Source organism: Bacillus sp. AFS055030 (assembly GCF_002574545.1).
Classification (GTDB): domain Bacteria; phylum Bacillota; class Bacilli; order Bacillales; family Bacillaceae_G; genus Gottfriedia.
The window spans coordinates 115,344-173,014 of the sequence record NZ_NUGT01000079.1 but is presented as its reverse complement, the minus strand read 5'-3'; the positions used below and the strand labels follow the sequence as shown (position 1 = coordinate 173,014).

The following is a 57,671-nucleotide window of genomic DNA, read 5'->3' as shown; positions in this document are numbered from 1 at the left end:
AGACATCCTTTAAGAACTCTTATTACTGAGAATTTTATTTCAATCACTACCATTTAAGCCTTTAACAATTTCATCAAAAAATCAGAAGAAGGTAAACCAAATTTATTATCAACAAGATCTTGAATGGTTAAACTATTTATCACATTGAAATACCATACTAATATTTTGCGTGGATCTTCATTTATTAATTCACCATTTTCTTGTCCTTTTATAAAAATTGGTATTAGTAAATCAATTAAATAATCAGGTGAATATTTTGATAATAATTCAGTCACTTTTTCTGGTACTTCAGTATTTTTCCTCGCTTGTTCGATAATCATAAATGCATATTTATGATCTTCGTCTAACATTTTTTCAGTTAATAATTTTAATAGTTGGTAAGGTGTTCCTTGGAAAAACTGCAATGAACTTAGCTCACTTTGAGACTCAATCATTAGGCTTTCAATAATTTGAAAAAACAATTCTGCCTTTGATTGAAAATGGCGAAAAATTAACCCTTCACTAACATTTGCTTCATTTGCAATTACACTTGTTTTCGTATTTTTATAACCATTCAATGCAAAAATTTTCAATGCAGATTGTTTTATTAGCACCTTTCGATCAGTTTGTTGATTATCATCTTTTGGTAACAACTTACTCACTCCAATTTATAAATTCCTACTTAATTATTAATTGCTAAAGGTCTTACTCTATTTACCAATTCTTCTAAAAACTGCTCAGGTCTAGCAAAGCAAGCTAAATGTCCAGCGTTATTTATATAAATAAACTCTTTTAAAGGTGCTTCGATTTCTTGCAAAAATCGTTCTGCATTTTTAGTAGGGGTAATAATATCATTGTCTCCTTGAAAAATAAAGAAAGGAATTGAAAATGCTGTTCCTAACCGCCCATAATCAAAATTCATTAGTTCATTAAACAATTGTTCCCCTGAAAATTTCATCCCTTTAAAAATATCGAATAAATCGTTCATATTATGTTGTGGTGATGAAAGCATTGCAGGTAAAATAAGGTCCATTACCATATTAGGAACATTTTTTATAGATTTTACTAATAGCTGATTTCTTTTGTCATAATCTTTTTGTGTCCATTTTGTTTGATCTGGCCCTATTTCTTTAAATTTCTTTAGTCCCCTCTTATCTCTTGCATCAGACAAAGCATCAATGCCCAATTGATATGCAATATTTTCATAATCCAAACAATTTTGATCGGTCCCTACATACGCAAAATAGAGATTTGGTCTTTCCTTAATCATTAATGTAGCGATAAGACTACCGACAGAACTTCCAACCAAAATAATTTTTTCTTTCTCAAGTTCATTCGAAATAAGATGACTTAATTCAATTCCATCTTCTGCCAACTGTTGTAATGTAATTTTACCACAGCCTTCTTTACCATTTCTTTTAAAAGTTTTTCCTGCACCTCGCTGATCCCATTGAACAATAGTAAAATGCCTTTCCCAAGGACGTATTATAGAACTAAAAATCGAATAAGTTGAGGCAGGACCACCATGAATCAATAAAAGAACAGGGTTTCTTCTATCTTCCCCACGAATCGTTATCCATTGATCAATTCCCCCAATCGATACATACTTTTCTTCATTTATCATATATTCAGTATTAATTTCTAACCTTTTTTCATTTTTCCTTTGAATAAATTTACGAAAAAGGAAATCGGATAAAATATTAGATTTTGTCATTTTGAGTTTTTTCCTTTCTGCTATCTCTTACTAAGTGAGTTACTCACTTATGATAAGTTATGCATCTTAGTCTGTCAATTCTACTTGGAGAACATCAATTTTACATTTAATCCATGCCTACCTTAACATATTTATTTGTTAGCTCAATTATGTTTGATAATTCGCCTTAACTGATATTTTATTCTAAAAAGAACTATAAAGTTGATCAAGTTTTACAGGAAGCATTCGGTTAGTTCAAAAAGAAATTATTTATTAAGAAGTATCTAGTGAAGTATGAGTAAAACCTTTAAAAAAACGAAAACATTTATATTTCCAAATTTTTATTAGCTATTTTTTCTAAAAAATTACACAAAATAGATGTTATTAATTACTAAACATCGGAGTTGATTTTTAGCTGTGAAAAAATTATTTTTTATAGTCAGCCTGTCCCTATCATTTATTTGCTTTGCAGATTTTACTTACGCTTCGTCAAACGAGCCAGTACTAACCCCGATTAGCTTTCAAATAGAAATTCAAGATTGGGAAGCTGTTAACAAAATAATCCCAAAATACTCGTTGTTCACTGTAATCGATGTGGAAACTGGTAAGAGCTTTAATGTACAAAGAAGAGCTGGGAGTAGGCATGCAGATGTTCAGCCACTAACAAGAGAAGATACAAGAATCATGAAGGAGATATACGATGGGAACTGGAGTTGGAGAAGAAGGGCTGTATTAATTTTAGCTGATGAAAACCTAATCCCTGCTTCCATGCACGGAATGCCACATGGAGCTGGTTCACTTCCAAATGGTTTTTGTGGACATTTTTGCATTCATTTTATGGGAAGTACAACACATCGGACAGGTAAAGCAGACTTATCACATCATGTGATGATCCTTAAAGCTGCTGGTAAGCTTGATGAATATATGAATAACTTACCACCTTCCCAACTGTTGAATGTATTTTTCGTTACGATTAAAAACCAAGATAAAGGCTTGGTTAAAAAAATTGCCATAAGTAATCATAAAAATATGAAAAAAAATCTTAAGAAAATAAAAAATATAGAAGCGATTCAGTGGACTTTGCCCAAAACAATGGATTCAGACCCATCTGTTTTAGAAACTAAAATCCCAGTAGAGGTTAATCTTTTTATAAAAAATAGAGGGCGGTTAAGGTCCACACTTTCTTTTACTATGGTTAGAACTTCACCTATCTCTCCTTGGAAAGTGAATATCGACCCTTTGTTTTCAAGCATTAACTAAATTAAGACAATTAAAAGGGCTACAAAAGTAGCCCTTTTATGCATTTGTATACCTATTTGTGCTTTTATCAATTACTAAAATCTGTAGATCTACTTATTTAATTGTTTGTTCAGTATATTTTTTAAAATTGTCTAGAATTGCTTGCCATCCTTGTTGTTGAAGCTCAACAGGATTAGTTGTTTCAGGGTCAAATGTTTCAATTACTTCTGTTTCGTTTTCATTTCCACTAAATGTTATCTTAACCTTTCTACCATCACCTAGTGTATATGCTATAACTTCATATTTTTTTACTTCATCATAAATCCCGCCAAAGTCGAAACCAAAACTACCATCTTTTGCTTCCATTCTTGAACGGAATTCCCCACCTACACGTAAGTCATTTTCTGCAATTGGTGTGTGCCAATCATCTGAAGCAAAGTTCCATTTTTTAATATGTTCAGATTCTGTCCAAAATTCCCATACTTTTTCAATTGGTGCGTTAATCGTCGCTTTTACAGTTACCTTATTCGTTGTTTCCATTTTAATACCGCCTCTCTTGAACCCAAAATATATTAAAAGTACATTATACTGTATTGCCAAAATAGATTTAATTTATTTAATAAAATCGATCATTTAATGGGTAAAATATAAAAGATTTATTAGAGAAATGAAAAGAAAGGATGAATTGAAGATGGAGAATTTAAAAAATAAATCCTCAAAAAATAGCAATAATTGTCCAAATTGTAATTCAGACGTTTCCATTAATGACGAGAATTCAAATATTAGTAACGAAATTCAAGAACATTATTTATATGAGTGCCCAAATTGTGGAAAACCTGACCTTTTTTATAATAAAAAGTAAGGATAAAAGATTCTTATGAGTCGTTTTTCTATCATAACTTCATAAAATCGCATTGATTTAATTAAGTAGTTTATTCTAAAAAGCAGGAGAATAAGTTACGCTCCTCCTGCCTTTCATCTACCTTTTATTTTGGTTGCATACGAATTGCACCGTCTAAACGGATGACCTCACCATTTAACATTGGATTTTCAACAATGCTTTTCGCTAAGTGTGCGTATTCAGATGGTTTACCAAGACGTGATGGGAATGGTACCATATTACCTAATGATTCTCTAGCTTTTTCTGGTAATACATCAAACATTGGCGTTTCAAATATTCCAGGAGCAATACTCATGACTCTGATGCCGTATCTTGATAAATCCCTAGCAATTGGTAATGTCATTCCTGCTACTGCACTTTTGGATGCACCGTAAGCTGCTTGCCCCATTTGGCCATCAAACGCTGCTACAGAAGCGGTGTTAATAATAACGCCTCTTTCACCAAATTCATTTGGTTCATTGTTAATCATTTGTTCGGCTGCTAAACGAATAACGTTAAACGTACCAACTAAGTTTACATTAATGATTTTTTGGAAAGATTCTAATGAATGAATTCCATCTCTTTTAATTACTTTTTCAGCTAAAACGATCCCCGCACAGTTTACCACTGTATTGAATGAACCGAATTTCGTTAAAACATTACGAATTGAATTTTTTACGCTCTCCTCTGAAGATACATCTGTTTTTTCAAAACAAACATTTTCTTCACCTAATTCAGAAATCAAGCTTGCAGCTCTTTCTTCATTTAGATCGAAAATAGCAGCTTTCCCACCATTTTCTACAATCATTCTAACTGTACCTGCACCTAAACCTGATGCTCCACCTGTAACGATTGCTATACTATCACGAATATTCATTTTTTTAAATCCCCCAGTTTGTTGTTGGTTATTAATTTAATCTCTCAATAATTGTCGCATTTGCCATACCATGGCCTTCGCAGATCGCTTGTAATCCAAAACGTCCGCCTGTTTTCTCTAAAGCATTGCATAAAGTGACCATAACTCTTGCACCACTAGCACCAAGTGGGTGACCTAATGCGATCGCTCCACCGAATATATTTAACTTTTCAAATGGTACATTTAATTCTTTTTGCCATGCTAAAGGAACAGTAGCAAATGCTTCATTTATTTCAAACAAATCGATTTGATCGATTGTTAAACCACATTTATGTAGAACTTTTTGAGTTGCTTGAATTGGACCTGTTAACATTAATTGAGGGTCAGATCCTACTACTGTTCTCCCAATAATTCGAAACTTTGGTTTAAAACCTAATTGATGTGCTTTTTCTTTACTCATTAAAAGTAATCCTGCAGCACCATCACTAATTTGACTGGCATTTCCAGCAGTAACTGAACCAGTTTCAGTAAATGCTGGTTTTAAAGTGGATAATTTCTCAATCGAAGAGTTTTCTCTCGGTCCTTCATCTTTCGAAACTTGAACATGTTCACCGTCTTGATTCGTAACAGAAACTGCAACAATTTCGTCTTCAAAATAACCTTGTTTCATTGCTTTTAATGCTTTTTGATGGCTATTATAAGCAAATTCATCTTGTTGGCTTCGACTGATATTCCACTTTTCATTTATGCGTTCTGCTGAAATTCCTTGGTTAAAATCACCATACATATTCGTTAGTTTTTCATTCCATTTTGATCCTTTTAAATTCGAGAACATTGGTACACGTGTCATACTTTCAACACCAGCAGCAATGACAATGTCCATATCCCCACTTAAAATGGCTTGTGATGCAAAATGGACAGATTGTTGACTTGATCCGCATTGTCGGTCAATTGTAACACCAGGCACTTCTATTGGTAGACCTGCTAATAAAGCGGCAACTCTACCAATATCACCAGCCTGTTCACCAATTTGAGTAACACAGCCCATAATCACATCATCTATTTCTTTTGGATCAAATTCATTTCGACTTACTAATTCCTTTAGTACAATTGCAGCTAAGTCATCAGGTCTTGTTTCGCTAAAGCTGCCGCCTCTTTTACCGATAGGTGTTCTTAAAGCATCAACAATAACTACTTCTCTCATAAACTTGATCCTCCAATTTTAAAATCTTAGATTAATTTAATCCCATTTGTTTTGCAATAATTGTCTTCATGATTTCATTTGTACCTGCGTAAATTGACATGATTTGAATATCTCTGAAACGTCTAGCAATCTCGTATTCTTCCATATATCCATATCCACCATGCAATTGAAGACACTCTGAGGCTACTTTTTTACCTAAATCTGTAATCCACCATTTTGCCATCGATACTTGCTTAACAACATTTTCGCCTTCCATATGCTTATAAATTAAATCCTCAATGAAAGTACGGCCAATTTCGATTTCAGTAGCTAATTCTACAAGTTTAAATTGAGTGTTTTGGAAGCCTGCTATTGATTTTCCGAATGCTTTTCTATTTTTCACATACTCAGTAGTCACTTTCAGCATTTCTTCAGCTGAAACTAATGCTTCTAGGGCAACTACTAATCTTTCTTGCTGTAATTTTTCCATTAAGTAATAGAAGCCTTTTCCTTCTTCACCTAATAAATTCTTTACAGGTACTTTAGCATCTTGGAAAATTAATTCAGCCGTATCTTGGCTATGAAGTCCTACTTTATTCAATTTCTTTCCTCTAGAAAACCCAACTGTATCTTTTTCGACAACAAGTAGGCTTATTCCTTTATGAGCAGGTCGAATTGTTGTATCAGTTTTAACTGCAATGATGATTAAGTCTGAATGAATACCATTCGTAATAAACGTTTTCTCACCATTAACGATGTAGTAATCTCCATCTTTAACCGCAGTTGTTTTAATATTTGCTAAATCTGATCCAGCACCTGGTTCAGTCATAGCAACTGCACTAATATATTCACCTGAAATACATTTAGGCAACCATTCCATTTTCTGCTCTTCATTTGCATAAGCAGTCAAATAAGGAACTACAATATCATTGTGTAATGCTACGCCAACTAAACTTGAACCAACTTTCTCAAGCTCCTCTATAATAATGACCGAATAGCCAAAATCTACACCTAATCCACCATATTTTTCGTCAACATAAGGACACAAAAATCCTTCATTACCTAATTTATCCCAGAATTCCCTAGGGATCATTTTATTTTGTTCCCACTCTTCATAAAATGGTACAGCTTCTTTTTGTAAAAACTTTCTAAGAGCCGTGCGGAAGATTTCATGTTCTCTAGTTAAGTATGAATGTTTCATAATAAGCCCCCCAAAATAATTAATCACTTCGATAAAACGCTTACAATACTCAAAATACTAAATTTTTTAAATATTACATTTGTAATAATCATATGATGTTAATTGTAATTTATCAAGGTGTAAAAAAAAAAGAACTGAGCTATTCAGTTCTTTTGAATGAAGCCAAACTTCAAAAAACAAGACAAATTAACCTATTTTGATTGTAATTTTGCCAAAATTAGTTCCTTCACCCATATGTTGTAATGCGCTAATGACATCCAAGAATTCATATGATTGATCTAGTATTGGTTTAATTTTATGTTCTTCAAAAAATGCTAACATTTGTTCAAACTCTCTTGGACTTCCCATCGTTGTCCCTCTAATGTCCATATTTTTAAAGAATACTTTTGGCAAAACAGTTTGAGGAACTGGTCCATTTGTCGCACCAAATGATACGATTCTTCCACCTTGAGCTGTCAAATCAATTAATCGATTAAATGATTCACCACCAACTCCATCAATTGTAAGATTTACAAATCCAAATTCTTTACGAAGTTTTTTATACCAATCTTTTTCTCGGTAATTAAAACCAGCAGTCGCTCCCATTTCAATTGCTTTTTCAATTTTTTCATTGCTACTAGACGTAACTAGTACTTTTGACCCGAACGCTACAGCAATTTGCAATGCATATAATGCTACCCCACTACCGATACCTGGAATTAATACTGTATCATTCTTTTGTAATTGACCACGTGTCATTAACGCTCTATATGCAGTAAGTGCAGCTAATGGAATTGCTGCAGCCTCTTCCCATGACAAATACTCAGGCTTTTTATAAACATTTTCAACTGGTATTTTAATAAATTCAGCAAATGTACCATTAGATGGCATTCCTAGTACAGTGAATTCATCAGAATTGATATCGTCACGGTCGCCCCAGTTTAAACTTGGATTCATGATTACTTCATCACCTACAGAAAAACTTTGTACCTCTTCTCCAATAGCCTCAACCACTCCAGCACCGTCTGATCCCAAAATTGCATCTAATTTCATCCCTGGATACATACCATGAGTTATAAAAAAATCACGTCGGTTTAAGGAAGCTGCTTTTAACTTAATGACTACTTCATTCGGTAAAACAGCACCAATCTCAACATTTTCCAATTTTAATGACTCTGGCCCTTTTGTGTCCCTTAAAATATAAGCTTTCAACACCACCACTCCTATTCATTATTTCTATTTAATATGTAAGTAATTGATCTTTGCTCAAATTTATTTTACCAAAAAAAGTTAATTGGTGTTTACTAAAATGTTTAATTGTATTTTTTGTTTTAGTATGAAGTTGGTTTTGATTTTTATGATAGATAGATTAGAAGCATAAGAAAGTAGGATAGAAAAATAGATTTTGGTATTAGGTTTCGAACTAAACTCTATCAAAATTCCTTAATGAGAGTCGCTTTTCAACCCGCCTCTTACTTATTGAAATAACGGTAACTTAGACTTCTATCTTACTAAAATTAATTTCCACAGGAATAATCTATCTGATTATAAATAGCTAGAATTTAATAGTTAATTAAGACAAATTCCTTACTATTTTTACACTTATTTTTGTCAAAAACTGTTTTACCATCCATAATCACGTCTACTTTTAGTCAACAACAATGTGTTCTCATTTCCTATTAAACTACCATTTTATTATATTTATATATTTTTTATTTAAAAGTTTTACGGAACAAAAAAACTCTCACCACTATGAGAGTCGAAATGAACTTTCTTATTTAGCTAGAAAAAAGATTCCTATTGCACTAGGGCCTGTGTGGACGCCGACTGCTGAACCAACTGAGTTTTCTATTATCTGATCATTACCAATTAGATCCTTTAATTGTTCAATAAATTGTTCTGTATTTTCATCTTTTACTCCATATACAACTCCAACATTTCTACTAAGTTCATCTTTTCGACTCTTTATTAGTTCTAACATTCGATTCAATGCTTTTTTTCGACCTCGTACTTTTTCAAGTGGTTTAAATTTCCCTTCGTTTACTTCCATTATCGGATTTATATTTAGCATACCACCTAAAAATCCAGCAAACTTACCGACACGACCGCCTCGTATTAAATATTGAAGATCTTCTAACGTAAAAATATGTTGGATTTTATTAATATTTTGATTTAATCGTATCATTAAATTTTCAAATGGTTCATTATTATTTACACCTTCTATTAGCTCCATAACTAATACACCAATTCCAAGTGATACTGATCTAGTATCAATGATATGAATAGAGGCATTTGGATTGTTTTCTAAAATATCTAGTTTTACTAATTGTGCAAAATTATACGTACCAGATAAGTCACCAGAACAAGTAAGATAGACACAATTTTGTTCTGCACTACACGAGACTAAAGTTTGATAAATTGCATCGTAAGAAGGTAAAGAAGAAGTAAAGTTTTCTCCATTTTTCATTCTTTGCATTAACTCATTTGATTGTAAGTTAACCCCATCTAGATACTCTTTTTCTAATTGGTCATAGACTCTTAATGGAATGACAGAAATATCGTTTTTTTTCAATAGTTCTAACGGAAGATCAGAAGAGCTATCTACAATTATTTTTAGGTTCAATTTTATCACCTCTCTCTAGTTTAACAATGTATTTTTAATCTTATTAAATAATAATCAAAATATTCAAATATTTTATTCATTTAAGTTAATTTAATCGACAAATATAAAATGGAGCACCTATAACTATTTATGCTAATCGTCATGCTTGCAACAAAAAAGAAGTATCTCATAAGTAAAGCTCACTTATAAGATACTTCTTTTTTTTAGTTATGCGTGTAATTTTTCATATTTTTCAATTTCATTTTCATATTTCATCGTAATCGCAATATCATCTAAACCATTCATTAGTTTTTCTTTCCAAACAGGATCGATTGAGAATTCAAAGTCCCCAAATATGGTTTTTACGACTTGTTTTTCCAAATCTACTTCAATTTCTTGATTCCCACTTAATGTAGATAATTTTGTGCGAATCTCATCATTTAATACAATTGGAAGCATGCCATTTTTTATACAGTTATTATAGAAAATATCTGCGAAGCTGCCAGCAATTATAATTGTAAATCCATAATCATTTAACGCCCAAGGTGCGTGTTCTCTAGATGAACCACAACCAAAATTATTTCCACTTACTAGGATTGAAGCATTTTTTCGATCTTCATTATTTAATGAAAAAGATTGATTAGGTGAGCGATCATCATGATATCGCCATTCATCGAATAAAAATTCTCCAAAGCCAGTTCGTTCGATTCGTTTTAAATATTGTTTTGGAATAATTTGGTCTGTGTCGATATTATCTAACATAATTGATACGGTTGTGCCTTTATGCGTACGTAACGGTTTCATTTGCTTGCTCCTTTCGAATATCAATAAAATGACCATGTACTGCAGCAGCCGCTGCCATTACTGGACTTACTAAATGTGTTCTTGCTCCTTTTCCTTGTCTTCCTTCAAAGTTTCGGTTTGAAGTAGATGCACAATGTTCTCCAGCTGGTACTTGGTCTGGATTCATTGCCAGACACATCGAACAACCAGCTTCCCTCCATTCAAATCCTGCTTCGATAAAGACTTTATGTAGTCCTTTTGCCATCGCTGCATTTCGAACCTTTTTTGACCCAGGAACAACTAATGCACGTACATCCGATTTAACTTTCTTTCCTTTAAGATAATTTGCCGCTTCCTCTAAATCTGACAATCTAGAATTAGTACAAGAACCGATGAAAACATGCTGAACTGGAATCTCTTTAGGTGTGATTTCCGGCTTTAGTCCCATATATTCATAAGCTCGTTCGTAGTTCTCATCCTTGGCTTTTGGAAGGGCTTCATCAATTCTTACGCCCATTCCAGGATTTGTTCCCCAAGTTACATAAGGTGCAAGGGTTGCTACATCCACTTCGATTGTTTTATCAAATGTCGCTCCCTCTTCTGTATATAATTTCTTCCATTCTACTAATTTTTCATCATATGAGTTAACTGTATATTTCCGACCTTTTAAATACTCGAACGTTTTTTGATCAGGAGCAACTAATCCAGCTTTTGCTCCTCCCTCAATTGCCATATTACATAAAGTCATACGCTCTTCCATTGACATATTTGTAATTGCTTCACCATAAAACTCAATGACATATCCAGTTCCCATTGAAACACCATAAGTTGCTAGTAAATGAAGAATGATATCTTTAGCATATACACCTTTTGGAAGTTTACCATCAAGTTTCACACCCATTGATTTCGGCTTAACTTGCCATAAAGTTTGAGTTGCTAAAACATGTTCAACTTCACTTGTTCCAATTCCAAATGCTAAAGCACCAAATGCACCGTGAGTAGATGTATGACTATCTCCACAAACAATTGTTTTTCCCGGCTGAGTTAACCCTAGTTCTGGTCCAATTACGTGGACAATGCCTTGGTCCTCATCTGTAATATCTGCTAAAGGAATATTGAACTCCTGACAATTATTTCTTAACGTATCCATTTGTTGTTTAGCAATTAAATCCGTAATCACTAATTGATTTTTTGTTGGTACATTATGATCCATTGTCGCAAAAGTTAATTCTGGTCTTCTTACTTTACGATTAGATAATCTCAATCCTTCGAAAGCTTGCGGAGAAGTTACCTCATGGACTAAGTGTAGATCGATATACAAAAGTTGTGGTTTACCTTCTTCACCAGTTACAACATGATTTTGCCAAAGTTTATCAAACAATGTTTGCTTCATCGAACCGTACCTCCTACTGTTTGAAATTGTAATTCTTTTACAACTTGTTCTGTAAATTCACTCGTTGAATTTTTTCCACCTAGGTCACCAGTTAAATAGCCATTATTTATTGCATTTACAATCGCGTTTTCAATCGAGTTTGCTTCATCAACTAAGTTAAAATCTCGAAGCATCATCGCCACTGATCTTAATATTGCAATTGGATTTGCCTTATTTTGTCCAGCGATATCTGGTGCTGAACCGTGAATTGGTTCATATAATGATGGGCCTTTGCCAGATCTACTTGCAGAAGGGAGCATTCCTAAAGAACCAGTAATCATCGAAGCTTCATCGCTTAAAATATCCCCAAATAAATTTTCAGTAACGATTACATCAAATCTTCTAGGGTTTCGAATTAACTCCATCGCAGCTGCATCAACAAGAATATGTTCAACTTCTACTTCTGGATAATTTGAACTTAATTCATTTACTATTTTTCGCCAAAGTTTACTAGATTCTAATACATTTGCTTTATCAACTGATGTAAGTTTACCTTTTCTAGTTTTTGCTAACTCAAATCCATACTTTACAATGCGTTCTATTTCTTCTCTAGTATAGGAAAGAGTATCCGTTGCTTCATTTTCATTATGGAAACGAGGTTCGGAAAAATAGATTCCTCCTGTTAATTCTCGAACGACGACAAAGCTTACATTTCTTACTTGCTCAGATTTTAAAGGTGAATGATTGACAAGTTCATCGTAAACATCGACTGGTCGGATATTTGCGTATAAATTAAGTGATTTTCTTAATCTTAATAAGCCACTTTCTGGTCGTTCAACACCTTGATCCCATTTTGGTCCACCTACTGCTGCCAATAATACGGCATCTGAATTTAAACAATTATCTAATGTTTCTTTCGGTAATGAAGTGCCTGTTTCATCGATCGCGTGACCTCCGAATAAATTTGTTGAAAAAGTAAAATCATGTTGATAAGATTGTGCAATCTGTTCTAAAACCTGTACAGCTGAACTCATAATTTCTGGTCCGATTCCGTCTCCTGGAAGACATGCGATCTTTAATTTCATTTTAGAACCTCCTTTTTGCTCCATTTACTAATAATGTTTAATAAATCTGCATCTGTAATTTCTTTCTTAGAATCAGTCAAAGTTTTAAATTGAATAAACGCTTCGTTAATAATTTCAGTTGAAAAGTTGAATCCAAGTTCTTTTAATTTGTCAGTAAAAGCATGTCGCCCTGAATGTTTCCCTAATACTAATGAATTTGTAGAAAGCCCAATTAATGATGGGGGTATAATTTCATATGTTGTTGGCTCTTTTAGTACACCATCTTGATGAATACCTGATTCATGAGCAAATGCATTTGTACCAACAATTGCTTTATTCTTCTGGACAACCATACCTGTAAGACGACTAACAAGTTCACTTGTCTTAGTAATTTCTTGTAATCGTAAATTAGTATTTTTCCGGTAAACATCTTCCCTAATATGTAGTGCAACAGCTATTTCTTCTAGGGCTGCATTTCCTGCTCTTTCCCCAATTCCATTTACAGTACATTCAACTTGAGTTGCTCCAGCCTGTATAGCAGCTAAAGAATTCGCTACTGCCATCCCTAGGTCATCATGACAGTGACAAGAAAAAATGGCTTTATGATAAGACGGTACATTTTCTTGTAAATATTTAAATAGATCGAAATATTCTGAAGGACTTGTGTAACCAACAGTATCTGGAATATTAATCACATCCGCACCAGCTTTAATGGCGGTCTCTGCGAATTCGGCAAGGAATGCTCGATCCGTACGACATGCATCCTCAGCTGATATTTGGACTTTTGGAAAAAAGGATTTTGCAAGCTGGACACAATGTTTAGCAGTTTCTAAAACTTCTAATCTAGTCATGTTTAATTTATATTTCATATGAATGTCACTTGTAGCTAGAAATATATGAAGTCTCGGTTCAGCAGCATTTTTTAATGCATCCCATGCTGTTTTAATATCTGAATCTTTTGCTCTAGAAAGGCTAGAGACGGAGACAGAACGAATCTGTCTCGCAATCTCTTGAACTCCTAAAAAGTCACCTTCTGAGGAAGCAGCAAAACCAGCCTCAATGATATCAACACCTAAAGCTTCTAGTTGTTTTGCAATTTCGAGCTTTTCTAATCGATTTAAATTAACCCCAGGAGATTGTTCGCCATCACGTAATGTTGTATCAAGAAACTGAATTTTACTCATTTTTTACTTCACCTCGACCTTTTCTTTTCTTTGGATAAATGGCATCATTGCACGTAGTTTTTCTCCTACCTCTTCTAGCTGATGTTGTTTTTCACTTTCATTAATTTCATTAAATACTGGACGACCATTTTTATTTTCGTTGATCCAGCCTTTAGCAAACGTTCCATCTTGAATTTCTGCTAAAATATCTTTCATCGCTAATTTTGATTCATTTGCAACTACTCTAGGACCGGATACGAAATCACCCCATTGAGCTGTATCAGAAATTGAGTATCTCATATAGCTCATACCGCCTTCGTACATTAAATCAACAATTAGCTTCAACTCATGTAAACACTCAAAGTATGCTACTTCTGGCTGATAACCTGCTTCTACTAATGTTTCAAATCCTGATTTTACTAAAGAAGTTACACCACCACATAATACCGCTTGTTCTCCGAATAGATCTGTTTCAGTTTCCTCTTTAAATGATGTTTCAAGAACACCCGCTCTAGTAGCACCAATTCCATCAGCGTAAGAAAGTGCTACATTTTTTGCTTCACCTGTTACATCTTGATAAACAGCAAATAATGCTGGAACCGCTGCACCATCGACAAAAGTACGTCGAACAAGATGTCCTGGACCTTTTGGAGCTACTAAAAATACATCAACATTAGCAGGAGGAACAATTTGGTTAAAATGAACATTAAATCCGTGTGCAAACGCAAGCGCATTACCACTTTCTAGATACGGTTCAATTTCATTTTTATATACAGTTGGTTGATGCTCATCTGGTAATAAAATCATTACGACATCTGCTGCTTTAGAAGCCTCTGCAACCGTCGTTACTTGTAGTCCGTCTTTTGCTGCAGCATCCCATGATTTACCAGGACGACAACCAACAACTACTTTATGACCATTATCATGTAAATTTAATGCATGTGCGTGACCTTGTGATCCATAACCAATTACTGCAATCGTTTTCCCTACTAATACATTTTCCTTCACATCTGTACCATAATATACTTTAGCCATTTTTAAATTCCTCCAATTTTTTTAGTTTTATATTTTTATTTAATAAGAGAGTAGCTTTTGAGCATGCTCCTTATGTTTAGTGGATCTAGTAAATGCGGTTACACCTGTTCGAGCTATTTCTTTTAGTTCGAAAGGTCTTAATAATTCAATCAAAGCCTCTACCTTATCAGAAGTACCAGTTACTTGAACGACAATCTGATCACGGCTTACATCAATAACCGAGGCTCTAAATGGTTCAATTAGACTATAAATTTCATTTCTTGTCGTTGCATTTGTACTTACCTTTATTAAGGCTAGTTCTCTAGCAATAACTGACTCTTCTGTTATATCTGCTACTTTTATCACATCAATTTGCTTATGAAGTTGTTTAATTAATTGTTCAACCTGTTGTAAATCCTCTACATGTACGACAAACGTAATTCTTGAAATATGATTTTGTTCAGTATGTCCTACAGAAATACTTTCGATATTAAAACGTCTTCTTGAAATCACTCCTGTAATTCGGTTAAGTACGCCACTGTTATTTAGTACAGTTGATGTAATGACTCGCTTCATTATTTCACCCCTTCCATTTGATGTATTCCTTTACCAGGAGGAACCATTGGCGTAACGATTTCAGCTTGATGAACTCGACAATCAATTAAAACTGGTCCGTCAAATTCAATTGCTTCTCTTAATTGACTTTCAACTAAATTTGGATCGGATATTGTAATCCCTTTAATACCGTAAGCTTCAGCAAGTTTCGTGAAACTAGGCTGGCAGTCTAATAGAGAACTAGAGAAGCGGTCATTATAAAATGCGGATTGCCACTGTCTTACCATTCCTAATGCTGCGTTATTTAAAATTAAAATTTTAACTTGTAAATTATGTTCTTTGATCATGCTCAATTCCTGCAATGTCATTTGGAATCCGGCATCACCTACGATGGCGACAACTAATTCATCAGGCTTTGCAAATTGTGCACCAATAGCAGCAGGTAATCCAAATCCCATCGTTCCAAGTCCACCTGATGTAATCCATTTATGTGGCTCGTCAAAAGGATAATACTGTGCCGCCCACATTTGATGTTGACCTACATCTGTGGAAATCGTCGCTTTCCCTTTTGTAATCGAATGGAGTATAGTTAAGACAGTTTGTGGTTTAATGACTTCTCTACTCGGTTCATACTGCAGTGGAAACGACTCTTTACGACTTTTAAGTAGTTCTAACCATTCACTATGATTTTGTTTATCTACTTTTTGTTTTAATAGAACTTTTAGAACTTCTTTAGCACATCCAACGATTGGAATATTTGTCGGAATAACTTTGTTAATTTCGGCAGGATCTATATCGATATGTGCTACAATCGCATTTTTAGCAAAGTGTGCTAAATTACCCGTCAGCCTATCATCAAATCTTGCTCCAATGTTAATTAGTAAATCACTTTCATACATTGCCATATTTGCTGTATAAGTTCCGTGCATACCACCCATTCCAAGGAATAATTCCTCATTTGCTGGAAAACCACCTAGTCCTAATAGCGTATTGACAACTGGGATATTGTACTTTTTGATAAATTCGGTAAACTCATCAGCTGCTTTTGCATGTAATATACCTGCGCCAGCTAGAACGACTGGTTTTTTAGCTTTTTCAATCGCTTCTATTAATTTTGTTATTTGAATATAATTTGGTTCATAAGTCGGTTGATAACCTGGTAATTGAACTTCTACTTCGTCTTTTTTCACTCCTTTTTCAACCATCATATTTTTTGGTAGATCAATAACGACTGGACCTGGGCGGCCTGTTGAAGCAATATGGAATGCTTCTTTTACGATTTGTGGGACATCTTCAACATTACGCACTTGGTAGTTATGTTTTGTTACTGGCATTGTAATTCCAATCACATCTGCTTCTTGAAAGGCATCCGTTCCGATTACATTTGTAGCAACCTGACCAGTGAAAACAACTAGTGGTAATGAATCCATCATTGCATCTGCTAAACCAGTGACTACATTTGTTGCACCTGGTCCACTTGTTGCAATGACAACTCCTGGACGACCAGTCACTCGTGCATATCCTTCTGCAGCGTGGATCGCCCCTTGTTCATGTCTTGCAAGTATGTGAGGGATATCAGCATCATAAAGTGCATCATATAATGGTAATACTGCCCCTCCAGGGTAACCAAAAATCATTTCAACATTTTCATTTTTCAAAGCATCAATTAGTAAATTTGCACCTGACAATTCTTTTGACAGAGTTCTCATCGAATGATGACTCATTTCTACTTTTCCCTCCATTTTCGGATAAGATTTACCCATTTATTCGCAATAAAAAAAGCCATAACTCCACACTTCAGCAGATGCTGAAGGGGCGAAAGACTTTTCGCGGTACCACCCTTCTTCTTAGGTTAATAACCTAACTTTGGGATTTTGGCTAACCAAAATCTGGTTATAACGTGACCAACGTTCAAGCCTACATTACAAATTAATTCAGCTTGACACTCAAGAGTGAGTTTCATTAATCAAGGTCATCGGTTCACACCAGCCACCGACTCTCTGAAGATCCTTTTCATAACTACTTTTCTCTTTCAATGCTTTTTCATATTTTTAATATTCCGCCTGTATTAGCAGATGTTACTAACTTGGCATATCTTGCTAAATAACCCGTTTTAACTTTTGGTTCATGTAATATATTTGTATTTTTACGAGATTCTAATGTTTCGTTTGATACTGATAATGTGATACTTCTTGATAAAAGATCGATGATGATTTCATCGCCGTCTTCAATATATGCAATTGGTCCACCTTCAGCCGCTTCTGGAGAAATATGTCCGATAGCAATTCCTCTTGTAGCACCCGAAAAACGACCATCTGTAATTAACGCAACTTTTGTTCCTAAACCTCTTCCGACAATTGAAGAAGTTGGTGCTAGCATTTCAGGCATTCCAGGCCCACCTTTTGGACCCTCATATCGAATGACAACGACATGCCCTTCTTTAACGAGACCTTTGTCTATTGCTTCAACCGCTTCATCATGTGAGTCAAAACAAATTGCTTCACCAATAAATGTTTGGATTGAAGGATCAACAGCACCTACTTTAATAACTGCTCCGTCTGGGGCTAAATTCCCATGTAAGATTGATAATCCGCCTGTATGTGAATAAGGATTTTCTTTTTTACGAATCACTTCACTATTGGAGATTGTAGCTTCTTGCACATTCTCGAATAAAGTTTTTCCCGTAATTGTAATGCGGTCACTATTAATGGCTCCAGGAATAGTAGTTAGCTCTTTAATTATTGCTGGTACACCACCTGCTAAATGAACATCATGCATTGAATAGTGTGAGGCGGGACTAATTTTAGATAAATAAGGTACTCTTCTAGCTACATCATTTATATCTTTTAAGTCGTAATCAACTCCTGCTTCATTTGCGATAGCCATTAAGTGTAAAACAGTATTTGTAGATCCACCCATTGCCATATCTAGTGCAAATGCATCATCAATTGCCTCTTTTGTAATAATGTCCCTTGGCTTTATTTCATTTTCAATACAATCCATTAGATGAATTGCTGCATCACGGATTAATTGATGTCTCTCTTTACTAGTTGCAAGTATAGTCCCGTTATACGGTAGTGCTACACCAAGCATTTCCATAATACAATTCATTGAATTTGCTGTGAACATCCCAGAACATGATCCACATGTAGGACATGCTGACTTTTCAATATCGAGTAATTCTTCTACACTCATTTTTCCTGATTTAAAAGCACCTACACCTTCAAATACTGAAACAAGAGATAGAGCCTTTCCATCTTTAGATAGACCTCCTGCCATTGGCCCACCTGATACAAAAACTGCTGGTACATTTGTACGAACAGCTGCCATTAGCATTCCAGGTGTGATTTTATCGCAGTTTGGCATATAAAATACGCCATCAAACCAATGTGCATTAATAACAGTTTCGGCTGCATCGGCAATGATTTCCCTACTTGGTAAAGAGTACCTCATTCCGATATGTCCCATTGCAATTCCATCATCGACACCAATCGTATTAAACTCAAATGGAACTCCACCAGCATCTCGAATTGCTTGTTTTACAACATCAGCCATTTCCCTTAAATGAATATGACCTGGAACAATATCAATATATGAATTACAAATCGCTATAAATGGTTTATTAAAATCTTCCTCTTTAACACCTGCCGCTAATAATAAGCTCCGATGTGGCGCTCGGTCGATTCCTTTTTTGATCATGTCACTTCGCACAATTTATCACCCTTGTTTTACGTAAATTTTTTCTCCATCTTCTACTACTAATTGACGAAATGCTTTTAATAATCTTTGGGTATGTGGGCCCGGTTTCCCATCACCGATCACACGTCCATCTACCTTAGATACGCCAATTACTTCAGCTGCTGTTCCTGTTAAGAAAACTTCATCGGCAACATAAACATCATGTCTAGTGAACAATTTTTCCTCAACTTCATAACCTAAAGTTTCACCTAGTTCCATAATTGCATTACGCGTAATTCCTTCTAATGCACCTGCTGAACTTGGTGGAGTAATTAACTTATTCCCTTTTACTAAAAAGACATTATCTCCTGAACCTTCAGCTACAAAGCCTTGATCATTTAGCATTAGTGCTTCTTGAACACCAGCTAGTTTCGCTTCAATTTTTACTAATATGTTATTTAAGTAATTTAAAGACTTAATTTGTGGATTTAATACATCACTTCGATTTCTTCTTGTTGCTACTGTTACAATTTCCATACCATTTTCGTATAGTTCTTGTGGAAACAGAGCAAGTTGTTCAGCAATGACAACTACATTTGCTCTTGGACAAGAAGTTGGATCTAACCCAAGATTGCCTTCACCTCTTGAGACGACGAGTCGAATATAACCACTATGTAAACTATTTCGATTTACAGTATCAACTACAATTTGTGTTAACTCTTCTAAAGAATAAGGAATTGTTAATAAAATTGATTTTGCTGATTCATATAATCGAATAAGATGTTCTTTTAAACGAAATACATTGCCATCATAAACGCGAATCCCTTCGAATACTCCATCTCCATATAGATATCCATGATCATATACAGAAACTTTTGCATCTTGTTTTTGAACGAATTCACCATTTAAAAAAATCTGTTGCTCTGTCACGGTTAATCCTCCTCAAGAGTTAAAATATTTGTACTTACTTTATTCCAATCTACAAAATAAATCAACAAGTTTTTAGAAAATTTAAAATTCATAATTTATTCAAAAATCGTATAAATATTGGTAAATCAACAATGAAAACCTTTACATTTTTTCAAAATAATTTTTCGACAAAATTTTACTCTTGAAAAATGTTTTTAAAAGGATTATCATATGGTTAATTTATACAGAATTTTCTGTAAATTAAAATCGGAGGCGAGTAAAAAATGGCTACTTTACAAATTAATGGGACTGTTAACGAAATCAATGAAGTGTTGAAAGTAATGAGTAATCATTTTGACATTCAGATTAAAGACGACGAAAAATCCGATCAAGGGTATTCAGTAGACTTCTCTTATGAAGAATGGGAAAATGATGCGTTTGTAAGTGAGATGTTAACTGGAGCCTATAATGATTAAACACTAAAGTTCTTATCGTATGATAACAAAAAGAGGGTAGCCTTAGTTTTTAGGCAACCCTCTTTTTTTTCGCTTACTACTAAATAAAAGATCGAAACTATTTACTTTGATAGAACAGCAAGTGCCGCTTAGAGCAGTTCACCTGATCAATAAGACAGTCCATTTCGTTTATTTTAGCAAACCCTCTTCCTTCAAAAACTCTCTAGCTACACTTTCGGCAGATTTTCCACCAGCATTAACTTTGTAATTCATTTCACGCATTTCATCATTCGTTATTTTATTTTGTAATTTATTTAATATTATTTCAACTTCGGGATGTTTTTTAAGTGTTTCTTTTCGCAAAAGTGGTGCACATTGATATGGTGGGAATAAATTTTTATCATCAACTAATACTTTCATGTGATAACTTTGGAGCTCACTATCAGTTGAATAGGCATCAATAATCGAGAGATCCCCCGATTGAATTGCGTCATATCTCAATTTTGGCTCCATCGTTTTTACATGTTGAAACTTTAGTCCATATAATTTTTGCAATCCTAAATATCCGTCTTCACGATCTGTAAACTCTAAAGTGAAACCTGCTTTTAACTGATTTGCCACTCTAGTTGTGTCTGAAATTGAATCGATTCCAAATTGTTTTGAAATGTGCTCTGGAACAGCTAATGCATATGTGTCGTTAAATTTCATAGGTTTTAAATAGCTCAAATTATACTTTTTTGCTAAACCTTCTGCAGCTTGTTCATATACTGCATTTGCATCATTACTAACAGCCTTTTCTTTCAAAAATGTCGAAACGACGGTACCTGTATATTCTGGATAAATATCAATATCACCTTTTTTTAATGCATTAAACACAAATGTTGTTTTACCAAAGTTTGGCTTGACTTCAACGTTTAGATTTGTTTCATCCTCAATCATTAATTTATACATATTCATTATTATTTCTGGTTCAGCACCTAATTTCCCAGCAATTACTAAGTCCGTCTTATTCCAAGACTTAATCGTTAATGGAGAAAATAATAATGCTAATAAAATAAAACTAGCAGTAATAATTCTTAATGAAAAACTTTTAAAACTCTTCTTCTCTATTAATCTTAAAATAAAATCAAACATAATGGCTAAAAGTGCTGATGGTATTGCTCCGATGATGATTAAATTCATATCGTTACGATCAATACCTAATAATATTAAACTACCTAATCCACCAGCTCCTATTAAAGCAGCAATTGTTGCAGTTCCAACAATTATAACCATCGCAGTTCGGATTCCTGCCATTATAACTGGTAATGCTAATGGTAATTCAACCTTAAAAAGTCTTTGTCTACCGTTCATTCCTAACCCAGTTGCAGCCTCTAATAAAATTGGATCAATTTCCTTAATTCCGGTATATGTATTTCGTAAGATCGGCAATAATGCATATACACTTAACGCAATTACTGCTGGAATCTTTCCAATCCCCACTAATGGTATTAATATCCCTAACAGCGCCAATGAGGGTATCGTTTGAATAACTGCTGTAGTTCCTATCACAAATTCAGAGAGCACTTTCTTTTTCGTTAAATAAATGCCAATTGGGACGGCTAACATTATTGCAATAATTAGTGCAAACACTGAAATTTGAATATGCTCTAATAAAGCCGTTAATAACTGTTCTTTTCTATTTCCAAGCGTCGTTGTAATTGATGTGAGAAACATTTTAAACCCACTCCTTTACAACAGCTTTACCACGATAATTGTCAATAAATTGTTCAACAAAAGGATTGACTGGAGTATTTAAAATTTCATCCTTCGTACCTACTTGAACTAACTCACCATCGTGCATGATCCCTATTCTGTCTCCTAAATAAAATGCTTCGTCTAAATCATGAGTAACAAAAAGAATCGTTTTATTAATCTTTGTTTTTAATTGTTTAAGTTCCTTTTGTAATTGTAATCTAGTAATCGGATCTAATGCACTGAATGGTTCGTCCATTAATAATAGATCTGGATTCCCTGCTAAAGCCCTTGCTACACCTACCCGCTGCTGTTGACCACCAGATAACTCAAAGACCGGTCTTTTACAAAACTCTATAGGACTTAAGTTTACTAATTCTAATAATTCTCGGGTGCGCTCTTTTATTTGTGCTTTATTCCATTTTTTTAATTCTGGCACAATTGAAATATTTTCTTCAACATTCAAATGGGGAAATAGTGCAATTTGTTGAAGTACATATCCAAACTCTCTCCTCAAGCTATGTTCATCATAATCCTTAATGTTTTTATCACGATAAAAAATTTCACCGTCAGTTGGTTTAATTAATCTATTTATTAATTTAATAGTTGTTGTTTTTCCACAGCCACTAGGACCAATTAACACAAAACACTCACCTGTTTGAATTGTAAAAGATAAATCAGAAACGGCACTTTTTCCACTTGAATACCTAAAAGAGATATTTTGAAATTGGATCATTCTAGTCCTCCCTTAAAAAAGCCTATAAGTATATATAGTTAGAGGACAAGTTTTCTTATGCTTTAAGTAATAAAAATGGGAAAAAAGAAAATTTTTTTCATTATTTGTTAAAATTTTAAGAATTTTAATAGATTTTGTAGTAAATAGAGTAAATCTTTGTTAGAATGAGAAAATCATTTTTAAAAGTAACTATGGTTGAGGTGAATTATTTGAATACTTTAACAAAAAAAGAAATACTGTTTATTGGATTTATGTTGTTTTCCATGTTATTTGGTGCTGGTAATCTAATTTTCCCAGCATACATTGGACAAACAGCCGGAGAAAATGTATGGCAAGCAATTATTGGATTTATTATTTCGGATGCGGGAATTGCGATTTTAGCTTTTATTGCGATCGCGAAATCCGGTAATTTTGATACGCTTGTAAAAAGAGTACATCCTATTTTTGCACTCCTCTTCCCGATGGCCATTTACCTGTCAATTGGACCTGGCCTTGCTATTCCGCGAGCTAGTAGTCTAGCATATGAAATGGGTGTTAAACCATTTCTGTCTGAAGGTTTGGCTGTTTCGCCTTTAGGACTATTCGTTTATACGATTGTGTTTTTTAGTATCGTTTATTGGTTTGCTAAATCACCTTCAAAATTAGTTGACAGATTCGGTAAAATACTAACTCCTGCTTTACTAATCTTAATTTTAATTGTTTTTATTAAAGCAATGTTTACAGACCTAGCTAGTTTTAAGGATGCTTCCTTAACATACAAATCTAATCCTCTCTCACAAGGAATACTAGATGGCTATCAAACAATGGATGGGATTTGTGCATTAATCTACGGAATTGTTTTCATCAATATTTTTAAAAGATTAAATGTTACAAATCAAAAATTACAAATTAAGTATTTAATTATATTCGGTTTAATTTGTGCATTATTATTATCGATGACTTACTTTATAATTGGCTACTTAGGTGCATCGGCATCGATTCCAGGACAAATTGACAATGGAGCAATCGTCTTAACGATTGTCATGAAGCAATTATTTGGTAATGGTGGAACGATTGTTTTAGGACTTATTTTTACACTTGCATGTTTAAGTGTATGTATTGGTTTAATTACATCATGTTCTCAATATTTTAATAGTATTTTCCCAAAATTATCTTATAAAAAATGGGCAATCTTATTATGTTTCATTAGTGGCTTCGTAGCAAATCTAGGACTTACACAAATATTAAAAGTATCCGTTCCAATATTAGGTCTTTTATATCCAGTGGCAATTGCACTGATTGTACTAGCACTATTACACGATCAATTACCATTTAAAGGTAGACCTGTTTATTTCGTAACAATATTGTTTGTTGGAATTTATAGCTTAATCGAGATTATCAATTCATCATTACTAAATAACGGACTAAACGAATTATTATCGATTGTTCCAATGCAAAGTAAAGGATTCGGTTGGATCCTACCTGGTTTTATCGGTTTTGTAATTGGGTGTGTTACGGAGAAGTTTTTCGTTAAAGAATATACTGAAGTAAAGAACGCAGCATAAATAATAAAGAGCGATCATCAGCATAAGCACTTCCTGAGGACGCTCTTTTTTTTGTTAAAAATGCGTACTAAGTTTTTTTTTTACTAACAATGATGGATTTAATTCGCTGATACTTTTTTGTCCGGATAAAGCCATCGTTAAATCAAAATCAGCTAAAATATTTTTCATTACTTGACTTACCCCATTTTTACCCGCTAGCGCTAGGCCATACATATACGGTCGACCAATTAATACTGCATCAGCACCGATTGCTAAAGCTTTATATACATCTGATCCCCTTCTAATGCCACTATCCATTAAAATTGGTAATCTACCTTTTAATTCACTACAAATAGTCTCTAATGCATCTAAAGTACTAATTGTTCCATCAACTTGTCTTCCACCATGATTCGAAACGACAATGCCGTCCATACCATATTCAAGTGCAAGCATCGCATCGTCCTTATGTAAAATTCCTTTTAATAAAATTGGTAACTTAGTTTGACTTCGCAAAAATGCTAAATCAGTCCATGTTAACGCAGGGTTACCAAAAAGTCTTGTCCATAATAGAATGGCTGACTGCGGATCTTCTTCAGGTGATTTATTTAATCGTGAGCGAAATACAGGATCCTCTAAGTAATTACCAATACCTTGCCCTTGTAAAAATGGTAAATAGGCATTTTCAATATCTTTTTCTCTCCACCCCATAATTGAGGTATCAAGCGTAATAACAATCGCCTCGTAGCCATTTGCTTCTGCACGTTTCATCATACTTGCTGCTATTTCCATATCGCTACTACAATATAGTTGATACCATTTAGGTGAATCACCTAGAACAGTTGCAACCTTTTCTAATGAGTAAGTTGATGCAGTACTAGTAATGTATGGAATATTCAATTCTGCTGCTGCTCTAGCAGCTTCAAGTTCCCCTTCTGGATGCGCAATCGACTGGACACCGATTGGAGCAAATAAAATTGGCGAATTATATGTTTTACCAAATAAATTAATACTGATATCACGCTCAGCCACATTACGTAACATTCGCGGTACAATTTTCCACTTATCAAATGCTAATCGATTTTCATTCATCGAGCGCTCGCTACCCGCGCCCCCTGCTATATAATAAAATGGCCCTTCCTCTAACTGATCTTGTGCTAACTTTTCTAAGTCTTCAAATCTAACAGGAATCTCACTTTTTTTTCCACTACTATACACTTGCAATTGAATATTATTTCCGAAATTCTTCATTCGAAACACATCCTAAAAAAAATTAGTAACCGTTTAAATATTCTAATTTCGTTCAAATAATTCCTTTATTTTTCTTTATAAATCATTCGACATTTTGAATATTTATGAAATTCCTAATCTTATTCAATACTTATTTAAAATTTTGTTTGAATGATATGATTCTATTTTTATTTTTCTTATAAGTAATGAATTTATTTCAGATAGATCACTTAAATAAGTTCTTAAATACGCTAATAGAGTGTACAAATAAGTAAGATACCCTTTTTATATAATGGTTTATTTAAATAATCTTAATTTGATTAACGAATTTGATTAAAACTTCTTTATATTAATTTAAGAGATTAGATAGATAATAAATACTTTTCGCCCTTATTACTATAAAGGTGGTGTTATGTTTGAAGCACTCTGATTGGATTAAATTAAGTGTAAGGCTTGCTTACGAAAACTTATTAAATAAGAATGGTGGACCATTTGGAGCAGTTATTGTCCAAGGTGGAAAGGTAATTGGTGCTGGCGTAAATGGAGTCACAACTTTAAATGATCCAACCGCTCATGCAGAGGTCCAAGCGATTCGAAACGCATGTCAAAATTTAGGTACATATCTATTAAAAGATGCTGTCTTATATACGAGTTGTGAACCTTGCCCGATGTGTCTAAGTGCTGCCTATTGGTCTAGAATTTCAAAAATATATTATTTTTTCACAAAAGATGATGCTGCAAAAATTGGATTTGATGATGCACATATTTATGAGGAACTTTCACTTCCATATGAAGATCGAACGATCCCTAGTGAACAAATAATGATTAATGTCAAAGATATTGAAAACCCTTTCATCGTTTGGTCAAAAGATAAAAGTCATGTACATTACTAATCGAAATAAAAAAAGGTTGCTCATTAATAAAATAATGGGCAACCTTTTTAACATTTTCTTTTACAAATATTAATCTTTTAGCTCATGGTCTTGCTTTGACTCTTCAATTACCACTAAATTTGAAGAATCATCTTTTACGTTATTATTTTCTTTCCAAATTTTATACTTTTCAATATCTTTATTAATTTGTTTAAATGTATAAGCTAAAATCGTAGCGTCATCTAAAAAACCTAATCCGACGATAAAATCCGGTACTGCATCGATTGGACTGACAAAATAAAGTAATGCCCCAATCACTGTCAAAATTGATTTGGTGGAAATATCTCTATAACTGCCATTCATATATGATTTAAATAGATCAATAAATAAATTTACTTTTTCCCAAGCTTCACCTAGCGCACCCTTTTTATCTGGTGCCAACTTGGCTGCTTTTTTCAATAAAATTGTTGATTTTTCTTTATTTCCTAAATAGGAAGAGGCTTTCTTTAAATATTTTTTATAAAACTTATTTTCATTTGACTCAGTCATTAGTTCTCCTCCTTTTTTATAGTTTAGCAAAAATGAAAACAAGATGAAAGTACGAAAAACCACTAATCATTTGATTAGTGGTTTCGATTATTTCTCAGAGCTTCACTAAAATGTGAAAGGAGAAATTTACTTATTATATAACTCTTCTACTTGCTTTTGTAAATCCTTATTCTCTAAGAACTCATCATAAGTGCACTCTTTATCAACTAAACCGTTCGGTGTTACTTCAATGATACGGTTTGCAATTGTTTGAATGAACTGATGGTCATGAGATGTAAATAATGCTGTACCTTTGAAGGCAATTAAACCATTATTTAATGCTGTAATTGACTCTAAGTCTAAGTGGTTAGTAGGATCATCTAATACTAAAACGTTTGCTCCACTTAACATCATTTTTGAAAGCATACAACGAACTTTTTCTCCCCCAGATAAAACAGAAGCTTTTTTCATTACTTCTTCACCAGAGAATAGCATACGTCCTAAGAAACCACGTAAGAAGCTTTCAGACTCATCTTGTGGAGAAAACTGACGTAACCATTCGATTAAGTTCATATCACTATTTTCAAAGAACTCAGAGTTATCTTTAGGGAAAAATGCTTGAGAAGTTGTTACACCCCATTTAAATGAACCCGTATCTGGCTCCATCTCACCCATTAAAATTTTAAATAAAGTTGTAATTGCAACGTCATTTTTACCAACAAACGCAATTTTATCGCCTTTATTTACAGTAAAACGTACATTATCTAGTACTTTTTCACCATCGATTGTTTTTGAAATTCCTTCTACAGTTAATAAATCATTACCAACTTCCCTCTCTGGCGTAAATCCAACGAAAGGATAACGACGAGAAGATGGTCTAATATCATCAAGCGTAATTTTATCTAAAAGTTTTTTACGTGAAGTAGCTTGTTTTGCTTTTGATGCATTTGAGCTAAATCGAGCGATAAATCCTTGTAATTCTTTAATTTTCTCTTCTTTTTTCTTATTAGCGTCAGCCATTAATTTTTGAGCTAATTGACTTGACTCATACCAGAAATCATAATTACCAACATAAAGTTGAATTTTACCAAAATCTAAATCAGCCATATGTGTACATACTTGATTTAAGAAGTGACGGTCATGTGATACAACAATAACTGTGTTTTCAAAGTTAATTAAGAAGTTTTCTAACCATTGAACAGCTTTAAGATCCAAGTTATTCGTAGGCTCATCTAGTAAAAGAATATCAGGTTGACCAAATAATGCTTGAGCAAGTAAAACTTTTACTTTCTCACCAGCTTGTAATTCAGCCATTTTTTTATAATGTAAGTCTTCTGTAATACCAAGACCTTTTAATAAAATCGCAGCTTCTGATTCTGCTTCCCAACCATTTAACTCTGCAAACTCACCTTCAAGTTCTGCAGCTTTCATACCATCTTCTTCAGTGAAATCTTCCTTCATATAAATTGCATCTTTTTCTTTCATTACTTCATAAAGACGAGTATGACCCATAATAACAGTTTGAAGCACTTCAAACTCTTCATATTCAAACTGGTTTTGTTTTAATACTGCAAGGCGTTCACCTGGCGTTACAATAACATCACCAGTAGAAGGCTCGATATCACCAGATAAAATTTTAAGAAAAGTAGATTTACCCGCACCATTAGCACCAATTAAACCGTAACAGTTCCCTGGTGTAAATTTTATATTAACATCATCAAATAATTTTCTGTCCGCAAAACGCAAACTTACATTGCTTACTGTAATCATTTTAATTTTATTCCTCCAACTCTTTTGCTCTACTCTTTACAATACCATACTTTATTAGGAAATTAAATTTTTTCTAAAATAAATTCATAAACAATCACCTAATTTTGTAAATAAATAGCTTAATTTAGTTTTTCATTTCCTTTTTAAAGGCAATATATGAGTAAATAGTTGTGAATCCAACTAAAAATATAATCAATGGAATGACAATGATTCCTTTATTACTCACTGGAATAAAATATAGCAATAAAAAACATAAACCAACAATCATAAATAATCTACCACTAACGCGATGTGTTTTTTTCCAAACAGTTTCATTACTTAATGTCCATGGTGTACGGACGCCAATAAAATAATTCGAACGAACATGAGGCAGATAATTACCAAGAAACATAAACAAAAGACCAATAAAGAGAAAACTCATTGAACCGATATGAACGTTATAACCTAATCCATAAAATAAAACACTCATATTAATTAAAAAGAAAATAAATAGAATCCCTGTAGACATAAAGTATAAACTTCTTTGGAATAACTTATAATTCTCTTTTCTTGGATCGATCTTCGGAGTAACAATTGGCAATAAATAAACCAAAAGCATGATCACATGGAGCTCGATAAACGTTTGCATTTTTGAATCGTAATTATTAACATGACCTGAAAAATCCCAGTGAACTGGTAGTTGACTTGGTAAATCATGGAAGTTAATAATCCATAATACAAGCGAACAAATAAATAGTAAAATTGCAATGATATGCTTTTTCAAGTTAAATCACCTCTCAATTTTTTTCTTTAAAACTATATGCCCAACTAATAATTTCTTGGAAAACCGTCATATTTAGGGAATAAATAATAAATTGACCCTTCTTTTCATCTTGAATTAACTGAGCAGACTTTAATATTTTAAGATGCTGCGAAATACTTGGTTTTGACATATCGAATTGTTCTGAAATTTCTCCAGCAGTTAAATCCTTCTCTTTTAATAAATCTAAAATTTTCCTCCGAGTTGGATCCGATAATGCTTTAAATAATTCGTTCAAATTTTACACCTCTAAGATTTAGTATTTAGTTAATTAACTAAATACTAAAATGTATTTGTCTAATTGTCAATTATGCTAAGATTAAAATAATTTATTTTAAGTTTTTATGTCCTTTCTATATAATTTAAATAAACATCAACTAAATGAAATTAAAAGATTAGAGGTAATATCATGGCAAATAAACTATATTTTGAACACCCCTCTTTAAAAAAATGGTTTACTAAAATTACAGACATTAAAGAAGTTGATTCTTTGTTTCATATCAAACTTGAAGATTCTGCATTTTATCCTGAAGGTGGTGGGCAGCCATCTGATTTCGGTACGATTAATGGAATTGAAATTATTGATTTAATAGAAGAGGATGAAGAAGTAATCCATGTCTTAAATAAAAGACCGGAGACACTTGATGCAACATGTGAAATTAATTGGGATCGAAGAATTGATCATATGCAGCATCATAGTGGCCAGCATTTACTTTCGGCAACAATTATTGAACTATATGATATTCCTACAGTAAGTTTTCATCTAGGAAAAGAGACAGTTACGATTGACTTAGATACACCTTCTCTTTCAGCTGAACAATTAAATCAAATTGAGCGAGCAGTATATGAGAAGATTCTCGCTAATATTGAAATTAAAACATACTTCGTAGACAAAGAAGAATTAAATGTGCTTCAACTACGCAAATTACCAAAAGTTGAAGACAACATACGAATTGTTGAGATTTTACATACAGATTTATCTGCTTGTTGTGGTACGCATGTAAAACAAACGGGTGAAATAGGATTCATAAAATTAATAAAAACTGAAAAAGTAAGACAAACTACTCGACTTCATTTTAAATGTGGCTATAGAGCACTAGAAGAAATTCAAAAGACTAGTAAAACATTATCAAATATTAATCAATTATTTAATACACATACTGATCAGGTTAAAGATAAAGTCGAAACGACGATGTATGAATTAAAAGAAGCGCAAAAAGAGATCGAGAAAATGAAAGAAACGATCTTTAACTCAATTTCTAACGAATTACTATTAAATGCAACGAATGATATCATTTTTAAAACTTTTGAAGAAGAATCGGTTAAAGACTTACAGTTACTGGCGAAAGCTATTCAAGCAAAAAAACCTTCATTACTAGTTTTTTCAAGTGTAAAAGAGCAAAAATTATTGCTTATTAATCAGCTAAAAAATGATCTGCATTGCGGAGAACTAATTAAAAATTTACTAAAACAAGTTGAAGGAAAAGGAGGCGGCGGTGCAGGGCAAGCACAAGCTACTTTTGAAACTTCAATCCAATTAAACAAAGCTGAAAATACTTTAAAACATATTCTTCTTAGTCAGTTAAATGCGTAAATCTACAAAATTAAAAGAACAACACACGGACTGCTTGGGGTCCAGTTGTTCTTTTCTTATTTTTGTATTCATTTATTTTTATACAATCGAATACTTATAAAATTTTTTATCGACCTTCATCACTGGAAAATTTTCAGGTAAATCGTTCACTTCTACACTTGTAAATCCATTTTTTTCATAAAATCGATGAGCTGCTAGAAATTGAGGAGTGGTTCCAAGATAAATTGCCTTTATTGATTTTTCTTTCGCCCAATTAATAGCATGATTTAATAAAAGACTTGCAGTTTTATATTTTTCACCTCTGAATTCTTTGTCTACAAACATCTTTCTCAACGCAACTTGTTGATTCCCTATGTCTAAAAGACTGATCGTACCAACTACCTTTTCGCCATAAAGAGCCACCCAAAAGTTCCCTTTTCCATTCTGATAAAATTCTTCTATCGTAAACAAATCAGGCTGGTCATCCTTGGTGATCTTAATATTGTATTCCCGCTGCTGTATATCAAGAATCAAATCTACTACTTGAGCTTGAAAAACATTAGAGTATTCTTTCACTATAGGACTACTGTTCATAAATTTACACCGCCTATAAAATTTTTAGATATGACTGTTTTCAATTTAACCATTTCTTTATAAATCACTGTTATCTTCTCTGATATGAAACTCCTCTCTTTTATCCTTTTCATATTAGTTTTACTTTCAGGCTAAATCTAAAAGTATATTTATTTAATTCTATTCTTAGATTATGAATCCTTTTTGTTCGTCTTCCATGCTATTTAGCAAAACAAGCACTTAATATCCTCAATTAATCAAAGCCTTTACTCTACTTTTTCTACTTTTATTTCGATTTTACATAGTCTTTTCTTTCTATTGATGAGATAATAGATTTTGTCGAATTATATTATGGGTAAATGGGGAGAAATTTTTATGTGGAAAAACCGAAACGTTTGGATCGTGTTGTTCGGTGAATTTGGAGCCGGTATAGGTCTATGGTTCGGAATTATCGGAAACTTGGAATTTATGCAAAAACATGTACCTTCTGATTTCTTTAAATCGTTAATTCTTTTTTTCGGTTTATTAGCAGGAGTTTTTGTTGGTCCTTTGGCAGGAAGGTTAATTGATCAATATTCAAAGAAAAAGATTTTATTAATTAGTGGTTTAGGCCGAACTTTAAGTGTAATTCTAATGTTTTTTGCAATACAATACGAAAGTATAATTTTTATGGTCTTATTTTTAGTAATGTTGCAAATTTCTGCTGCATTTTACTTTCCAGCACTTCAAGCTGTTATTCCAATGATTGTAAAAAACGATCAGTTATTAACGTTAAATGGGATTCATATGAATATTTCAACAATATCAAGAATTGCTGGAACTTCAATAGGCGGTATTTTAGTTGTATCTACAAGTCTAACGAATGTATATGGAATGAGTATGTTGGCATATGCATTTTTATTTTTAATGACGTTCTTTTTACGAATTGAAGAACCAACCATTAAATCAATGAATGTAGAAAAAACTAAAAAATCGAAAGCTGATAAAGGATTTACTGAAATATTCGCACTGATAAGAAATAACCCGACAATCTTAAATTTATTTATCTTAAACTTGGTGCCAGTACTTTTTTTAGGTGGATTTAATTTAATGGTAATCGAAATAAGTGATATTCAGCATGATCCTGCAGTAAAAGGTCTTATTTATACAAGTGAAGGTATCTCGTTCATGATAGGAGCATTTGTCATTAAACACTTAACAAAAAAGTATACGAATAAGCAATTATTATACTTTTCAACTTTTTTAGTGGCTCTTGCTCAGCTGTCACTTTTCTTTGCAGACCATCATTGGATGACGCTAATCTCATTTGCAATTTTCGGATTTTCAGTTGGTTGCTTCTTTCCTGTTTGTTCTACTGTTTTCCAAACTTCAATCGACAAATCATACCATGGTCGACTTTTCTCATTTAGAAGTATGTATGACAGAGTAACATTTCAAGTTGTCCTTTTAAGTACAGGACTATTTTTAGATACAATTGGGTTACAATATATGGTGTTAATTTTTGGAACGGTTTCTCTATTAATTATTGCTAGATTATTGTATAAAGACAAAAAATCGAATGAAATAGTTAAAAAACCTGAAAATTTATCAATGTAATGAAAAGAGGCTGTCTCAAAAGAGGAGCCTCTTTTTCATTACTATTTACTTAACTACCAACAAAAAAGAGATCCCATATAATAATGGAACACCCTTGTTAATCAATATCCATATGCAGCTAAAAATTCATTCAAACTTGAATACAGTGTAACGACTTCCCATTTTCGTTCAAATTCATAGGCTGTACATACTTCCCCTGTTTCCTCATTGATAAAGATCACATCATCCGTTTCGTCATCAAAACCAATTATTAACCAATTTTCTGGCCATTGTATTTTTTTACTTAAGTCCTTTTTAGCTTCATTTAATTCGTCTTCTTTAATAAAATAGATTGTCATATTTTCATTTGAGACTTCATCGATGCCTATTCCTTTTATTCTTGAAAACCATTCGTTTTGCATTTTATATTCCCCATTTCCAATAAGAAAGCCTGTATCAACCAAATGATCACAGGCTAACTTTTTTACTTTTGTGCTTTTTTTGATTCAGATAAATTTGATTTATCTTCGTAGTTTGGTTGTCTTTGACCGGCGTTATTTTTTCTTCCACCATTTCCACGTCCCATTTCTTTCGCCTCCTTAATTTGTCATAAAAATATTTTATACAATTAAGGAAAGTCTATCCTATAAAATTATAAGAAGAAAAAATAGATAACAAATTGGATAAATAGGATGATCCAATAACCAAAAACAAATTTTGGATGCTTTGTTTTATGTTTAAAATAATACATTCCTAAAATAGAACCAATCGTTCCACCGATAATTGCGAATAGAAATAATATACGTTCAGGAATTCTCCAAGCTTTTCTTTTTGCACGTGACTTATCGATTCCCATAATTGCGAATGAAACAATGTTAACGATTACTAAATAAAATAGAAAATACCCTACCATTTGGATCCCTCATAACACTCGTTTATTTTGAAATTTTTGCTATTTTACTACGAGTTGTTTGTATTAAATCTTTTGCATTCAATTGAAGTTGTATACCTATTTTTCCACCGCTAACAATAATCTCTTCTAAATTATTTACAGATTCTTCGATAAAAGTAGGGTATTGTTTTTTCATTCCGATTGGTGAACAACCACCTCTTACATATCCTGTACTTGCTAAAAGGTCTTTTACTGGTAATAATTCAACTTTCTTCTCTCCAGCAGCTTTTGCGGCTAATTTCAAATCTAATTCTTTTTCAACTGGTATGACAAATACATAAATCGCCTTGGATTGACTGATTGATACTAGTGTTTTATAGACTAATTCAGGATCTTTATTTATTTTATTTGCTACGGAAACACCATCAATCTTTCCATCATTTGATTCATAATTTAAAGTTGTATAGTTAATTTTTTTTGAATCTAACATTCTCATTGCATTTGTTTTACTTACAGCCATTTTTACTCCTTTCAAAGCTACAAAATTAAGATTATTTTAAGCAGATATTGATTGCTTCTTATTTCGATTTTTAAGTTTTTGTTCAATGGATTTCATAAACGGTGTAGTTGAAACAGCAAACACGACACAAGCTAACCATATAAATGAAAATGAAATAAAATCTTTCTTTGAGAAACTTTCATCGTATAATAAAACCCCTATTAATAAACTAATTGTTGGTGATATAAATTGCAAAAATCCAACATATGTATACGGAATTAATTGTGCTGCTTTACCGAAAAATAATAAAGGTATAATTGTTACTAACCCTGCACCTACTATTAATAATTGCTCAATTGGTGCACTTTGTACAAGACCTGCTTGGCCTTTATAAGCTAGAAAAGCAAAATATAGTAAGGCGACTGGAAAAATTAATAACGTCTCTATTGTAAGACTTAAAAAAGAATCAATCTTTAAAATCTTTTTTAATAATCCATAAAAGGCAAATGTTAAAGATAATAGGATTGCTACGATTGGTAATGTACCTGACATGATTGTTAAATAGCCTACACCTATTGTTGCTAAACAAACTGAAACGATTTGCCAAATTGACAATGACTCTTTCAATACAATTACACCAAGTATAATACTAACTAATGGATTAATATAATAGCCTAAACTTGCATCAAGAATATGATTTGAATTGACCGCCCAAATATAAATTAGCCAATTAGAACTAATTAATAGTGAAATAGCAATCATTGAAACGAATACTTTTTTATTACCTACAACTTGCTTCCAAGTAATATTAAATTGCTTTAATTTTTTTGAAAGAAGAATGAAAAGTATTAACGTAACAAAAGACCAGATAATACGATGTGTTAATATTTCAAAAGGAGAAATATCTTGAATTAGTTTCCAATATATCGGTAAGACACCCCATACTACATATGCAAGAACACCGTATAAAATCCCTTTAAGTGTGTTATTCATTCTCTCCCAGCTTTCTTTTTCTATATTAGTGTGCTATATCAACCTTTTTTTCTTCAGATTGTTCAGAAGGTAAAAATAAGACGAAAATAAACGTAATTATACTAAATACTGCCATAAATAAAGTGATGATTTCAAAACCGGTAGTAACAGCTTTTACCGTTGAAAGATGATTGACTTGATTATGAGCACTTAGAACTAATTTTTGACCATTCAATACTTCAGATACCTTAATTGTAAAAATGGTTCCTAACACAGCAACTGTAATTGTTTGCGAAAAAGTATTTAAAAAGGAATTTGCAGCAATTGCAATACCCCGTTGGTTCATCTTTACAGCTGATGAAATTAGGATCATATAAATTGGAAAAGATAATCCGAAGCCAAGACCTAAAAATGCATTAAATGGATAAATTAGTAATGTTGAATCATGGAAAAAATTCATCCCAAATGCACCGATAATACATAAGAATGCGCCTAATAGAATCATATTTTTTGCTTTCATTTTCTTAATGAGACGACCAGATAAAAAAGAGCCTAATGTCCAAGCGAATGATAAAGGAATTAACATTAAACCTGATTGAGTCGCACTTAATCCAAACACACTTTGATTATAAACTGGTAAATACACCTCAATCGATATTAGAAGTGCATGTGCAATAAACATTGCTGCATATGTAACAACTAAATGACGGATTTTGAATAATGAAAGTGGTAATAATGGTTCCTTTGCTCTTGTTTCAACAAAAAGAAATAACCCAAACAAAATGATTGCAAATGCAAAAAGAAATAATAAATTTGGAGAAGTCCAATTATGTTGCTCTCCACCTACTACTAAAGCATATAATGCAGATAAAGTACTTAATATAAATAGAATGGATCCTAAATAATCAATTGAAATTGTATTTTTGCGGTCAATTTTTTGATGATAATATTTCCAAAATAGAATAACAGAGAGAATTCCGAATGGAAAATTAATAAAAAAGATAAAACGCCAAGAAATGAAGTCTACAAAAAAACCTCCAACTAAAGGACCAATTACGCTTGAAACTGCCCATACGGCACTTATATAGCCTTGCACTTTAGCCCTTTCTTGGTATGGATATAGATCACTTATTACCGTCATCGTTAAAGGTAATGCAGCTCCAGCTCCTAGCCCTTGAATGGTACGAAATAAAATTAATTGACCCATATTTTGTGAAAAACCACATAAAACTGAACCTAAAATAAATAAAATAATGCCAAACATTAATAAGTTTTTGCGACCATATAAATCCGATAGCTTCCCATAAATTGGTGTCGTTACAGTCATTGCCAACATATAAGCTGCAAAAATCCAACTCATCAACTTAACACCAGATAATTCTGTAGTAATGGTAGGTGTGGCAGTTGTAATAATCGTCCCTTCAATCGCAGACAATGTAACAGCTACCAACAACCCGATTGTCACTAGTCTTCGATTTGTTTCCACAGTTTACCTCCATTCGAGAGCAGATCTACGTATTGACTTTTTTAGAATAGATAACTATTCTTATCCTCCATTAAAAATAATAGAAGCTCTAATGGAGCTTCTATTGCTTTTCTTGCCTACTTCTTCCAATTTAGTTCAATAAATTCGTCTCTCCCAGACATCGCTCGGTCTTCTTTATAATGTTTTGGATTTTTTTTATGATAGTCTTGGTGATATTCTTCAGCCTCATAAAAAGTAGTTGCTTCTAATATTTCGGTTACAATCGGTTTCTTAAAAATATTACTTTCAATTAATTTTTCTTTTGATTCCATTGCTTCCTTCAGTTGTGAATCATTATGAACAAAGATTGCAGCTCGATATTGTGAACCTCTATCTTGGAATTGACCGTCTGGATCTGTTGGATCAATTTGCGGCCAAAATAATTCTAATAGTTTTTTGTATGAAAATAATTCATCATCAAACGTAATTTGAACTACTTCATAATGTCCAGTAGTCCCCTTTTTTACTTGTTCATACGTAGGATTTTCTAAATCTCCACCCATATAACCTGAAACAATACCATGTATACCAGGTAAATCTTCAAACGGTGTTACCATACACCAAAAACAACCACCTGCAAATGTAGCTTTTTGTATCAATTTAAATCCTCCTTACATTACCTAGTTTACATAATATTTTTATGTTAAACCCATATATTTCTATAATCTTATCTTATCTCTTTTAAACGGATTTTTAAATATTTTAGCTCATAATTTACCAATTTTTAATAAAATGGATTCCTGCTCCCGGATTAGACTTTTACTAAGCGAAAAGACGATAAAAAACAGACAGTAATTGTCTTATTGAACGACAATTATGTCTGTTTTCCTAAACTGTTTTTAAGCAGCAATTGATTTATTATTGTTTTTAATCCTAGTACCAACAAACAACCAAATGACAAATAATACTAAAATTAGTTGTGGGATGATACTTTCTAGGGAAGGATAAATCCCTAATTTAGGTATAGTTGGAAAAATAGTACTCATATGATCAGGCAAATAGCCAATTCCTTGTAATGCATGTATGCTTTGACCGATGAATTTAAACGTCAAGTAATAAATACATAAACTTGCAATTGTAAAAAACGGCTTTAACGGAATAAATTTACTTCCTTTTAAGATAAAAATTCCAATTATAACAAGTAAAATGATTCCACCTGCAAAACCAGTAAGCAATTCTTTTGTTGTAATTGAAGTACTCATACCAATATAAAATACGACCGTTTCGGCACCTTCTCTAAATACTGCAAAAAATGAAAGTAAGCTTAATGAAAGGATTCCTCCGCCCGCAATTGCAGCTTTTGCTTTTTCCTTCATCTTACTACCATATTCTTGTTGACGAGATTGTTTATGTAGCCATAACCCAACTGTTAACATGAAAACAACCGCAATCAGACCAGAAATTCCTTCAATTAATTGATTACTAATTCCAGCTGAGATACTTGATAATAAAAACTTGAATAATAAACCAGCTACTAAACTAGCTAAAATACCAAAAGCACCACCAACAAAAATCCACTTACGTGCTGACTCTTGTTTACCTTTTGACACTAATGCTAGTAAAGCTGAAATAATAATTAAAGCTTCTAAACCTTCACGGAATACAATAGTCCCGGCATCAAACATCGTATAAGATGTTTTCTTCGTAGCTAAATTTAAATTCTGTTGAATCTGTTTTAATGTTTTCAACGTTGAAGCAGATTTAGGCTTTTCTGTTAACCTAGTTAATGCAATGGAAGTATCATTTTCAATCTTTTTATATAATTCCATTGAATTTGATTGAACGATTACTTCAACATAAGGCCAATCTTGTATAAAATCATTAAATGTAGCCTGTGCCTTTTCTATATCATTTGATTCGACAGAATTGATTGTTTGATTGAGTAGTTTTATAGCTTTCTCTATACTCACTTCTTTCGTTGAGTCACTACTTGGATTATTCATTACATCAATTAATTTAGTAAAAGAATCATTTACTTTAGTAGTTGAAGGATTATCAGTAAACAATGTTGACCTCGAAGTAATCATATTTGCTTCAATTGAACCATAAAAACCACTGTTAGCTCTTCTTATATCATTTTCAACTTTAGACCATTCGATTTCAAAAAGCTTATATTCTGATTGCGCTTTTGCCCAATTCGATTCATTTGATAAAGTTTTAATATTATTTAAATGAGATACTAGTTTAGTAAGATTAATTTGAGATAGATCTTTATTATCATTCGTCTTTTCAATCCACTTTTCAGTTTCAAAAGCTACTGCTCGAATATCATCTTTTACTGCAGCAAGATCATTTTGATCAATATCTTTAATCGCTTGGTCAACTAGTTTATTTAATTTTGAAGTTTTTTTCTCATTTTTAATTAAATCTTTAATCGCTACTAAATCTGTTTTAACTTTCTCTTTTTCACCATTTTTAACTTCTGTTAATGAGTTACCAATATGCGAAAGTACTTGTTCTTGAAGATCAGTTTCAGCAAATGTTTTATGAAACGGACTAATTATTAAACTTAAAAATAGTAAACTAGCTATTAAAAATATATTTTTATTCATACAATTCACCTAAAGTAATCCTTCACCAATATAGCTTCCGTTCTTAACCCCTGGGAAGCATGCAAAAACTGCACTACCATTATGTTCGATGTATTCGTTTAATAAATCCATTTTCGCTAATTTATCTTGCATGGGAATAAATTGTTTTTCTAGGTCTCTTTGGAAACTAACAAATAGTAACCCTGCATCTAATTTTCCTGTTTGAATATCAAGTCCGTCTGTGTATGAATAAGATCTTCTTAAAATTTTAATTTTTCCTTTACCTCTTGCTAAGGCAACATGTGAATCTGCAGGAATCAGTAATTTCCCATTATCATCTGTTTTCTTTAAATCTAGTTTAGCAAATTCATCTTTTTCGCCAATTGGTGCACCAGTTGCTCTATGACGTCCAAATGTTTGTTCCTGATCTTGTAATGAACTTCGATCCCATTCCTCAACACGGATACGAATACGTCTTGCAACTAGATATGAACCACCAGTTAGCCAAGCTGGACCATCGCCATTTTGTACCCAAACATGTGTATTCATTTCTTTTTCATCTTTTGTATCTGGATTTGCAGTACCGTCCTTAAAGCCCATGAGGTTTCTTGGCGTGCTACCAGATGGATCCGCTCCAGATGAGCGTTGGAAGCCATGCTGCATCCATTTTATACTAACCGTTCCACGGCCAAGACGAATCAAGTTTCTTACACCATGAAAGGCAACTTGTTGATCGTTTGCACAAACCTGAACTACGATGTCTCCACCGTTCCATTCCTCTCTTAAATCATCACCAGGGAAATGAGGTAAATCTTTTAACCCAGGTGGTCTACTTGATTGAATGGATAATCGGTCAAAAAATGAAGGGCCAACACCAAATGTAAACGTAAGCTTCATTGGTTGTAAACCAGTTGCTTCACCCGTATCAATTGGTGGTGAAGAAGGATATTCAGAATCACCTAGTTCCTTTCCTTCACTCATTAAAGCCGCCGCTTCAGTCCATTTTTTAAACATTGTTTTGACATCTGCTTTTGAAGTAGTTTCTAGTTTAAAAGACGCCAAATATATAAAATCTTGAGCAGGAGTCGTAATTCCTTGCTGGTTCTTACCATAAAACGGAAGAATCTCTCTTTCATCCGCTTTAGCTGGTGAAAAGAAATTAGTTACTTTTTCAGTAGCTGCTTCAATTCCAGTAGCACCAATAAGGATACCAGCACCACCAACTCCAATAAGTTTTAATGCATCTCTTCTAGAAACTTTATTTGTTTCTAATTTTTTCATATTATTTAACCCCTAAAGTTGACCCAACTTGTGAAATCGGTTCTGCTAATGCATCTACTTGTTGAGCTAATTTTTTTACTTCATCTTCTTTTAACTGTTTGTAATCAACATACTGATCACCTTTTTTATAAGTATTTAAAGTTGTAATTAATTCATTAAATCTAGTTTCAATTGTAGAAGCTAATTCAGCATCTTTTGCTTTTAATTTATCAGATAATAATTGAACGATTTTTTCTGAACCTTCCACGTTTGCTGCAAAATCAGCCAAATCAGTATGAGAATATCGCTCTTCTTCACCTGTTACTTTTGAAGATGAAACTTCATTTAATAATTCCACAGGACCAGTTACAAATAATACAGGATCAATTTCAGCTGTTTCTACTTTTGCTCTTAAGTAGTTAGCATCCTTCATAAGTTGTTCTGTATATTTTTCTAAACCTTTTGTTGTATTTTGAGTCCAAAGAACTTGCTCAATTTTATGGAAACCAGTCCATTCATTTGCAGGTACATCACCTTCACGTGCATCAATCTTTGGATCTAAATCACCGAATGATTCTGCTACTGGTTCAATTCTCTCGAAATAAGAACGACTAATTGGATATAGACGTTTTGCTTCTGCCATGTTTCCTGCATTGATTGCATCAACAAACTTCTGAGTATTTGCTACGAACTCTTCCGTTTGAGAAACAACGAAATCTCTATAATTATTAATCTCTGAATCTAAATTTATTTTTGCTTCTACTTTTGATTCCTTTTTTACGTTACTTGCTTCTTCACTTTTTTGTGCACATCCTGCCATCATTAAACTTGTAGCAAGAGAAATTGCGATCATAGTAGTTTGCTTTTTCATGAAAATACCCCCGAAAAATCTAAATTAATTATATGTATTTCTTATTGATAACTATTTTCAATACCTATCATAATACAATTGATAAATATTTTCAATTAGATTTTCATAAAAAAATGACTGAAGCTTGTTCAGTCATTTTACGTTGTAGAGTCATATACAAAGTTACGAATCAAAGTTTACGATTAAGTTCAATTGATGTTCGTACTTTTTAAGATTAATTCTTATATAATTATGTTATTACAGTTAACTAATCAACAGAATATAACCAGCATTATTCAATTTTAAATAATTTCGCTAAGTAAGCATTCACAAATATATTATTCTGATCTAATTGACGTCGAATAGCAAGAAAGTTTGATAATGAAGGATATGAATGATTTAATTTTTCTATATTCATTGAATGCATTTTCCCCCAATGAGGTCTACCGTTATAGCTTTGAAGAATTTCCTCTATTCTATTAAAATACTCTTGATGAGGCATTCCTTTATACATATGGATTGCGATATATGCTGAATCTCTCATCGAGGCAGGACTTATTAAAAAATGATCACCTTTAACGAATCGACATTCGATTGGGAAATGCACATTAAATCGTTTATTTTTAATTTCTTCTTGAATTTCTAACGTTGCATCATTCATATATTGAGCTGGAATGCTATATTCCATCTCGTTAAATTTCACATGTCGAGTTGTTGAAAACAATTCATGACTAGGTCCAACCATCTTTGTATTTGGAACACTACTACCACAAATTTTACTAATTTGAGAACTACTTTTTGGATAGTTTCTACTAAACTCACTTAATAACCAAAATGCTTTATTTTCAATCGTTGCTACTTTCCATTTCTCAAATTTAAATGAATGCTTTTTCGTTCTAGTTTCATTCATTACCTTTATTTGAACATTGTTCGAATACGGAAATAAGTAAAACTCAAAATGTTCATTTTCCTTCTTCAAAATTGATAGTTTGCTATATAATTCATCCATTGCTATTTTATGACTCAAATAACGATATGTTTTAGCAGGCTTTATTCTAATTTTAAATTTAACAACGATCCCTAGTAATCCTAGCGAAACGCCAAGTGCCCTATAAATATCTGTATTTTTTGACTTTGAACAAACTAATATATCACCTGTTGGTAATACTACAGTCATCTCTTCAATTTGTGTAGATAATATTCCGTAATTAATCCCTGTTCCATGTGTCCCTGTTAAAAATGCACCTGCAATCGATTGAACATTAATATCCCCTAAATTTTCTTGTGAATAACCTGCTTCATATAATTCATTCCCTAATTGCTCAAGCTTAGTTCCAGCCCATACTTCGGCAATTTGTTCCTCTTTGTTAATTGAAATAATTCCTTGTAAATTGTCTAGTGATATTAAATAGTCGTTAGTTGAAATTAGTGGGGTAAATGAGTGACTTGAACCAACTACTCTTATTTTTTTATTTTCCAAGTTAGCTTTTTTTACGAGGTTAACAACTTCTTCAATCGATGATGGATACACTACTTGATTCGGACTGAATTTTACACTTCCAGACCAGTTTTTCCATAACATACTTTTCATAGGAAGCACCCCCTATCTCCTCTGTATGTAGTGAACCGGTCGATGATTTTATTTTTACTTACTACATATAAATGAGAAAAACGTTCAGCAATCTCACCAGACTTACTTGGTCTAAATAAAATTGCATCTCCTATTTTTAAATCTTCATGGCCTGAATAAAAAACTGGGGTTTGAACTTCACCAGCACCTTCTAGTGGCAATAAAGTACAATGATCTGGAGAAAATGGAGTTGGTAATTTTTCTTTTCCTACAGCACCCGAAGCAATAAACCCTCCACTTGTGCATGTAAAAATCTTATCCGATGGTTTTCGAATGATTGGTAAAGCAAAGCCAATTGCTGGTTGATATTGAAAATTCCTGTAATCATCAAATAATGTAGGAGCATAAAATCCTGATCCTACTGTCACTTCAGTAACCACTTTCTCTTTTGTCGTCGAGTGGAGACTTCCAGTACCTCCACCATTTACAAATTCAAGGTGATAACCATCTTTTTCAATGTATTTCACAATTTCTCTTCTTTTTTTCGCTATTTCCCCAAGTGATTTTTTCTTTAAAAACTGGATTATTTTATTTTTCAAAACCTTATTTTTGGCATCATCACCAACACCTGCAATTTGCGCTTCATATCCCATAATTCCTACTAAGCGCACATTCAATGATTGCAATATTTTTGTTAATAGAGGTACTAAATCTCTAGTTTCTTTAATCGGTGACCTTCTTACCCCAAAATGAAATCCTAAATATGAAGTACTCATGTCTACATCGATACAAAGTGGAATAACAACCTCATTTTTTACGGCGATCCTTTCAATCATACTAATCTGTTCAGTCTGATCTACCATACAAATGATTTTTTTACCCTTTTTTATTTGTGATGCAATTTTATTTAATCCGATTACATCAACTGTTGGATAACCAATTAATAAATTATCAAAACCATTTTCAGCAAGAAAATCTGCTTCATTAGGGTTATAACACATTAGCCCCTCATAACAATCGTTGCTCTCTAAAATATATTTTAAAACTTGTACACTACGAATGGATTTTGTAGCAATCCGTATTTTCTTACCGTTTGATTTAGTTGCAATATCATCCACATTTTGAACAAAAGCATCCCAATCTAAAAAAGCACATGGCATAGACAATTTGGAAAATACCGATCGATCGACCATTTATTCACCTATCCCGATAGCATTTTATTATTAATTTTATGCAGAAAATTATTTAATCAGAATAAAAAAAGCTACATAGAATAGTTTCTATGTAACTTTTAATAATCGATAAAGCCTTTTAATATTTGACATGTTAACGGACAATTCAATCTAGCAGATTTGCTTGATTGATTTAAACTTACTTTTGACAAAGGAATTCCATACCATAAAACTTCATTATCTATCATAATAAAAGGTTGAACTTGATCTTTTTTTATAAAACTTCTATTTTTTTGATTTTCATAATGAGACTCACTTATAAAGAGAATCGGTATCTCAACTTCATTGATCAGTTTTCGAATAGCCAATGACATCTCAGATAAATTTGGCATGGAAACAATTATTTTTTTCTTAGCATTTTTCAGGTCATTTACTAATTCATTTTTCAGATCGCTTGAATCATTTGAAAACAGTTTTAATCTCTTTGAAATACTCTTTGAAAAACACTTTTCAAACTCTTCCATACTTACTTTGTATTCATTATCTATTTGAAAATGAATTAACTTATTAATCGTCTTTTTTGAATTTGTTTTAGTTTTTATAAATGGAATATCTGCAATATGAATAAATTTGCCCCGAGCTCTAGTTAAAGCAACATTAATTAATCTTTCACTGTTCTGATCTGTAAGCAGCAACCCAGGAGAATATTGTGGTTTCGTATCAACTGAATCAAAAATGATTACGTCACACTCCGCTCCTTGAAATCGGTGAACTGTTGCGATTTGTATTGGTAATTCTCGATATTTTGTTTTCCCGATTATTTCTTTATGGAGTGCCGTAAGTAATTTTGCTTGTGCTCTATATGGCGTAACAATTCCAATTGACTTGACCCCATCTACTATACTTGAAAGAATACATTGAATGGCAATAATCGCAGACCCTAAATTATATCTAGAATTCGTATTTGAATCTTTTAGGGCATAGCATTTTAGAAATTGCGAATTTATTAAACTATTTGCTTGCATTGGAAATGGTCTATGTTTTGCGATTTCCTGTCTTTTTTTAACAGATGGATGGTCAAACACTAACGAATGATAAATTTCATTATTTGTAAATCCAGAGATGGCCGGATGCATTCTCCTTTGTTGATTCAGTAAAACTAAATTAATTAATGGTTTTCCATTTTCAATTTTTTGGACAATTCCTGTATGATGAAACAAATCTTCTTGTAGCCATTTTTTAACATATTCATTATGAAAGCATGATGCAATTGGCGGTAATTGTTTAAAGTCTCCACAAACTACAATTCGTTTTCCTAATGTTGAAGCAAAGGCGATTTGTGGTGTATATGCCATACTGATTTCATCCACAATCACTAAATCAAATTGGCGTAAATAGATTAAAGGATCAATTGTACATTTAGAAATAGTTGTTCCAATCACTTTTGCTTGATCAATCAATTCTTTTTCTTTTTCACGAACTTCTCCACGTATTTTATTTAACTTATTTTGAATTTTACTCAAATCATCTAATTCTTTTTTTGATGCTGCACCTCTTCTGGCCTTCCTTAGCATCGAGTGTTTTCGTTCATCTAAATTTTCCAACTCATATTGATTTATACTTCCACTTACTTCAACAAGCTTTGAAGAAAGGACATCTTCATGTTGTAATAACACTTCATCTTTTGTATAACCATAGCGGACAACCTCTCCACTTTTCCATTTATCTTTTTGTTCTAATTCATGAATCACATTTTTCATTAATACATCGACTGCAGCATTAGAATGAGCAATTACTAAAACTGACTTCTTTTTTTCATAATGTTTTAAAATAATATTTGTTAAATTATAAGACTTACCAGTACCTGGTGGTCCCCATATATATGTTGTCGCATTATAAAACGAACGATAAATTAGTTCCTGCTTTGTTGAATAATCTTTCTTCATTTTACTTAAATGTTTAGCAGTAGAATCAGCATTCATCAGCTTCATAATTCTACTTTGTTTACTGCGATAATCTTTTATTTCCTCAAGTCTTTCAATTAATTGATCTAAAAGCTCCCATGGTTCATTAAAAAGTTCAGCAAATGGAATCGTCGAAGTAATTTTTTCATTTAGTTTAATTTCAACTTGAGAGCCTTTAAATGACAATAATTCACCTTGATACTCTTGATTTTCTATTTTTATTCGAACCGGTGTTCCTTCTGGGACAAAAATTTCTGCATAAATCGTAAACAAAATAACCGTACTTTGTCCAATTTGATATAGCGGCGTCCCTTTTGAAAGCGTGTAACTTCTCCCACCATGAAATTTTAAATAATTTCGTTCGGCTTCAATTGCAGTTTGCCATTCAGTTATTAACTTTTTTACGTCGTTTAGTGTATTTACAATCATTTATTTCACCTTATTAACTTTGAAATTGATCGTTAAACATCTCTTTTTAGTCAGCGTTAGTGCGTTACTTTTTAATTTTTCATATCCACTTAACACACACTTAACTATAATAGAAAGTTTAAACATTTTTAGTGATTTACTTATCATACACCAGTTCAAATAGTTTATTAAATGATTACACCCAATCTAATAAAATATAGTTGATTTTTTCAGTAATATTCACATTCTGTACCTATGACTCTACACAGATAAAAAAGGAGAATAATTTCATTTTGAAATCATTCCCCTAAAATAGTATGTAAATATAAAAATATTTTCTTCAGTCGTATTAAACCTCAGATACCTTAGACCTTAGCTAAGCGTTTTTCAAAATCAGCCTTAAATAGCAGAATTCCATCAATATTTAGAGCAAAATCATGGTCACTGATATTAAAATTTGTGATAAATTCACCAGATCTCTCACGTACCATAATTGTCGGACGTATGTTATCTCCAATATCTTCCTGAGTTACACCACTTCCATAAAAATACCAGTTCGTTTCAGTAGGCTTATTTTCTGCATTTTTAGATAAGTCATTTTTTATTATTTCGCACATCGTAACCATGAAATCTTCATTAAGATTCATGATTTTTCCATAATCACTATTAACAGTTAGATCAGCATCCCCATACCAAATATTTCTACTTGTTCTCTGATTTTCATTTGAGGAATACGTTTCATCAAACAAACTTTTCATGATCAATACCTCCTTGTAAGGTAGTTTTAAATAGTATAAAGTGTTTATTTCCACATATTGTTAATTTTAATTTAAAATTAATGTCAAAAACAATACCAATACTACATCACTAATGTTTTCATAATTTTTTATTTAAATAATTCTCCTAAATAATACGGCATTTGTTTTCGCCACCACACCCAATCATGCGAAACATCCTCACCCCACTCATCAAACCAAGCTTCAATTTGTTTTTCTTTAAAAGCCTTTTTTAATGTAAAGTATGAAGGCAGTCCTTCTTGTTCCCAATCACCTAGCCCGGTGCAAATTATGATATCTGCTGAACGGTATCGATCAATAAACCAACCGTCATTTTGATTCCATATGTAATCACTTGGTGAATTTTGGTATACAAGAGGATCATTTCCGTAATCCCCAAAAAAGAAACGCACATCGTAAACACCGCTTAGTGCAACGGTTGTTTGGAAAACATCCGGATGCCTTAGGAAAAAGTTCAATGCATGATAGGCCCCCATACTACAGCCAGTTGTCATCATTGAATCAAACCAACCTGTTTTATGTTTAATAAAAGGAATAGCTTCTGAAATGACATATCGGTCATATGCTTCATGAGCTAATGCTCGATCATGTACCGATTTTGAGTCGTGTAGCCAACTTTCGCTATCGATCGTAGACAGTGTAAAAAACTGAACTTTGCCCGATTCAATAAAGTCACGGCACACATCAATCATTCCAAAATTATAGTATTCAAAATGCGTCCCCCCAGAGGAAGGAAAAACTAGGATTGGCATGCCACTGTGTCCATATCTGTTCAACTGCATTTCTCGTCCTAATTCCCCACTCCAATGGCTTAAATGTTCTATATTCATAGATAAATCTCCTATCTTTATACGTTTACAATGCTGCAATTTTTTCGTTCATGTACAAAACGTATGATTTCATCGACTTCTTCTTGAGAATCTGCATTAATCGCATAAAATTGATTTCCTTGTAGTTCAGCAAACGCATCTGGAATACGCTTTTCAAACTTCACTTGCCCACCAAATCGTTCATAAATTGCATTCGTATCATGGTTATACTCATACGCATCACGCTGGGTTATACCAACACAAAACTCGTTTTTAACATCGGGTTCCTTAAATTCTCCTCCTGTCACAATTGAGGCATACTGAGCAAATAAATCAATGGAGTACGCGAAATTGTACATATCAATCGTATAACCGCCAGCTAAGCGATTATTATATTCAAGTGCAACATAATCCCCATCTTCTAATTTAAAAAATTCAATATGGAAAAAGCGTTCTTTCATCCCAAAAGCTTTTACAATTGATTTACCATAATTTTCGAGCTTTGGATCAATCTCTTTTTGAATAATATAAGCTAAGTCCAACTGACCTTTTACAAGTTCTAGAGTTGGTACATTATATGTAAAACTTGTTTGGAAAACAATATTCCCTTTCTGATCAATTAAACCATCAAATGTACAAAGCGTTCCTCCTTCCACATATGGTTCAATGAAATACACATGTGTCTCATCCCATACTTCTTCAAAATGAAGTACAGCTTCTTTGGAGCATAATTTAAAGGTTGCAGCTGTTCCAACACCATTATCCGGTTTAGCAATAACAGGCAGTCCTAATTCATTAATGGCTTTCGTTAAATCATTTTTAGTTTTAACAACTTTTCCCTCTACAACTGGCACACCTGCTTTTTTAAACAGTTTTTTCATTTCAGATTTATATTTAACTTTTTTCAAATCACTTGGTTTATTACCGTATACATTAAATTGCTCACGTAGTTTGGCATCAAGTTCTAACCAGTATTCATTATTCGATTCAATGCGATCAATCGGACCATGTTTATAAAATAAAAATGCAACAGCCCGTTTCACTTCATCTAGATCTTCTAAATTATTCACTCGATAATATTCTGTTAATGCATTTTGTAATTTCGGACCTAATTGGTCATATGGCTCTTCGCCAATACCTAATACATTAACCCCTGCGGCTTTTAAGCGATAAGCAAATGCCTGGAAATTCTCTGGATAATATGGAGAGATCAAAATATAATTCATAAATATGCTCCTTTCTTACTATCAAAAAATTTAATATTTATTTCACATTAAAATTAATGTAATTCTCTTTAAATAATGTAATAAGTATGTAAGTCAAATATCATTTTAGGGATTCATTCAAGACCAATTCTCACTTAAGAAGCGTAAACATTCTGGTAAGTGTTTTGCCCAAGCTTTTTCATCATGTACTTCATCTGCAAAAATATTTAAACAAATGTGATCAATAGGAATAGAACCTTTTATCAGTTGTTTATAATATTTAAGCGAGCAATCGATATAAGCTTGCTTCATATTTCCATACATGAATTGTCGATCAGTATCATCGCCTTCTTGGGTACCAACTTGAATATACACTCGTTGTTCGGGATCCAATTCTCTACTTGCAATAAATTGATCAAATGCTTTACTTGTAATCCAATTTGCTAAAGAAAAAATACCTAAACAACCAATTTGATTTTTATATTCAACACCCATAAATGCCGAAATATTCCCACCAAGTGAACTACCAATCACCGCTGTATGGTATTTATCCGATTTCGTTCGATATTGTTTATCGATAAACGGCTTAACGACTGTCATCACAAAATTAGCAAACTCCGCGCCTTTCCCACCTAATTCATAATCTTCAGGAAGTGGGCTTTCTGTAATTTTCCAAGGCGTATATTCATTAATTCGATCTTGTCCACCGTTATCAATCCCAACAACGATCATCTTCGGTAAATCAGGATTTCGTTTAATTGCTGGAATCACTTTCCATGAATACCCGCTATAAGATTCACTACTATAGAAAATATTTTGACCATCATGCATATAAACAACTGGATAATGTTGATCCTTGTCTTCTTCATAATTTTTCGGCAATAAAACACGCACGCGACGTTTTTCATTTTTATAAGACATTTGTAATTGATGTGTTTCTATTTTTAAATAAAAATAGGATTGATTCATTTTTAACTTCCTCGCTCCTTTGAACTTACTTGAAAAATACAACTTCTTAATGAATAAGTGATTGATTAATATAAATCACACGAAATGCCTAAAAAATTGTTTTTCAGCAGATACCTTATTGCCTGAAAAATTATTTTGTAATTAATTCAACGAAAATAGATTAGATTCCTTCTTGCACAATCATGTTAAAAAATGATATAGAGAATAATAGATAAATGAATATCCTCTTTTTCACAAGTGAGATAGTTTACTAAGGAAATAAGGAAATAAGGTTATAAAATTAGCATTTTGAACAAGATTGGGAATTTAGATGATGAACAAACCGTTCTTTTAAGGTTTAGATAAAAATTTCTGAATTAAGTAGGGTTAACAGATTAAAATGGGGGTAAGAAGAAATGATCAGAGAAGCTACTCAACATGATTTAACAGATATTTTAGAAATCTATAACGATGCCGTACTTAATACAACTGCCGTTTATACATATAAACCTCAAACACTTGAGGGCAGACAAAATTGGTTTGAACAAAAGATGAATGAAGGATTTCCGATACTAGTCTTCGAACTTGACCAAAAAGTCGTTGGATTTGCTACATTCGGTCCTTTTAGAGCGTGGCCGGCTTATAAATATTCGATTGAGCATTCAGTTTATGTAAATAGTAACTACAGAAAAAAGGGGATTGCCACTTCATTAATGAAAGAATTAATCTCCATTGCCAAAGAAAGAGAGTACATGACTTTAATTGCTGGAATTGATGCAGATAATGAAAAAAGTATTGCTATGCATAAAAACTTAGGATTTGTCTATTCAGGCACAATTAAAAAAGCAGGCTATAAATTTAATAGATGGCTTGACTTGTCCTTTTATCAATTAGAACTTGGTGGACCAAAGAATCCTACAGAAGAATAATTTAGTAGTCTATTAGGGGTATGTTTTTGATCAAAACATACCCCCTCTAAATCGTTCTATTTTATCTCTAAAGCAAAAGCATAAAAGGCATCACCATGTGATAAGTGCTTATCTTTTTTATCCACCCACCAAACTCCATATGAATAATAATATACTCCTTTATTAATAGGTGCTGAAAATTGATTCTTCACTAATAATATTTCACTTTCTTTATTATTATTGATTTGAGTTAAGTGGATTTCATTTGGTTTCGGAGTATATTTCATATTAATTTTAATGGTTTCTCCTGGTTTTACTTCAATCGGCTTTTTCCCCTCTAATAGATTGACCGGTCCTGCTGTATCAGCACATTCACCTTTTCCTTTCGTAATCCAACAATAAGAACCTAACTTTGTATCATAAGTTTGATTCTCTACTTGTACCATTGTTTTTGGAGGTTTATTACCTTTTAAACCATTATTTGCTGAACATCCAGTAAAAATGAGAAAGAAAAAAATTATCGCAACACTTAACCATTTTGACATAATGGCCACTCCCTCTTTTTTGGTTTAGATTTTAATTAATAGTCACTCATTTTCAGTTTTTACAAACTTTAAGAAGGTACCGTCCTCTTGTTTTACAATCATGACTTTTGAGTCCTTACTCGATAAATAAATTTTATCGCCAACCTTTAACATATTAGAGGAAAAATTGACTTTTGGAATCGTATGATTATTAACAACTTCTTGAACTTCACCAATTTGGTCTTTCAGTTTAACTTCCTTATTATGTAAAATTCCTTCAAACCGATACTCCGCCCCATTTACTATTAATAATCCAATACTAGCATCTGCAGAAATACTTGTAGATTCGTTTGTATTACCTATGCTTTCTATTCGATCCTTTTTCATAGGTGAGTTCATAAAAATGGTAATTGCTAACAACAATAAAATCCCAAGTGAGACGAACGGTTTTCGAATTCGATTATCCCACCATTTGGAATTAGCTTTATTCCATATTTGATCAAATGTGACGGAAGGATTTTGTTGATCTAATTTCTTCTGAAGAGTTTGTTTAATCTCAGAAATAGGATTGTTTTCCACCATCAAGTTCTCTCCCTTTTCGTTTTTGTTCTACTTTAAACAATTCGTTTTTCGATAAACGATTTCTTAATTTTGTTAGTGCGTAATTAAGTCTTGATTTACATGTACCAATCGGAATATTTAGTGAGTCCGCCACTTCTTCTAATTTAAGTTCTAAATAATAATGAAGTACAATCACTTCCCTGCTCTTATTCGGTAATAAGTTTATTTCTTTCCATAGATGATCTTCCATTTCATTTTGTAAAATTGATTGTTCAACGTTTTTTTCGGCTAAAACATTATAATGAAAGCCGAAAAGTTTCTTAATTTTTTGTTTACGTAACATATTTCGTGTGATATTTACGGTTATTCGATAAATCCAAGGTTCAATTGGTTTTGTCTGATCAAATAGATGGAATTTTTTTATCATTCGAATGAACGTCTCTTGTGTAATATCATCTGCCAGTACGTTTGATTTTGTTAAAAAGTAAGCAGTCCGATACACAAATGACGAGTGATTATTAAATAATTCTTCTAAACAATCTTTGTCAATTCTTTCAGGCACTAGTTCTCCTCCTTTCACCACTCACCCTATATACACTTAAAAACAGATTATAGTTCGGTTTTTTTAAAATTTTTATCTAAAATGACTAAAATAGTGTAGGAATAGTGTTAAAAACAGATGCAATTTTACGATTCCAAGTTTTTAAAATATTCATTCGATTAGTTATATAGTATGATAAGAATTAACTTAATTAAAGGTAGGTTTTTTAGAATGAAGGCAGTTCAAATTGATGAATCAAAGCATTTATTTATTGACGAATATCAAATGCCTCTTTTAGGTGAGAATGAACTACTTGTTAAAGTTCATGCTACGGCTATTAATCGAGCTGACTTACTTCAAAAACATGGTAAGTACCCTGTACCTAAAGGAGCTTCCCCGATTTTAGGTTTAGAGATGGCCGGGGTTGTCGAACAAGTTGGTGCTAATGTTACAAATTGGGAAATCGGAGATCGTGTTTGTAGCTTATTGCCAGGCGGAGGTTATGCGGAGTATGTTTCCATTCCTTCAGATTTAGCCATTTCAATTCCAGATCATTTTTCGTTCGAAGAGGCTGCCGCTATACCTGAAGTGTTTTTGACAGCTTACTTAAATTTATTTGAATTAGGTAGATTAAAAGAAAATGAAACTGTTTTAATTCATGCAGGGGCTAGTGGTGTTGGGACCGCTGCAATTCAGCTTGCAAGGGAATTTGGTGCAAGTTCAATCGTGACTGCTGGGAGTGACATGAAACTTGCAGCTTGTACTGATTTAGGTGCAAATTATGTGATTAACTATAAACAAGAAGATTTTAAATCTGTGGTCGGAAAAGTTACTAATGAAGTAGGTGTAGACGTCATTTTAGATTTTATTGGTGCATCCTATTTCCATCAAAACTTACAATCACTAAATACAAATGGTAGGCTCATTTTGATTGGTACAATGGGTGGGGTTAAAGTGAACGATATGAATCTATTACCATTATTGACAAAGAGAATTTCCATTATAGGTAGTACTTTGCGTTCACAAACACTTGAGCAAAAAATCTATTTAACGAATCAGTTCAAGAAAGATGTCTTACCACTTTTTACGAATCAGAAAATAAAACCGATTATCGATTCAGTGTATAGTTGGCATGAAGTGAATGAAGCTCATAGTCGAATGGAGAACAATTTAAATATCGGAAAAATAGTTTTAAAAATAGATTAATTATATAGAAGTCAAAGGGGATAATCATGGTACTATTCGGTTCAATTGTTAATGCGATCGCTATTATTTTTGGCTCTTTACTAGGCTTGTTTATTAAAAGAATTCCAGATCGAATGAAAAACCTAGTAACTCAGTCAATTTCTCTCGTAATTATCGTCATAGGATTTACTTTAGCTATGAAAACAAATCAAGTTCTAATCGTCGTTTTTAGCTTATCGCTAGGTGCAGTTGTAGGAGAATGGTTAGATCTCGAAAGTAAATTAGATCAATTAGGTCTATTCATCGAAAGTAAATTTCATTCTAAAAACGAAGGTTCAATTTCGAAAGGATTTGTTACATCGACTTTATTATTCTGTGTTGGAGCGATGGCTATACTTGGGGCATTAGATAGCGGACTTCGTCATAATCATGAAATCTTATATACAAAATCAATGATGGACGGATTTTTATCAATTATTTTAACTTCAACGCTTGGTATTGGCGTGTTACTCTCCGCTGTCCCAGTTTTAATCTATCAAGGATTCATTGCCATCTTTGCCTCATTTGTACCGAATCTTGTTACCCAGCATTTATTAAATTCAATTATTGCTGAAATTTCAGGTACAGGAGGAATTTTATTAATTGCTCTTGGTTTAAATTCATTAGGTTTAATTAAAATTAAAATCGGAAATATGTTACCGTCTATTTTATTTGCACTTATTATTGTTTGTTTCATACAGTTTTTCAAATAAGATTTATGTATTTTCTACAAACTAAAATGAGCCCTTTTACTGGGCTCATTTTTTAATCTAATTAATGAAATTTCTTTCTAAAATAACCTTTGTCTTTGTGATATAAGATTAACGCTATAATTAATACTACTGCAGCAATCCAAACAGCTTGATTCCCAATATATTTAGTGGAAAGACTTCCAAATAATGCGCCAAATGAAAAGGAAAGGATAATAACAAAAAACTCTTTAAATTTAGTTTTTGCTTCTTTGTCATGATTTACAAAGGCTGTATATGCTGCTTGTGAAGCAATTCTAATATTACCAGTTGTCATCGTTGAATTGTATGTCCATTTATCTAAATGGGTAAAAGTTGAAATTTGTAATGATGACACAAAGGAGATGCAAACTGTTACAACTAAATTAGGCACACTACTAGGTAATAATCCTACGATCAACAATACACAACATTCTAATAAGAGAATTGAACGTCTATAACTGTATAATAGTTCTCTTAACCGTGGATGTTTAACGGATTCTGCAACTAATACACCTAAAATAAAGGCTAGAATAGGTAGAATATAATCCACAGAGTTTTTCCATTTCCCAAATGATAGATTGATTGCCAAAAGAACAAGATTTCCTGTTTGTGCATTGGCAAATACACCATCTCTACTGATAAAAGTATACCCGTCTAAAAATCCACCTACTAAAGCTAATAATAATCCTAGATAAACTGAATTTGAAGATAATGATGGAATGATTTTTTGTTTAGATTTCAAACTAGTTCTCCTACTTCTATTACTAAGTTAGCTCAATCATAACACACTTATTATGTATAAAAATGTGAACAAAAATCCAACAAATACAATGAAAAAAGCAAAAAAAAGACGACCAAACCATACCTTTGATCATCTACTTCTTCTTATTTAATAATCTTAACCATATGATCCTCATCGTAAAATTCACCATTTACAAATAATGCTCTTTTTTCTGTACCAAAGCTTTCGAAGCCTACAGTTTTATAAAGTCTTTTTGCAGATTGATTTGATGAAATGACTGCCAGTTCAATTTGTAAAATTTCTTCAATCTCCATTGCATCTTGAATGGCTTGGCTTAAAACTTTTTTCCCTACACCTTTTCCTCGGTAATTTGGTGTAACATACATTCCCCAAATTGCTCCTTTATGCTTCATTTTTTCAGATCTTTTTTGGAAGAAGCCACAAACCCCAACAAGTACGCCTTTGTCAAATGCACCTATAATAAAATTATCAAACGTTTTAGGAAAATTATTTTTATGCTGTTCGAATGATTTTCTCTCATATTCAGCTAAACTTTCTCCGAATGCTTCTGGTGATAATGTTAATCCTTCACTTCTTAATCGAATAAAATCAGGTAAATCTTCAATTGTTAATTTTCGAATTTCCATATTTAATCTCCCTTCGAAGCTAAAAAAGCCTTAAATCAATTTACTTCATCTAAATATAACATATTATTCTGAAGTTTATGAATAAAAAAAGAACTGATCATATTCATTCACGATCAGTTCTTTCATTTTAAAAACAAACGATTGCAATCACTTTTCAACAGTCTGAAAGTTTAATAGAGACAAGTTTTAATTCAGTCATCTCTTGTATTGCATATTTTATGCCTTCTCTTCCATAACCACTTTCTTTTACGCCACCATAAGGCATTAAATCGACTCTAAATGTAGGAACATCATTTACAAGTACGCCTCCTACATGTAATTTCTTCGTTGCATATAGTGCTCTTTGTAAGTTGTTTGTATAGACACCAGCTTGTAATCCAAATCGACTATTGTTTACTTCTGTTATTGCTTCATCAAATTGTTCATATGAACCTATGACTACAACCGGGCCAAAAATTTCCTTACAAGATACATCACTGCTATTCTTTACGTTTGCCAAAATTGTTGGTTTATAAATTCGTTCATCTATACGATCGCCACCCGTTACTAGATCGGCTCCATCTTTAATTGATTGCTTTACCCATTCATCTATTCTAGCAACATCTTTTTTAGAAATCAGGGCACTAATATCTGTTTGAAGTTCTAAAGGAGAACCTATATTTAAAAGTTCAGTAGCATGTTTCATCTTCAATAGGAATTCATTATATAGTGTTTGGTGTACAAAAATTCTTTGTAAAGAAATACATACTTGGCCGTTATAAATAAAGGCTCCCCATACACAACGATTAATCAATTCATCAGTTAGCTGGACCCCTTCATCTATGATTAACGCTGAGTTTGATCCTAATTCTAATGTTACTTTTTTTAATCCTGCCT

At 32.6% G+C, this 57,671-nt stretch carries 55 protein-coding genes, 1 pseudogene and 1 other annotated feature (1 of these 57 only partly in view); of the genes and pseudogenes, 9 read left to right on the top strand and 47 right to left on the bottom strand.

The genetic code is table 11. The features are described from left to right. Positions 1 to 53 precede the first annotated feature (53 nt). Together CN925_RS17930 and CN925_RS17925 are read right to left on the bottom strand one after the other, a co-directional pair. On the bottom strand, positions 54 to 632 hold the full coding sequence (locus CN925_RS17930; protein WP_286138475.1) for a TetR/AcrR family transcriptional regulator: 579 nt from the start codon (positions 630 to 632) through the stop codon (positions 54 to 56). A gap of 29 nt (positions 633 to 661) precedes the next feature. After that, on the bottom strand, positions 662 to 1,693 hold the full coding sequence (locus CN925_RS17925; protein WP_098848191.1) for an alpha/beta fold hydrolase: 1,032 nt from the start codon (positions 1,691 to 1,693) through the stop codon (positions 662 to 664). Between the two features lie 396 nt (positions 1,694 to 2,089). On the opposite strand from CN925_RS17925, the gene CN925_RS17920 reads away from it, so the two are divergent. Continuing rightward, positions 2,090 to 2,932: a hypothetical protein gene (locus CN925_RS17920; RefSeq protein WP_098848190.1), complete on the top strand. Its 843-nt coding sequence runs from the start codon at positions 2,090 to 2,092 to the stop codon at positions 2,930 to 2,932. Between the two features lie 93 nt (positions 2,933 to 3,025). On the opposite strand, the gene CN925_RS17915 is transcribed toward CN925_RS17920, so the two are convergent. From CN925_RS17915 to ilvE, 15 genes and pseudogenes are all read right to left on the bottom strand, one after another. Next, positions 3,026 to 3,451, bottom strand: a complete 426-nt coding sequence (locus CN925_RS17915) for an SRPBCC family protein (RefSeq protein ID WP_098848189.1) — start codon at positions 3,449 to 3,451, stop codon at positions 3,026 to 3,028. Between the two features lie 446 nt (positions 3,452 to 3,897). Then, positions 3,898 to 4,668 (bottom strand): 3-hydroxyacyl-CoA dehydrogenase, encoded by a 771-nt coding sequence (locus CN925_RS17910; RefSeq protein WP_098848188.1) that lies wholly within the window; start codon positions 4,666 to 4,668, stop codon positions 3,898 to 3,900. Positions 4,669 to 4,699: 31 nt separating this feature from the next. Continuing rightward, positions 4,700 to 5,851, bottom strand: coding sequence for a thiolase family protein (locus CN925_RS17905; protein ID WP_098848187.1), 1,152 nt, complete (start codon positions 5,849 to 5,851; stop codon positions 4,700 to 4,702). 31 nt (positions 5,852 to 5,882) lie between these two features. Then, the gene (locus tag CN925_RS17900; protein ID WP_180233011.1) at positions 5,883 to 7,031 is read right to left on the bottom strand and encodes an acyl-CoA dehydrogenase family protein; all 1,149 of its coding nucleotides are present in this window, start codon (positions 7,029 to 7,031) and stop codon (positions 5,883 to 5,885) included. Between the two features lie 186 nt (positions 7,032 to 7,217). After that, a complete protein-coding gene (locus CN925_RS17895; RefSeq protein ID WP_098848186.1) occupies positions 7,218 to 8,222 on the bottom strand; it encodes a zinc-dependent alcohol dehydrogenase family protein in 1,005 nt (334 codons plus the stop codon). Positions 8,223 to 8,784: 562 nt separating this feature from the next. Then, positions 8,785 to 9,633 (bottom strand): DegV family protein, encoded by an 849-nt coding sequence (locus CN925_RS17890; protein WP_180233010.1) that lies wholly within the window; start codon positions 9,631 to 9,633, stop codon positions 8,785 to 8,787. A 207-nt stretch (positions 9,634 to 9,840) separates the two neighbouring features. Next, a complete protein-coding gene (leuD, locus tag CN925_RS17885) occupies positions 9,841 to 10,416 on the bottom strand; it encodes a 3-isopropylmalate dehydratase small subunit (RefSeq protein ID WP_098848184.1) in 576 nt (191 codons plus the stop codon). Next, positions 10,394 to 11,788, bottom strand: a complete 1,395-nt coding sequence (gene leuC, locus CN925_RS17880) for a 3-isopropylmalate dehydratase large subunit (protein ID WP_098848183.1) — start codon at positions 11,786 to 11,788, stop codon at positions 10,394 to 10,396. The genes leuD and leuC overlap by 23 nt, the downstream gene beginning before the upstream one ends. Next, complete coding sequence (gene leuB / locus CN925_RS17875) at positions 11,785 to 12,852, bottom strand: 3-isopropylmalate dehydrogenase (RefSeq protein WP_098848182.1); 1,068 nt, start codon at positions 12,850 to 12,852, stop codon at positions 11,785 to 11,787. Before leuB ends, leuC begins: the two co-directional genes overlap by 4 nt. Before the next feature lie 41 nt (positions 12,853 to 12,893). Then, positions 12,894 to 14,015: pseudogene (locus tag CN925_RS17870) on the bottom strand (2-isopropylmalate synthase); the annotation flags it as partial. A gap of 3 nt (positions 14,016 to 14,018) precedes the next feature. Continuing rightward, the gene (gene ilvC / locus CN925_RS17865) at positions 14,019 to 15,029 is read right to left on the bottom strand and encodes a ketol-acid reductoisomerase (RefSeq protein WP_098848180.1); all 1,011 of its coding nucleotides are present in this window, start codon (positions 15,027 to 15,029) and stop codon (positions 14,019 to 14,021) included. Between the two features lie 39 nt (positions 15,030 to 15,068). Next, on the bottom strand, positions 15,069 to 15,584 hold the full coding sequence (gene ilvN, locus CN925_RS17860) for an acetolactate synthase small subunit (protein WP_098848179.1): 516 nt from the start codon (positions 15,582 to 15,584) through the stop codon (positions 15,069 to 15,071). After that, on the bottom strand, positions 15,584 to 17,272 hold the full coding sequence (gene ilvB / locus CN925_RS17855; RefSeq protein ID WP_286138480.1) for an acetolactate synthase large subunit: 1,689 nt from the start codon (positions 17,270 to 17,272) through the stop codon (positions 15,584 to 15,586). The genes ilvN and ilvB overlap by 1 nt, the downstream gene beginning before the upstream one ends. A 99-nt stretch (positions 17,273 to 17,371) precedes the next feature. Next, positions 17,372 to 17,608 (bottom strand) — a binding site (T-box leader). After that, positions 17,607 to 19,274 carry a dihydroxy-acid dehydratase gene (ilvD, locus tag CN925_RS17850; RefSeq protein WP_098848178.1) on the bottom strand — a complete coding sequence of 556 codons (1,668 nt, stop codon included), beginning with the start codon at positions 19,272 to 19,274 and terminating at the stop codon, positions 17,607 to 17,609. Its footprint overlaps the feature before it by 2 nt. Before the next feature lie 6 nt (positions 19,275 to 19,280). Then, on the bottom strand, positions 19,281 to 20,171 hold the full coding sequence (gene ilvE, locus CN925_RS17845) for a branched-chain-amino-acid transaminase (RefSeq protein WP_098848176.1): 891 nt from the start codon (positions 20,169 to 20,171) through the stop codon (positions 19,281 to 19,283). Positions 20,172 to 20,434: 263 nt separating this feature from the next. Between ilvE and CN925_RS17840 the strand changes: the two genes are divergently transcribed. Then, entirely contained in the window at positions 20,435 to 20,626 is a 192-nt protein-coding gene (locus CN925_RS17840; RefSeq protein WP_098848174.1) for a hypothetical protein, read from the top strand. A 168-nt stretch (positions 20,627 to 20,794) separates the two neighbouring features. Here CN925_RS17840 and CN925_RS17835 read toward each other — a convergent pair whose 3' ends face one another. Both CN925_RS17835 and CN925_RS17830 read right to left on the bottom strand, forming a co-directional pair. Next, on the bottom strand, positions 20,795 to 22,321 hold the full coding sequence (locus CN925_RS17835; protein ID WP_098848172.1) for an ABC transporter permease/substrate-binding protein: 1,527 nt from the start codon (positions 22,319 to 22,321) through the stop codon (positions 20,795 to 20,797). Position 22,322: 1 nt separating this feature from the next. Then, on the bottom strand, positions 22,323 to 23,075 hold the full coding sequence (locus CN925_RS17830) for an ABC transporter ATP-binding protein (protein ID WP_098848170.1): 753 nt from the start codon (positions 23,073 to 23,075) through the stop codon (positions 22,323 to 22,325). 209 nt (positions 23,076 to 23,284) lie between these two features. Between CN925_RS17830 and brnQ the strand changes: the two genes are divergently transcribed. Then, the gene (brnQ, locus tag CN925_RS17825; RefSeq protein WP_098848168.1) at positions 23,285 to 24,619 is read left to right on the top strand and encodes a branched-chain amino acid transport system II carrier protein; all 1,335 of its coding nucleotides are present in this window, start codon (positions 23,285 to 23,287) and stop codon (positions 24,617 to 24,619) included. Between the two features lie 54 nt (positions 24,620 to 24,673). Here brnQ and CN925_RS17820 read toward each other — a convergent pair whose 3' ends face one another. After that, positions 24,674 to 25,846, bottom strand: coding sequence for an alpha-hydroxy-acid oxidizing protein (locus tag CN925_RS17820; protein ID WP_098848166.1), 1,173 nt, complete (start codon positions 25,844 to 25,846; stop codon positions 24,674 to 24,676). Positions 25,847 to 26,241: 395 nt separating this feature from the next. On the opposite strand from CN925_RS17820, the gene CN925_RS17815 reads away from it, so the two are divergent. Further along, a complete protein-coding gene (locus tag CN925_RS17815) occupies positions 26,242 to 26,718 on the top strand; it encodes a nucleoside deaminase (RefSeq protein ID WP_098848164.1) in 477 nt (158 codons plus the stop codon). Positions 26,719 to 26,787: 69 nt separating this feature from the next. Here CN925_RS17815 and CN925_RS17810 read toward each other — a convergent pair whose 3' ends face one another. From CN925_RS17810 to CN925_RS17795, 4 genes are all read right to left on the bottom strand, one after another. Then, positions 26,788 to 27,246: a YkvA family protein gene (locus CN925_RS17810; protein WP_098848162.1), complete on the bottom strand. Its 459-nt coding sequence runs from the start codon at positions 27,244 to 27,246 to the stop codon at positions 26,788 to 26,790. Between the two features lie 126 nt (positions 27,247 to 27,372). Continuing rightward, complete coding sequence (locus CN925_RS17805; protein ID WP_098848160.1) at positions 27,373 to 28,995, bottom strand: ABC-F family ATP-binding cassette domain-containing protein; 1,623 nt, start codon at positions 28,993 to 28,995, stop codon at positions 27,373 to 27,375. A 124-nt stretch (positions 28,996 to 29,119) separates the two neighbouring features. Further along, positions 29,120 to 29,758 carry an SdpI family protein gene (locus tag CN925_RS17800; protein ID WP_098848158.1) on the bottom strand — a complete coding sequence of 213 codons (639 nt, stop codon included), beginning with the start codon at positions 29,756 to 29,758 and terminating at the stop codon, positions 29,120 to 29,122. A gap of 13 nt (positions 29,759 to 29,771) precedes the next feature. Next, entirely contained in the window at positions 29,772 to 30,032 is a 261-nt protein-coding gene (locus CN925_RS17795) for an autorepressor SdpR family transcription factor (RefSeq protein ID WP_098429484.1), read from the bottom strand. 171 nt (positions 30,033 to 30,203) lie between these two features. Here CN925_RS17795 and CN925_RS17790 point away from each other — a divergent pair, with 171 nt between their 5' ends. After that, complete coding sequence (locus CN925_RS17790) at positions 30,204 to 31,388, top strand: alanyl-tRNA editing protein (protein ID WP_098848156.1); 1,185 nt, start codon at positions 30,204 to 30,206, stop codon at positions 31,386 to 31,388. A gap of 78 nt (positions 31,389 to 31,466) precedes the next feature. On the opposite strand, the gene CN925_RS17785 is transcribed toward CN925_RS17790, so the two are convergent. Beyond that, entirely contained in the window at positions 31,467 to 31,961 is a 495-nt protein-coding gene (locus tag CN925_RS17785) for a GNAT family N-acetyltransferase (RefSeq protein WP_098848154.1), read from the bottom strand. A 354-nt stretch (positions 31,962 to 32,315) separates the two neighbouring features. Here CN925_RS17785 and CN925_RS17780 point away from each other — a divergent pair, with 354 nt between their 5' ends. After that, positions 32,316 to 33,536, top strand: a complete 1,221-nt coding sequence (locus CN925_RS17780) for an MFS transporter (protein WP_098848152.1) — start codon at positions 32,316 to 32,318, stop codon at positions 33,534 to 33,536. A gap of 101 nt (positions 33,537 to 33,637) precedes the next feature. On the opposite strand, the gene CN925_RS17775 is transcribed toward CN925_RS17780, so the two are convergent. The 16 genes from CN925_RS17775 to CN925_RS17700 all read right to left on the bottom strand — a co-directional run bounded on the left by CN925_RS17775 (position 33,638) and on the right by CN925_RS17700 (position 50,938). Beyond that, positions 33,638 to 33,979, bottom strand: a complete 342-nt coding sequence (locus CN925_RS17775; RefSeq protein ID WP_286138472.1) for an SMI1/KNR4 family protein — start codon at positions 33,977 to 33,979, stop codon at positions 33,638 to 33,640. Positions 33,980 to 34,167: 188 nt separating this feature from the next. Beyond that, positions 34,168 to 34,428 (bottom strand): DUF1294 domain-containing protein, encoded by a 261-nt coding sequence (locus tag CN925_RS17770; protein ID WP_098848149.1) that lies wholly within the window; start codon positions 34,426 to 34,428, stop codon positions 34,168 to 34,170. Between the two features lie 22 nt (positions 34,429 to 34,450). Further along, positions 34,451 to 34,927, bottom strand: a complete 477-nt coding sequence (gene ybaK, locus CN925_RS17765; protein ID WP_098848147.1) for a Cys-tRNA(Pro) deacylase — start codon at positions 34,925 to 34,927, stop codon at positions 34,451 to 34,453. A gap of 36 nt (positions 34,928 to 34,963) precedes the next feature. Then, a complete protein-coding gene (gene rarD, locus CN925_RS17760) occupies positions 34,964 to 35,899 on the bottom strand; it encodes an EamA family transporter RarD (RefSeq protein ID WP_098848145.1) in 936 nt (311 codons plus the stop codon). A gap of 25 nt (positions 35,900 to 35,924) precedes the next feature. Further along, on the bottom strand, positions 35,925 to 37,364 hold the full coding sequence (locus tag CN925_RS17755; RefSeq protein WP_098848143.1) for an MDR family MFS transporter: 1,440 nt from the start codon (positions 37,362 to 37,364) through the stop codon (positions 35,925 to 35,927). A 116-nt stretch (positions 37,365 to 37,480) separates the two neighbouring features. Continuing rightward, positions 37,481 to 37,999, bottom strand: coding sequence for a peptide-methionine (S)-S-oxide reductase MsrA (msrA, locus tag CN925_RS17750; protein WP_098848199.1), 519 nt, complete (start codon positions 37,997 to 37,999; stop codon positions 37,481 to 37,483). Between the two features lie 243 nt (positions 38,000 to 38,242). Further along, positions 38,243 to 39,955, bottom strand: a complete 1,713-nt coding sequence (locus tag CN925_RS17745; protein ID WP_098848141.1) for an FTR1 family iron permease — start codon at positions 39,953 to 39,955, stop codon at positions 38,243 to 38,245. Positions 39,956 to 39,964: 9 nt separating this feature from the next. Beyond that, positions 39,965 to 41,215 carry an iron uptake transporter deferrochelatase/peroxidase subunit gene (efeB, locus tag CN925_RS17740; RefSeq protein ID WP_098848139.1) on the bottom strand — a complete coding sequence of 417 codons (1,251 nt, stop codon included), beginning with the start codon at positions 41,213 to 41,215 and terminating at the stop codon, positions 39,965 to 39,967. A gap of 1 nt (position 41,216) precedes the next feature. Beyond that, positions 41,217 to 42,065, bottom strand: a complete 849-nt coding sequence (gene efeO / locus CN925_RS17735) for an iron uptake system protein EfeO (RefSeq protein ID WP_098848137.1) — start codon at positions 42,063 to 42,065, stop codon at positions 41,217 to 41,219. 271 nt (positions 42,066 to 42,336) lie between these two features. Continuing rightward, positions 42,337 to 43,644 (bottom strand): D-arabinono-1,4-lactone oxidase, encoded by a 1,308-nt coding sequence (locus tag CN925_RS17730; RefSeq protein ID WP_098848135.1) that lies wholly within the window; start codon positions 43,642 to 43,644, stop codon positions 42,337 to 42,339. Continuing rightward, on the bottom strand, positions 43,632 to 44,807 hold the full coding sequence (locus tag CN925_RS17725; protein ID WP_098848133.1) for an amino acid deaminase/aldolase: 1,176 nt from the start codon (positions 44,805 to 44,807) through the stop codon (positions 43,632 to 43,634). The genes CN925_RS17730 and CN925_RS17725 overlap by 13 nt, the downstream gene beginning before the upstream one ends. A 98-nt stretch (positions 44,808 to 44,905) precedes the next feature. After that, positions 44,906 to 47,179 (bottom strand): AAA domain-containing protein, encoded by a 2,274-nt coding sequence (locus CN925_RS17720; protein ID WP_098848130.1) that lies wholly within the window; start codon positions 47,177 to 47,179, stop codon positions 44,906 to 44,908. A gap of 344 nt (positions 47,180 to 47,523) precedes the next feature. Next, positions 47,524 to 47,916, bottom strand: a complete 393-nt coding sequence (locus CN925_RS17715) for a hypothetical protein (RefSeq protein ID WP_098848128.1) — start codon at positions 47,914 to 47,916, stop codon at positions 47,524 to 47,526. 128 nt (positions 47,917 to 48,044) lie between these two features. Then, positions 48,045 to 48,785, bottom strand: coding sequence for an esterase family protein (locus CN925_RS17710; RefSeq protein WP_098848126.1), 741 nt, complete (start codon positions 48,783 to 48,785; stop codon positions 48,045 to 48,047). Between the two features lie 17 nt (positions 48,786 to 48,802). Beyond that, complete coding sequence (locus CN925_RS17705; protein ID WP_098848124.1) at positions 48,803 to 49,990, bottom strand: ATP-grasp domain-containing protein; 1,188 nt, start codon at positions 49,988 to 49,990, stop codon at positions 48,803 to 48,805. A 117-nt stretch (positions 49,991 to 50,107) separates the two neighbouring features. Next, the gene (locus CN925_RS17700; protein WP_098848122.1) at positions 50,108 to 50,938 is read right to left on the bottom strand and encodes an alpha/beta hydrolase; all 831 of its coding nucleotides are present in this window, start codon (positions 50,936 to 50,938) and stop codon (positions 50,108 to 50,110) included. Between the two features lie 395 nt (positions 50,939 to 51,333). Between CN925_RS17700 and CN925_RS17695 the strand changes: the two genes are divergently transcribed. After that, positions 51,334 to 51,846, top strand: coding sequence for a GNAT family N-acetyltransferase (locus tag CN925_RS17695; protein WP_098848120.1), 513 nt, complete (start codon positions 51,334 to 51,336; stop codon positions 51,844 to 51,846). 56 nt (positions 51,847 to 51,902) lie between these two features. Here the strand turns inward: CN925_RS17695 and CN925_RS17690 are convergent, their stop codons facing one another. The 3 genes from CN925_RS17690 to CN925_RS17680 are packed head-to-tail and all read right to left on the bottom strand — an operon-like array spanning position 51,903 to position 53,472. Further along, entirely contained in the window at positions 51,903 to 52,370 is a 468-nt protein-coding gene (locus CN925_RS17690) for a hypothetical protein (RefSeq protein WP_098848118.1), read from the bottom strand. A gap of 42 nt (positions 52,371 to 52,412) precedes the next feature. Then, entirely contained in the window at positions 52,413 to 52,931 is a 519-nt protein-coding gene (locus CN925_RS17685) for a hypothetical protein (protein ID WP_098848116.1), read from the bottom strand. Beyond that, entirely contained in the window at positions 52,906 to 53,472 is a 567-nt protein-coding gene (locus CN925_RS17680; protein ID WP_098848114.1) for an RNA polymerase sigma factor, read from the bottom strand. Before CN925_RS17680 ends, CN925_RS17685 begins: the two co-directional genes overlap by 26 nt. Before the next feature lie 210 nt (positions 53,473 to 53,682). Here CN925_RS17680 and CN925_RS17675 point away from each other — a divergent pair, with 210 nt between their 5' ends. Together CN925_RS17675 and CN925_RS17670 are read left to right on the top strand one after the other, a co-directional pair. After that, the gene (locus tag CN925_RS17675; protein WP_098848112.1) at positions 53,683 to 54,657 is read left to right on the top strand and encodes an NAD(P)H-quinone oxidoreductase; all 975 of its coding nucleotides are present in this window, start codon (positions 53,683 to 53,685) and stop codon (positions 54,655 to 54,657) included. 26 nt (positions 54,658 to 54,683) lie between these two features. Next, entirely contained in the window at positions 54,684 to 55,388 is a 705-nt protein-coding gene (locus CN925_RS17670) for a DUF554 domain-containing protein (RefSeq protein ID WP_098848110.1), read from the top strand. A 61-nt stretch (positions 55,389 to 55,449) separates the two neighbouring features. Here CN925_RS17670 and CN925_RS17665 read toward each other — a convergent pair whose 3' ends face one another. From CN925_RS17665 to CN925_RS17655, 3 genes are all read right to left on the bottom strand, one after another. Then, complete coding sequence (locus CN925_RS17665; protein ID WP_098848108.1) at positions 55,450 to 56,148, bottom strand: YoaK family protein; 699 nt, start codon at positions 56,146 to 56,148, stop codon at positions 55,450 to 55,452. 143 nt (positions 56,149 to 56,291) lie between these two features. After that, a complete protein-coding gene (locus tag CN925_RS17660; protein ID WP_098848107.1) occupies positions 56,292 to 56,795 on the bottom strand; it encodes a GNAT family N-acetyltransferase in 504 nt (167 codons plus the stop codon). Positions 56,796 to 56,949: 154 nt separating this feature from the next. After that, positions 56,950 to 57,671: the 3' portion of an aldehyde dehydrogenase family protein gene (locus tag CN925_RS17655; RefSeq protein ID WP_098848105.1), read on the bottom strand. It continues 712 nt past the right edge of the window; only the last 722 of its 1,434 coding nucleotides appear in the window; the start codon falls outside the window, past its right edge; the stop codon is at positions 56,950 to 56,952.

What these genes read in the sequence shown, in the direction of transcription:
- CN925_RS17715 (WP_098848128.1), bottom strand. Translation starts at nt 47,916, where the DNA reads ATGAAAAGTTTGTTTGATGAAACGTATTCCTCAAATGAAAATCAGAGA.
- CN925_RS17790 (WP_098848156.1), top strand. Translation starts at nt 30,204, where the DNA reads ATGGCAAATAAACTATATTTTGAACACCCCTCTTTAAAAAAATGGTTT.
- CN925_RS17835 (WP_098848172.1), bottom strand. Translation starts at nt 22,321, where the DNA reads ATGTTTCTCACATCAATTACAACGACGCTTGGAAATAGAAAAGAACAG.
- CN925_RS17705 (WP_098848124.1), bottom strand. Translation starts at nt 49,990, where the DNA reads ATGAATTATATTTTGATCTCTCCATATTATCCAGAGAATTTCCAGGCA.
- CN925_RS17745 (WP_098848141.1), bottom strand. Translation starts at nt 39,955, where the DNA reads ATGAATAAAAATATATTTTTAATAGCTAGTTTACTATTTTTAAGTTTA.
- CN925_RS17720 (WP_098848130.1), bottom strand. Translation starts at nt 47,179, where the DNA reads ATGATTGTAAATACACTAAACGACGTAAAAAAGTTAATAACTGAATGG.
- leuB (WP_098848182.1), bottom strand. Translation starts at nt 12,852, where the DNA reads ATGAAATTAAAGATCGCATGTCTTCCAGGAGACGGAATCGGACCAGAA.
- CN925_RS17830 (WP_098848170.1), bottom strand. Translation starts at nt 23,075, where the DNA reads ATGATCCAATTTCAAAATATCTCTTTTAGGTATTCAAGTGGAAAAAGT.
- CN925_RS17660 (WP_098848107.1), bottom strand. Translation starts at nt 56,795, where the DNA reads ATGGAAATTCGAAAATTAACAATTGAAGATTTACCTGATTTTATTCGA.
- CN925_RS17910 (WP_098848188.1), bottom strand. Translation starts at nt 4,668, where the DNA reads ATGAATATTCGTGATAGTATAGCAATCGTTACAGGTGGAGCATCAGGT.
- CN925_RS17805 (WP_098848160.1), bottom strand. Translation starts at nt 28,995, where the DNA reads ATGATTACAGTAAGCAATGTAAGTTTGCGTTTTGCGGACAGAAAATTA.
- leuD (WP_098848184.1), bottom strand. Translation starts at nt 10,416, where the DNA reads ATGAAACCGTTACGTACGCATAAAGGCACAACCGTATCAATTATGTTA.
- CN925_RS17710 (WP_098848126.1), bottom strand. Translation starts at nt 48,785, where the DNA reads ATGAATATAGAACATTTAAGCCATTGGAGTGGGGAATTAGGACGAGAA.
- CN925_RS17675 (WP_098848112.1), top strand. Translation starts at nt 53,683, where the DNA reads ATGAAGGCAGTTCAAATTGATGAATCAAAGCATTTATTTATTGACGAA.
- CN925_RS17695 (WP_098848120.1), top strand. Translation starts at nt 51,334, where the DNA reads ATGATCAGAGAAGCTACTCAACATGATTTAACAGATATTTTAGAAATC.
- CN925_RS17700 (WP_098848122.1), bottom strand. Translation starts at nt 50,938, where the DNA reads ATGAATCAATCCTATTTTTATTTAAAAATAGAAACACATCAATTACAA.
- CN925_RS17840 (WP_098848174.1), top strand. Translation starts at nt 20,435, where the DNA reads ATGGCTACTTTACAAATTAATGGGACTGTTAACGAAATCAATGAAGTG.
- efeB (WP_098848139.1), bottom strand. Translation starts at nt 41,215, where the DNA reads ATGAAAAAATTAGAAACAAATAAAGTTTCTAGAAGAGATGCATTAAAA.
- ybaK (WP_098848147.1), bottom strand. Translation starts at nt 34,927, where the DNA reads ATGGCTGTAAGTAAAACAAATGCAATGAGAATGTTAGATTCAAAAAAA.
- rarD (WP_098848145.1), bottom strand. Translation starts at nt 35,899, where the DNA reads ATGAATAACACACTTAAAGGGATTTTATACGGTGTTCTTGCATATGTA.
- CN925_RS17810 (WP_098848162.1), bottom strand. Translation starts at nt 27,246, where the DNA reads ATGACTGAGTCAAATGAAAATAAGTTTTATAAAAAATATTTAAAGAAA.
- efeO (WP_098848137.1), bottom strand. Translation starts at nt 42,065, where the DNA reads ATGAAAAAGCAAACTACTATGATCGCAATTTCTCTTGCTACAAGTTTA.
- CN925_RS17915 (WP_098848189.1), bottom strand. Translation starts at nt 3,451, where the DNA reads ATGGAAACAACGAATAAGGTAACTGTAAAAGCGACGATTAACGCACCA.
- CN925_RS17670 (WP_098848110.1), top strand. Translation starts at nt 54,684, where the DNA reads ATGGTACTATTCGGTTCAATTGTTAATGCGATCGCTATTATTTTTGGC.
- CN925_RS17925 (WP_098848191.1), bottom strand. Translation starts at nt 1,693, where the DNA reads ATGACAAAATCTAATATTTTATCCGATTTCCTTTTTCGTAAATTTATT.
- CN925_RS17780 (WP_098848152.1), top strand. Translation starts at nt 32,316, where the DNA reads ATGTGGAAAAACCGAAACGTTTGGATCGTGTTGTTCGGTGAATTTGGA.
- CN925_RS17905 (WP_098848187.1), bottom strand. Translation starts at nt 5,851, where the DNA reads ATGAGAGAAGTAGTTATTGTTGATGCTTTAAGAACACCTATCGGTAAA.
- CN925_RS17690 (WP_098848118.1), bottom strand. Translation starts at nt 52,370, where the DNA reads ATGTCAAAATGGTTAAGTGTTGCGATAATTTTTTTCTTTCTCATTTTT.
- CN925_RS17820 (WP_098848166.1), bottom strand. Translation starts at nt 25,846, where the DNA reads ATGAAGAATTTCGGAAATAATATTCAATTGCAAGTGTATAGTAGTGGA.
- ilvC (WP_098848180.1), bottom strand. Translation starts at nt 15,029, where the DNA reads ATGGCTAAAGTATATTATGGTACAGATGTGAAGGAAAATGTATTAGTA.
- ilvB (WP_286138480.1), bottom strand. Translation starts at nt 17,272, where the DNA reads ATGAGAACTCTGTCAAAAGAATTGTCAGGTGCAAATTTACTAATTGAT.
- CN925_RS17725 (WP_098848133.1), bottom strand. Translation starts at nt 44,807, where the DNA reads ATGGTCGATCGATCGGTATTTTCCAAATTGTCTATGCCATGTGCTTTT.
- CN925_RS17685 (WP_098848116.1), bottom strand. Translation starts at nt 52,931, where the DNA reads ATGGTGGAAAACAATCCTATTTCTGAGATTAAACAAACTCTTCAGAAG.
- ilvN (WP_098848179.1), bottom strand. Translation starts at nt 15,584, where the DNA reads ATGAAGCGAGTCATTACATCAACTGTACTAAATAACAGTGGCGTACTT.
- leuC (WP_098848183.1), bottom strand. Translation starts at nt 11,788, where the DNA reads ATGAAGCAAACATTGTTTGATAAACTTTGGCAAAATCATGTTGTAACT.
- CN925_RS17785 (WP_098848154.1), bottom strand. Translation starts at nt 31,961, where the DNA reads ATGAACAGTAGTCCTATAGTGAAAGAATACTCTAATGTTTTTCAAGCT.
- CN925_RS17900 (WP_180233011.1), bottom strand. Translation starts at nt 7,031, where the DNA reads ATGAAACATTCATACTTAACTAGAGAACATGAAATCTTCCGCACGGCT.
- CN925_RS17770 (WP_098848149.1), bottom strand. Translation starts at nt 34,428, where the DNA reads ATGGTAGGGTATTTTCTATTTTATTTAGTAATCGTTAACATTGTTTCA.